This is a genomic window from Streptomyces sp. CA-146814 (genome assembly GCF_050942385.1).
Lineage (GTDB): Bacteria > Actinomycetota > Actinomycetes > Streptomycetales > Streptomycetaceae > Streptomyces.
Genome location: NZ_CP192068.1, coordinates 6403187 through 6460857, shown reverse-complemented (window position 1 = coordinate 6460857; position 57671 = coordinate 6403187). Strand labels below are relative to the sequence as shown.

46 protein-coding genes (2 of these 46 running past the window's edge) are annotated in these 57671 nt (G+C 71.5%); 11 read left to right on the top strand and 35 right to left on the bottom strand.

Annotated features, from left to right (window positions below):
* Nucleotides 1-894, bottom strand: the 5' portion of a protein-coding gene (locus ACQP09_RS28835; protein ID WP_433404839.1) for a lipopolysaccharide biosynthesis protein. The gene continues 792 nt to the left of window position 1, outside the view; the window shows 894 of its 1686 coding nt (coding positions 1-894); its start codon is at nt 892-894; its stop codon lies beyond the left edge, outside the window.
* Nucleotides 891-2153, bottom strand: a complete 1263-nt coding sequence (locus ACQP09_RS28830; protein WP_433404836.1) for a glycosyltransferase — start codon at nt 2151-2153, stop codon at nt 891-893. The genes ACQP09_RS28835 and ACQP09_RS28830 overlap by 4 nt, the downstream gene beginning before the upstream one ends.
* 150 nt (nt 2154-2303) lie before the next feature.
* On the opposite strand from ACQP09_RS28830, the gene ACQP09_RS28825 reads away from it, so the two are divergent.
* Nucleotides 2304-2753 (top strand): adenylyltransferase/cytidyltransferase family protein, encoded by a 450-nt coding sequence (locus ACQP09_RS28825; RefSeq protein WP_015612087.1) that lies wholly within the window; start codon nt 2304-2306, stop codon nt 2751-2753.
* Here the strand turns inward: ACQP09_RS28825 and ACQP09_RS28820 are convergent.
* The 9 genes from ACQP09_RS28820 to ACQP09_RS28780 all read right to left on the bottom strand — a co-directional run bounded on the left by ACQP09_RS28820 (nt 2722) and on the right by ACQP09_RS28780 (nt 11906).
* Nucleotides 2722-3450 carry a CDP-alcohol phosphatidyltransferase family protein gene (locus ACQP09_RS28820; RefSeq protein ID WP_433404833.1) on the bottom strand — a complete coding sequence of 243 codons (729 nt, stop codon included), beginning with the start codon at nt 3448-3450 and terminating at the stop codon, nt 2722-2724. The two genes, ACQP09_RS28825 and ACQP09_RS28820, sit on opposite strands and share 32 nt — an antisense overlap.
* A gap of 116 nt (nt 3451-3566) precedes the next feature.
* Nucleotides 3567-3938: a monovalent cation/H(+) antiporter subunit G gene (mnhG, locus tag ACQP09_RS28815; RefSeq protein ID WP_433404830.1), complete on the bottom strand. Its 372-nt coding sequence runs from the start codon at nt 3936-3938 to the stop codon at nt 3567-3569.
* A complete protein-coding gene (locus tag ACQP09_RS28810) occupies nt 3935-4282 on the bottom strand; it encodes a monovalent cation/H+ antiporter complex subunit F (protein WP_433404828.1) in 348 nt (115 codons plus the stop codon). Before ACQP09_RS28810 ends, mnhG begins: the two co-directional genes overlap by 4 nt.
* The gene (locus tag ACQP09_RS28805) at nt 4279-4905 is read right to left on the bottom strand and encodes a Na+/H+ antiporter subunit E (RefSeq protein WP_433404825.1); all 627 of its coding nucleotides are present in this window, start codon (nt 4903-4905) and stop codon (nt 4279-4281) included. Before ACQP09_RS28805 ends, ACQP09_RS28810 begins: the two co-directional genes overlap by 4 nt.
* The gene (locus tag ACQP09_RS28800; protein WP_433404824.1) at nt 4902-6554 is read right to left on the bottom strand and encodes a Na+/H+ antiporter subunit D; all 1653 of its coding nucleotides are present in this window, start codon (nt 6552-6554) and stop codon (nt 4902-4904) included. The genes ACQP09_RS28805 and ACQP09_RS28800 overlap by 4 nt, the downstream gene beginning before the upstream one ends.
* Complete coding sequence (locus ACQP09_RS28795) at nt 6551-7174, bottom strand: Na(+)/H(+) antiporter subunit C (RefSeq protein WP_433404822.1); 624 nt, start codon at nt 7172-7174, stop codon at nt 6551-6553. The genes ACQP09_RS28800 and ACQP09_RS28795 overlap by 4 nt, the downstream gene beginning before the upstream one ends.
* Nucleotides 7171-10074 carry a Na+/H+ antiporter subunit A gene (locus tag ACQP09_RS28790; protein WP_433404819.1) on the bottom strand — a complete coding sequence of 968 codons (2904 nt, stop codon included), beginning with the start codon at nt 10072-10074 and terminating at the stop codon, nt 7171-7173. The genes ACQP09_RS28795 and ACQP09_RS28790 overlap by 4 nt, the downstream gene beginning before the upstream one ends.
* A 288-nt stretch (nt 10075-10362) precedes the next feature.
* Nucleotides 10363-10764 carry a RidA family protein gene (locus ACQP09_RS28785; RefSeq protein ID WP_109163124.1) on the bottom strand — a complete coding sequence of 134 codons (402 nt, stop codon included), beginning with the start codon at nt 10762-10764 and terminating at the stop codon, nt 10363-10365.
* Nucleotides 10761-11906, bottom strand: a complete 1146-nt coding sequence (locus ACQP09_RS28780; protein ID WP_433404816.1) for an acyl-CoA dehydrogenase family protein — start codon at nt 11904-11906, stop codon at nt 10761-10763. The genes ACQP09_RS28785 and ACQP09_RS28780 overlap by 4 nt, the downstream gene beginning before the upstream one ends.
* A gap of 115 nt (nt 11907-12021) precedes the next feature.
* On the opposite strand from ACQP09_RS28780, the gene ACQP09_RS28775 reads away from it, so the two are divergent.
* Nucleotides 12022-13683 carry an AMP-binding protein gene (locus ACQP09_RS28775; protein WP_433404814.1) on the top strand — a complete coding sequence of 554 codons (1662 nt, stop codon included), beginning with the start codon at nt 12022-12024 and terminating at the stop codon, nt 13681-13683.
* A 9-nt stretch (nt 13684-13692) separates the two neighbouring features.
* On the top strand, nt 13693-14520 hold the full coding sequence (locus ACQP09_RS28770; protein ID WP_433404812.1) for a PaaX family transcriptional regulator: 828 nt from the start codon (nt 13693-13695) through the stop codon (nt 14518-14520).
* A gap of 102 nt (nt 14521-14622) precedes the next feature.
* On the opposite strand, the gene ACQP09_RS28765 is transcribed toward ACQP09_RS28770, so the two are convergent.
* The 5 genes from ACQP09_RS28765 to ACQP09_RS28745 all read right to left on the bottom strand — a co-directional run bounded on the left by ACQP09_RS28765 (nt 14623) and on the right by ACQP09_RS28745 (nt 19912).
* Entirely contained in the window at nt 14623-15522 is a 900-nt protein-coding gene (locus ACQP09_RS28765) for a transporter substrate-binding domain-containing protein (RefSeq protein ID WP_433404809.1), read from the bottom strand.
* Nucleotides 15523-15531: 9 nt separating this feature from the next.
* Complete coding sequence (locus tag ACQP09_RS28760; RefSeq protein ID WP_433404806.1) at nt 15532-16266, bottom strand: hypothetical protein; 735 nt, start codon at nt 16264-16266, stop codon at nt 15532-15534.
* Nucleotides 16263-16709, bottom strand: coding sequence for a hypothetical protein (locus tag ACQP09_RS28755; protein WP_433404803.1), 447 nt, complete (start codon nt 16707-16709; stop codon nt 16263-16265). Before ACQP09_RS28755 ends, ACQP09_RS28760 begins: the two co-directional genes overlap by 4 nt.
* Nucleotides 16710-16790: 81 nt before the next feature.
* The gene (locus ACQP09_RS28750; RefSeq protein ID WP_433404800.1) at nt 16791-19100 is read right to left on the bottom strand and encodes a bifunctional salicylyl-CoA 5-hydroxylase/oxidoreductase; all 2310 of its coding nucleotides are present in this window, start codon (nt 19098-19100) and stop codon (nt 16791-16793) included.
* Nucleotides 19085-19912, bottom strand: coding sequence for an enoyl-CoA hydratase family protein (locus ACQP09_RS28745; protein WP_433404798.1), 828 nt, complete (start codon nt 19910-19912; stop codon nt 19085-19087). The genes ACQP09_RS28750 and ACQP09_RS28745 overlap by 16 nt, the downstream gene beginning before the upstream one ends.
* Nucleotides 19913-20276: 364 nt before the next feature.
* Here ACQP09_RS28745 and ACQP09_RS28740 point away from each other — a divergent pair, with 364 nt between their 5' ends.
* Complete coding sequence (locus tag ACQP09_RS28740) at nt 20277-20726, top strand: ATP-binding protein (protein WP_018514406.1); 450 nt, start codon at nt 20277-20279, stop codon at nt 20724-20726.
* Here ACQP09_RS28740 and ACQP09_RS28735 read toward each other — a convergent pair.
* The 11 genes from ACQP09_RS28735 to ACQP09_RS28685 form a co-directional block, all read right to left on the bottom strand.
* Nucleotides 20677-22164 (bottom strand): amino acid permease, encoded by a 1488-nt coding sequence (locus tag ACQP09_RS28735; RefSeq protein ID WP_433404795.1) that lies wholly within the window; start codon nt 22162-22164, stop codon nt 20677-20679. The two genes, ACQP09_RS28740 and ACQP09_RS28735, sit on opposite strands and share 50 nt — an antisense overlap.
* Before the next feature lie 180 nt (nt 22165-22344).
* On the bottom strand, nt 22345-23349 hold the full coding sequence (gene argF / locus ACQP09_RS28730) for an ornithine carbamoyltransferase (protein WP_433404792.1): 1005 nt from the start codon (nt 23347-23349) through the stop codon (nt 22345-22347).
* Between the two features lie 179 nt (nt 23350-23528).
* Complete coding sequence (locus tag ACQP09_RS28725) at nt 23529-24761, bottom strand: arginine deiminase (RefSeq protein WP_028418034.1); 1233 nt, start codon at nt 24759-24761, stop codon at nt 23529-23531.
* A 63-nt stretch (nt 24762-24824) separates the two neighbouring features.
* Nucleotides 24825-27425 (bottom strand): polynucleotide kinase-phosphatase, encoded by a 2601-nt coding sequence (locus ACQP09_RS28720; protein WP_433404789.1) that lies wholly within the window; start codon nt 27423-27425, stop codon nt 24825-24827.
* The gene (locus tag ACQP09_RS28715) at nt 27422-28924 is read right to left on the bottom strand and encodes a 3' terminal RNA ribose 2'-O-methyltransferase Hen1 (protein WP_433406793.1); all 1503 of its coding nucleotides are present in this window, start codon (nt 28922-28924) and stop codon (nt 27422-27424) included. Before ACQP09_RS28715 ends, ACQP09_RS28720 begins: the two co-directional genes overlap by 4 nt.
* A gap of 72 nt (nt 28925-28996) precedes the next feature.
* Entirely contained in the window at nt 28997-29920 is a 924-nt protein-coding gene (mmuM, locus tag ACQP09_RS28710) for a homocysteine S-methyltransferase (protein WP_433404786.1), read from the bottom strand.
* 39 nt (nt 29921-29959) lie between these two features.
* On the bottom strand, nt 29960-30883 hold the full coding sequence (locus ACQP09_RS28705) for an LLM class F420-dependent oxidoreductase (protein WP_433404783.1): 924 nt from the start codon (nt 30881-30883) through the stop codon (nt 29960-29962).
* A gap of 34 nt (nt 30884-30917) precedes the next feature.
* Nucleotides 30918-31418 carry a DUF6099 family protein gene (locus ACQP09_RS28700; protein WP_433404781.1) on the bottom strand — a complete coding sequence of 167 codons (501 nt, stop codon included), beginning with the start codon at nt 31416-31418 and terminating at the stop codon, nt 30918-30920.
* A gap of 124 nt (nt 31419-31542) precedes the next feature.
* Entirely contained in the window at nt 31543-31902 is a 360-nt protein-coding gene (locus tag ACQP09_RS28695; RefSeq protein ID WP_432150633.1) for a nucleotide pyrophosphohydrolase, read from the bottom strand.
* 121 nt (nt 31903-32023) lie between these two features.
* Nucleotides 32024-32428, bottom strand: coding sequence for a cell division protein SepF (locus tag ACQP09_RS28690; protein WP_015612061.1), 405 nt, complete (start codon nt 32426-32428; stop codon nt 32024-32026).
* Between the two features lie 155 nt (nt 32429-32583).
* On the bottom strand, nt 32584-33381 hold the full coding sequence (locus ACQP09_RS28685) for a DeoR/GlpR family DNA-binding transcription regulator (protein WP_433404777.1): 798 nt from the start codon (nt 33379-33381) through the stop codon (nt 32584-32586).
* Between the two features lie 254 nt (nt 33382-33635).
* Here ACQP09_RS28685 and ACQP09_RS28680 point away from each other — a divergent pair, with 254 nt between their 5' ends.
* Nucleotides 33636-34292 carry a DedA family protein gene (locus ACQP09_RS28680; RefSeq protein WP_433404774.1) on the top strand — a complete coding sequence of 219 codons (657 nt, stop codon included), beginning with the start codon at nt 33636-33638 and terminating at the stop codon, nt 34290-34292.
* Nucleotides 34293-34471: 179 nt separating this feature from the next.
* Here ACQP09_RS28680 and ACQP09_RS28675 read toward each other — a convergent pair whose 3' ends face one another.
* The 6 genes from ACQP09_RS28675 to ACQP09_RS28650 form a co-directional block, all read right to left on the bottom strand.
* A complete protein-coding gene (locus ACQP09_RS28675) occupies nt 34472-35011 on the bottom strand; it encodes a hypothetical protein (RefSeq protein ID WP_433404772.1) in 540 nt (179 codons plus the stop codon).
* A 95-nt stretch (nt 35012-35106) separates the two neighbouring features.
* Nucleotides 35107-36174, bottom strand: coding sequence for a FecCD family ABC transporter permease (locus tag ACQP09_RS28670; protein ID WP_433404769.1), 1068 nt, complete (start codon nt 36172-36174; stop codon nt 35107-35109).
* Complete coding sequence (locus ACQP09_RS28665) at nt 36171-37208, bottom strand: FecCD family ABC transporter permease (protein ID WP_433404766.1); 1038 nt, start codon at nt 37206-37208, stop codon at nt 36171-36173. The genes ACQP09_RS28670 and ACQP09_RS28665 overlap by 4 nt, the downstream gene beginning before the upstream one ends.
* Nucleotides 37209-37258: 50 nt before the next feature.
* Nucleotides 37259-38308 (bottom strand): iron-siderophore ABC transporter substrate-binding protein, encoded by a 1050-nt coding sequence (locus ACQP09_RS28660; protein WP_433404763.1) that lies wholly within the window; start codon nt 38306-38308, stop codon nt 37259-37261.
* Between the two features lie 345 nt (nt 38309-38653).
* Nucleotides 38654-41398: a molybdopterin-dependent oxidoreductase gene (locus ACQP09_RS28655; protein WP_433404761.1), complete on the bottom strand. Its 2745-nt coding sequence runs from the start codon at nt 41396-41398 to the stop codon at nt 38654-38656.
* On the bottom strand, nt 41395-42219 hold the full coding sequence (locus tag ACQP09_RS28650; protein ID WP_433404759.1) for an FAD binding domain-containing protein: 825 nt from the start codon (nt 42217-42219) through the stop codon (nt 41395-41397). Before ACQP09_RS28650 ends, ACQP09_RS28655 begins: the two co-directional genes overlap by 4 nt.
* 204 nt (nt 42220-42423) lie before the next feature.
* Between ACQP09_RS28650 and ACQP09_RS28645 the strand changes: the two genes are divergently transcribed.
* Nucleotides 42424-44070, top strand: a complete 1647-nt coding sequence (locus ACQP09_RS28645; protein WP_433404756.1) for a helix-turn-helix domain-containing protein — start codon at nt 42424-42426, stop codon at nt 44068-44070.
* Nucleotides 44071-44111: 41 nt separating this feature from the next.
* Here ACQP09_RS28645 and ACQP09_RS28640 read toward each other — a convergent pair whose 3' ends face one another.
* Nucleotides 44112-45455, bottom strand: coding sequence for a PLP-dependent aminotransferase family protein (locus ACQP09_RS28640; protein ID WP_433404754.1), 1344 nt, complete (start codon nt 45453-45455; stop codon nt 44112-44114).
* Nucleotides 45456-45638: 183 nt separating this feature from the next.
* Here ACQP09_RS28640 and ACQP09_RS28635 point away from each other — a divergent pair, with 183 nt between their 5' ends.
* The 5 genes from ACQP09_RS28635 (at nt 45639) to ACQP09_RS28615 (ending at nt 54417) form a co-directional block, all read left to right on the top strand.
* Entirely contained in the window at nt 45639-46289 is a 651-nt protein-coding gene (locus tag ACQP09_RS28635) for a LysE family translocator (protein ID WP_433404751.1), read from the top strand.
* A gap of 107 nt (nt 46290-46396) precedes the next feature.
* The gene (locus tag ACQP09_RS28630; RefSeq protein ID WP_433404749.1) at nt 46397-47374 is read left to right on the top strand and encodes a hypothetical protein; all 978 of its coding nucleotides are present in this window, start codon (nt 46397-46399) and stop codon (nt 47372-47374) included.
* Nucleotides 47371-49464 carry a hypothetical protein gene (locus ACQP09_RS28625; RefSeq protein WP_433404746.1) on the top strand — a complete coding sequence of 698 codons (2094 nt, stop codon included), beginning with the start codon at nt 47371-47373 and terminating at the stop codon, nt 49462-49464. The genes ACQP09_RS28630 and ACQP09_RS28625 overlap by 4 nt, the downstream gene beginning before the upstream one ends.
* Nucleotides 49461-50501: an AAA family ATPase gene (locus ACQP09_RS28620; RefSeq protein WP_433404743.1), complete on the top strand. Its 1041-nt coding sequence runs from the start codon at nt 49461-49463 to the stop codon at nt 50499-50501. Before ACQP09_RS28625 ends, ACQP09_RS28620 begins: the two co-directional genes overlap by 4 nt.
* Before the next feature lie 79 nt (nt 50502-50580).
* On the top strand, nt 50581-54417 hold the full coding sequence (locus tag ACQP09_RS28615; protein ID WP_433404741.1) for a DUF3427 domain-containing protein: 3837 nt from the start codon (nt 50581-50583) through the stop codon (nt 54415-54417).
* Nucleotides 54418-54489: 72 nt separating this feature from the next.
* On the opposite strand, the gene ACQP09_RS28610 is transcribed toward ACQP09_RS28615, so the two are convergent.
* On the bottom strand, nt 54490-57671 hold the 3' portion of the coding sequence (locus ACQP09_RS28610; protein WP_433406791.1) for a hypothetical protein. Its footprint extends 11080 nt past the window's final position; the window shows 3182 of its 14262 coding nt (coding positions 11081-14262); its start codon lies beyond the right edge, outside the window; the stop codon is at nt 54490-54492.

Sequence of the window (57671 nt, the reverse complement as noted above, 5' to 3'; positions counted from 1 at the left end):
CACCGCACCGGCGGCTCCGCGTTCGCGGGGCAGGGTGCCGAGCAGCGGGCCGCCGAGCGAGCGCACCAGCTCGCGGGTGGAGCGTACGGCGGGGTCGAAGACGAGCCGCACCCAGGAGAGCAGCAGCCCCAGCGCCAGGCCGACGACACCGCCGAGGCCGAGGAGCAGCGGCAGGCCGGCGCCGGTGGGTTCGGTGGGGGCGACGGGCTTCTTGTTGAGGTAGCCGGGGGTGGTGTCCAGGGCCTTGAGCTCGGAGATCTTCCGGCTGAGCTCGGAGATGGAGACGATGATGTTGGCCCGGGCGCTGGTGACGTCGTCGGCCGCGCCGGTGCTGGTCTCCTCCAGCTGGTCGCGCTTCTCCTCCAGCGGTTTGAGCTGCGCCCGGTAGCCGCTCGCCATGTTCTCGATGGACTCCTCGGTGCGCGCCTTGCGGTGGGCCAGATAGGCGTTGGCGAGGGCTTCGGCGCGGGCCCGGGACTGCTCGGGGGTGGCGCCGGTGTAGGCGAAGCGGAGGGTGAGGGTGTTGGGCGGGTTGGTGACCTGGAGTCCGGCGAGCAGATCGCGGGCGGCGACGTCGTCGCCCTTCTTGAGCAGGGTGCCGGCGGCCAGGGTGCCGACGGTGTCGCTGACGGCGGTCTGGCGCTCGGAGCCGATGTTGATGCCCTTGTCGGCGGTGGCGCCGCTGGCGAAGGGGTCGGAGATGGCGGAGCGGACCAGCACCTCGCCGGTGGCGGTGTAGGTGTCCTCGCCGCTGAGGGCGAGGTAGCCGCCGCCGAGCAGGCCGATGGCGACGCCGACCGCCAGCAGGGCGCGGTAGCGCAGGAGTTGGCGGAACTGGTCGCGCAACAGCGCCGGTTCGTCCTGGTCGTCCAGGACACGGTTCACGGGGGTCATCGGCTCTCGCTCCCTGGTCCGTCCTGCAAGGCCTCGGTGAGCAGGTCGTCGAAGCGGGCGAGCCCCGCCTCCCGGCTCAGATGGCGTGCCACGTACGCCGGGCCCTCGGCGCCGAGGGCGTCGGCGGCGGCCGGGTCGGCGGCCAGCTTCCGCAACGCCTCCAGAAGCGCGGCCGGGTCCTCCGGGGCGACGAGCACGCCGGCGCCGGAGCGGCGCACCTCGTCGGCGGTGCCGCCCTCGTCGGCGACGGAGGCGACGACCGGGCGGCCGGAGGTGAAGTACGAGGTGAGCTTGGACGGCACGCTCATGTCGAGGACGGAGGCCCGCTGGGTGACCGCGAGGACATCGGCGGCCGCCAGGACGTCGGTGAACTCCCCGGCCCCGGCGGGCTCCAGGAAGTCCACGTTGGGCAGGCCCTCGGCGCGGGCGCGCAGGGCGTCGCGCTGGTTGCCGTCGCCCATCAGGACGACGCGGACGTCGGGCGCGAGGCGGGCGGTGTCCACGAGGACTTCCAGGCCCTGCTTGAGGCCCATGTTGCCGGAGTGGAGGAGGACCGGGGTGGCCGGGTCCCAGCCGAGCCGGGCGCGGGTGGCGGCGCGGTCGGCGGTGGGGCCGTCCACATGGGTCCAGTTGGGGACGATCCGGATGCGGCCGGGGTCGACACCGAGAGCGGTGACGCCGGGGACGAAGCTCTCGTGGATGACGCCGACGAGGACCGCGCCGCTCAGCGCGTACCGCTCGGCCGCCGCGGCCACCTTGGCCGCCCTGCCGCCGCCCCGTATGCCGCTCTGCGCGGCGGCCGCGCCCATCAGGTCCTGGACGACGGGGACGTACGGGACGCGGTGGCGGTGGGCGAGACGGGCGCCGATGACGCCGCCGGCGAGGCTGGGCATCTGCGCGATCACGGCGTCCGGCCGGCCCGGCGGCGGCGCGAACAGTCCGGTGGCGAGGACGGAGGCCTCGAACGCCGCTCTGCGCACAGCGGTCTGACGGGACGGCACGTAGTGTCTGCGCCGGTGCACGCCGACGCCGCCGCGTATCTCGACCGTCCGCCACACGCTCCGGTACGCCTCGTCCAGCTGCCAGGACGGATAGTGCGGCATCCCGGTGAGCGCCCGCACCCGGGCGCCGGACCCCGCCCAGTGCTGGGCGAGTTGCGTGGCGTACGGGCCGATGCCCGTGACCTCTGGTGCGTAGTTCGTCGAGACCACCAGAAGGCGGCGGTTCAGAAACGGCCTGTGCCGTTCGACATCGGACATCGGACGATCGCCTTCCCCCCACAACAGCCGCCGCTCCCTGCGGGAACGGCCCCCGTCGAGCTTATCCGTTCACGGCCTGCACAAGTGTTCTTCACAGTAAGGTCGTTGGCACATCACCGGATCAGATCGACCGTGGGGGGAGAGATACGGATGGTGCAGCACAGGGTGGGGTACGCCCCCGGGGTGTACGACCTGTTCCATGTGGGACACCTCAACATCCTGCGGCATGCCCGCAGTCAGTGCGACTACCTGGTCGCGGGGGTCGTCTCGGACGAGATGGCCGCCCTCGCCAAGGGTCACACGCCCGTCATTCCGCTGCGTGAACGGCTGGAGATCGTCCGCAGTGTGCGGTTCGTCGACGCCGCGTTCGTGGAGACCGTGCCGGACAAGGTCGAGACCTGGCAGCAGGTCCGGTTCGACGTGATCTTCAAGGGCGACGACTGGCGCGGCACGGAGAAGGGGAAGAAGCTGGAGCGCGACTTCGCCGAGGTCGGCGTGGAGGTCGTCTACTTCCCGTACACCGTGCACACGTCCAGCACCCAGCTGCGCCGGGCGCTGGACGTGCTCGTCAGCCGGGACGGAGCGCTCTCAGCTCCCTGAACCATTTGGCGAGGAAGGCCGCCAGGAAGAGCGTGTGGACCACCGCGAGCACGGCGTACCCGGCCCGGAAGGCGCCGGGTGCGCCGAGCAGCAGGAAGACCAGGCAGAAGACTCCGTAGTCGGCGGGCAACAGCGCGACCGCCCGCACCTGTGAAACGGGAGCGGCCGCCTGGGCCACCGGCGCTTCGGCCACCGCCGCCTTGCCGAGCTTTTCGCGCAGCAGTCCGGCGCAGAAGGTGACCACGGCGGCCAGTTGGAAGCCGAGCGGCAGCAACAGCCACGCGTCGGAAGATAGTTCGCCGAAGCGGTAGAAGGAGATCAGCACGGCGGTGTGGACGAGGACCAGCTTGCCGCAGTCCACGACGTGGTCCAGCCACTCACCGTCGGGCCCGCCCCGGCCGGTGAGCCGGGCGAGCTGGCCGTCGGCGGAGTCGAAGGCGAATCCGATCGCGAGCGCCGCGTAGACCAGCAGCGCCAGTGTCCAGGACGGCTCCACGAGCGCGACCGCCGCGAGCGCGACGTAGGTGAACAGTGCACTGACCAGTGTCACTTGATTGGGCGTCAGTCCGGCCCGGTACGCGCCCGCCGCGAGCACCCGCCCGGCCGGGCGGTTCACGTACCGCGAGTAGAGCGAGACGCCCTTGGCGCTCTTCTGTGCGCCGCGCAGTTCGCGCAGCACCGTGCCCGTGCTTCCCATACGCCCCCCCAGCGTCCGGCATTGCCCGCATCATGGCATGCGGACACCGGGGCCGGGGTGCGATTGGCCGGGCCGGAACAGTTCCGTGATCATGCCGGGCCGGGGGGGCCGCTCGGTCAGGCCGGGCCGGGAGGCTGCTTGCTGTCGGTGAGCTGCTCGTCCAGTTCGTCGAAGAGCAGTTCCTCGTGCTGGACCTGTCCGGTGCGGTACGCGGAGCGGGCGACCAGGTGCGAGGCGACCGGGCCGGTGAGCATCTGGAAGAAGCCGATGAGGGCGAGGGTGGCGAAGTCCATGCCCGTGCGCAGCCGGAGGGCGACCCCTGCCAGGACAAGAATGATACCGAGGGTCTGGGGCTTGGTAGCGGCGTGACTTCGGGAGAGCACGTCGGGCAGCCGGAGCATCCCGATCACCCCGAGCAGGCAGATCGCGGCGCCGAGGAGGACGAGCAGGGCCCCGGCCGTGTCGAGGATCTGGAGCCAGGTGTTCACTTCGGGCCCTCCTTGGTCTCGCCGGCGTCCGGTCCCGGGGCCTCCCGGGTCGGGACCGTGACGGCGGGCCGGTCGCGTACGGCGATGAAGCGGGCGATGCCCACCGAGCCGGTGAAGCCCAGGAAGGCGAGCACCAGCATGATCGGGAAGTAGAACGAGTCCAGGGCGACGGCGGACTTGGCGCCGAGGCCGGCGATGATCAGGGCGGCGATCACGTCCAGTGAGATCGCCCGGTCCAGCATGGAGGGGCCGCGCCAGATCCGGACCAGCAGCAGGCCGGCCACCAGGACCAGGACGACGGCGGCGGTCAGCAGAAGACGGTCGATCTGTTCGAAGACGCTCATGGTGCGGGCCTTCCAGCGGCGAGCTGCGGCGGTGGGGGCGGTTCGGCGACCCGGGCGATCTCGTCTCGGGTGCCGAAGGCCCGTACGGTCAGTTCCTCCAGCCGCCAGACCTGACGGCGGGCGGCTTCGAGTTCCTCGGGCCGGTCCGCGTCCAGGACGTGCAGGAAGACGGTGGCAGTGGCCCGGCGCACCTCGATGACGGAGCCGCCCGGCACGTTGGAGACGGCCACGGCGACGGCGGCGAGCATCAGGTCGCCGCGGCAGCGCAGGGGCACGCCGATGACGGCGGCATGGTGCGGTGTGGAGCTGAAGATCTGCCGGGTGACCCGCACGCCGGAGGTGTACATGTCGTAGAGCAGATATCCGGCGAGGCGGATGATGCCCCACGGGTGGAGCCGGAGCCCCAGGTCGACCGGCGGCAGCGGGAAGGCCAGGCAGACGGCGCTCGCGACGATGACGCCCGTGATGACGTTGGCCAGGTTGAGGGTGGACCAGAGCAGTACCCAGATGAGGGTGAGCCAGGCGATCAGCGACAGGTCCAGCACCCGTCCTCGCCGGCCGACCTTGCAGCTCATCGGCGGCAGGTCGGCGTCGCGGAACGAGAACCGCAGGAAACGGCTCACTTGCCCAGCACCTCCTCGATGTAGGGCGTGCGCTTCAGCAGTTCGACGGCCGAGCGGTCGGTGAAGGCGGTGAGCGGTCCGGCGAACACCGTGAAGGACAGGGCCAGTGCGATGGTCGCGGCGGTCGCCGCCATCATGGGCCGGGGCAGCCGGCTGGTGGTGGTGACGGCCCGCCCGTGCAGGGTCGCCGCGACGGCCTGACCCGCCGGACGGTGTACTGGCTCGATGCCCTCGTCCCCGGTGCCGGGGACTCCGTCGGGTCCCTCGTCGGTGTCGTCGTCGCTGTCGTCCCCGGACTCCAGGACCGTGCCCGCCTCGGCCTGTCCGGGCGGGGCCGCCCGCCAGAACGCCAGGTTCCACACCTTGGCGGTGACGTACAGCGTGAGCAGGCTGGTGACCACCGAGCCCGCGACCAGGATCCAGGCCCAGACGGAGCCGTCGGCGACACCCGCGCGCATCAGTCCGAGCTTGCCGATGAAGCCGGAGAGCGGCGGGATGCCGGCCAGGTTCATCGCGGGGACGAAGAAGAGGAGGGCGAGTATCGGCGCGGCCTTGGCGAGTCCGCCGAGCCGGGTCAGCTCGGTGGTGCCGCCCCGGCGTTCGATCAGCCCGGCGACCAGGAACAGCGTGGTCTGGACGGTGATGTGGTGGACGACGTAGACGATGGCGCCGCCGTACGCCTCACGGGTGGCGAGGCCGATCCCGAAGACCATGAAGCCGATATGGCTGATCAGGGTGAAGGAGAGCAGCCGTTTGAGGTCGGTCTGGGCGACCGCGCCGAGGATGCCGATGAGCATCGAGGCCAGGGCCACGGCCATCAGCAGGTCGCCGATCCGGTTGCCCGGGAAGAGCAGCGTCTCGGTCCGCATCATGCAGTAGACGCCGACCTTGGTGAGCAGTCCGGCGAAGACGGCGGTGACGGGCGCGGGCGCCGTCGGGTAGGAGTCGGGGAGCCAGGCGGCGACCGGGAAGACGGCGGCCTTGATGGCGAAGACGGTGATCAGCATCGCCTGGATCAGCGTCTGCACGCCGAGCGGGAGTCCGGGCAGCCGCTCGGCGAGCTGCGCGAAGTTGACGGTGCCGAGGGCCGCGTACGTCATGGCGATGGCGATGAGGAAGATCATCGACGAGAACAGCGAGATGATCACGTAGGTGGAGCCGGCCCGCATCCGGGGCCCGGTGCCGCCGAGGGTGAGCAGCACGAAGCTGGCCACCAGCATGATCTCGAAGCTGACGAAGAGGTTGACGAGGTCGCCCGCGAGGAAGGTGCAGGAGACGCCGGCGACGAGGATCAGATAGGCCGGGTGGAAGACCGCCAGCGGGGTCTCCTTGTCCCGGTCGGTCATGCCCTGGCCGAGCGAGTAGATCAGCACGCAGAGCGTGACCGCCGAGGAGACGGTGAGCATCAGCCCGGAGAGCCGGTCGGCGACCAGGGTGATGCCGAGCGGCGGGGCGAAGTCGCCGAGGTGGACGGAGAGCGGGCCCTGCCGGTCGGCGGCGATCATCAGGATGATCGAGAGTGCCAGTACGGCGGTGAGTACGGCGACGCTGATGAAACGCTGGAAGCGCTGCATCCGGGTGCCGAAGGTGAGGCTGAGTCCGGTGGCGGCGAGCGGCAGGAGTACCGGCAGCGGGACGAGCGCGTTCATCCGGCGGCTCCTCTTTCGTCTCGGGGGTAGCGTTCGTCGGCCTTGGCGTCGCCGTCGCGTTCGTAGTCCTCGGGGTCGGCGCCGATGACGTCGTGCCAGAGGTCGCCGGAGGCGTCACGGCCGCGGGCCTGGCGGGCCCGGTCGGCGCGCAGCCGGTCGCGGAGCTTGCGGCGCTCCTCGCGGTAGCGGTCGCGCTCGTCCGGCGTCGGCGGTTCGGCGCCCGAGCGGAACTCCTCGCGCAGCTGGGCGCGCTCGGAGAGGACTTCGGAGCGGAGCACGATGCGCCGGTCCTCCAGGTCGTCGTGCACCTCGTCGGTGCCGGTGATCTGGTGGCTGCGGTAGGCCATGGCGAGCAGGAACGCGGTGGTGCCGAGGGTGATGACGATGGCGGTCAGCGCGATGGCCTGCGGCAGCGGGTCGGTGACCCGGCGCAGGTCGACCCCGTAGAGGAGGGGTGCGGCGCCGGCGGTGCCGGTCGAGGCGAGGATCAGCAGGTTGACGCCGTTGCTCATGATGACGGCGCCGAGCAGGATGCGGGTCAGCGGCCGGGTCAGCATGAGGAGGGCGCCCACGGCGCAGAGCACCACGGCCGTGATGAGGAGGGAGGCGCTGACGGTCATCGGGAGTTCCCTTCCGCCGTCGTGCTGTTGGAGGCGGTGAGGGCGCCGGCGGCCCGTTCGATCTGGCGGTCGATCTTGGCGCCGAGGGCCCGGACGATGTCCAGGACGACGCCGAGGACCAGCAGGTACACGCCGAAGTCGAAGAGGATCGGCGTACTCATGTGGAAGTCGCCGAAGACCGGCAGGTGCCCGTGGTAGGTGAAGGCGTGCAGCACGGTGCCGTCGATCAGACCGAGCAGGCCGACGCCGGTGGAGATGAAGAGGCCGAGTCCGGTGAAGAGCCCCGGTTGCAGGGGGGCGGCCTGGGCCAGTTCGAACCGGCCGCCGGCCAGGTAGCGGGTGATGAGGGCGACTCCGGCGACGAGCCCCGCGACGAAGCCGCCGCCGGGCATGTTCTCGGCGCAGAACAGCAGGTAGACCGAGAGGATCAGGATCGGGTGGAAGAGCAGCCGGGCCACCACTTCGAAGACGATCGAGCGGTGCTCGGGGGCGAGCGTGGAGCCGGCGGCGAGCCAGCCGCGCTCGGGCGCCACCTCGTCGCCCTGCGGCAGCCGCGCGGTGTGCTGGGCCGCGATGGACCAGGCGGTACGGCCCTTCAGCTCCTCCGGGAGCATCGGCCCGTCGCTGCGGCGGTGCAGGTAGATGAGGCTGGTGACACCGATGGCGGCGGCGGCCAGCACGGCGGACTCGCCCATGGTGTCCCAAGCGCGCAGGTCGACGAGGATCGTGGCGACGACGTCCTTGTAGCCGTGGTCGTTGACCTCCTCGACCATGGCGGCGCCTGCCGGTTCGACGGTCCGCGCGGCGGCGGCCACCCAGACGGCGACGCCGATGGTGCCGGCCGCGACGAGGGCCACCGGGATGCGGATCGCGCGCCGCCAGGGCGAGACGGTCTCCTCGAAGTGGACCGGCATCCGGCGCAGCACCAGGACGAAGACGATCATCGCCACGGTCTCGACGCAGAACTGGGTGAGCGCCAGGTCCGGCGCGCCCTGGACGACGAAGAGCAGGGCGGTGCCGTAACCGATCAGGCCGCTGAGGACGACCGCCTTCATCCGGCGGCGGACGGTCAGGCAGAGCAGTGCCGCGATGCAGGTGAGTACGGCGACGCCGCCCTGGAGCGCGTTGTCCCAGATCCGTGGGGCCGGAGCGGCCTCCCAGGGCTGGTCGATGACGAGTACGGCGAGCTGTCCGCCGGCCATGACGAGCAGCGTGGTCGCCAGGTAGACCGAGAGCGAACCACGCTGGATGAAGCCGGTGACCTGGAGGGCGAACCGTTCCTGTCCCAGCAGCAGATGGCCGAAGACGCTGTCGGCCGTGGGCCAGGCGATGCGGCGGGAGACCTTGCTGACGGTGTTCCGCGCGAGGAAGAGACCGGTGCCGGCCGCCCAGGCGACGGCGGACAGGAGCAGCGCGATGCCGAACCCGTGCCAGAGCGCCAGGTGGTAGGGGTCCTCGGGGACCGGATAGGTGTCGGCGTAGGCGCTGAACAGCCGGTCGGTCAGGCCGACGCCGGGGCCGAGCACCAGTCCGAGGACGGCGAGCAGGGCGGGCGGCGCGAGGAAGGCCCAGCCGACGCGGTGTACGGGGGTGTCGGCGACGCCGGGCTTGCGGGCGAAGGCGCCCCAGACGAAGCGCAGGGTGTACGCGGTCGTCAGCGCCGAGCCCAGCACGACGACGGCCAGCGCCCAGCGGTCGGCGGCCGAGCCGTGCAGCAGCGCCTCGAACGCGGCCTCCTTGGCGGCGAAGCCGAGCAGGGGCGGCAGCGCGGCCATGGAGGCGGCGGCGAGGACGGCGACAACGGCGACGTACGGCAGGGAGCGGCCGACTCCGGAGAGTCTCCGTAGGTCGCGGGTGCCGGTGGAGTGGTCGACGATGCCGGTCACGAGGAAGAGCGGCGCCTTGAACAGGGCGTGCCCGAGGATCATCGCGACGGCGGCGAGGGCCGCGTCCCGGTTGCCGGTCCCTGCGAGCAGGGTGAGGAAGCCGAGCTGGCTGACGGTCCCGTAGGCGAGGACGAGCTTGAGGTCGTTGAGGCGCAGCGCGCGCCAGCCGCCGAGCAACATGGTCGCGCCGCCGAGCACCAGGATGACGGGCTTCCAGACGGGGACGTCGGCGAAGGCCGGGGAGAGCCGGGCGACCAGGTAGACACCGGCCTTGACCATCGCGGCGGCGTGCAGATAGGCGCTGACCGGGGTGGGCGCGGCCATGGCGTTCGGCAGCCACATGGAGAACGGCCAGATCGCGGACTTCGACAGCGCGCCGGACAGGATCAGCACGAGGGCGACGGAGATGGCGAGCGTCGTCTCGGGCGGGTCGGCGACGATCGCGGAGATCTGGTACGTACCGGCGGCGTGACCGATGATCAGGAAGCCGACCAGCATGGCGAGGCCGCCGAGCGTGGTGACCGTGAGCGCCTGGAGCGCGGAGCGCCTGCTGTGGCGGTGTTCGCTGCTGTGGCCGATCAGCAGGAAGGAGAAGACCGTTGTCAGCTCCCAGAAGACGTAGAGCGTGATCAGGTCGTCGGCGAGGACCAGGGCGAGCATCGCTCCCGCGAAGGCGAGCAGGTTGCCGGCGAACCGGGCCAGCTGCGGGGTGTTGTCGCGGAAGTAGGAGGCGCAGTAGACCAGGACGAGGGCGCCGACCCCGGCAGCCATCAGGACCATCAGCTCGGAGAGCGCGTCCAGGCGAAGGTCGAGCGAGACGTCGTAGTCCGGGATCCACTGCCAGGACCAGGTGACGGCCTCGCCGGAGGCGGCGGTGCTCCACTGGGTGAGCGCCCAGACAGTGGCGGCGGCGGGAGGCAGTGCCAGCACGAGGAAGGCGCGCCTGCCGAGCCGGTGGACCAGGGGGCCCGCGAAGGCGGCCAGCACGAAGTGGCCGATGATGAGCCCGATCACAGCGTGGCGTCCGGGTCGAGCGGCGAGACAACCGAGATAGAGGGCACCAAATACAGATATATCGCCCCACTGGATTCACCGGACCGGCACGCCGCGCGCGACCCGGCACGCTGAGGCCCGCGACGGACCCGGGGAAGCGTCAGCAGGGGGCGGTGTGAACGCAGGTGAAGGTGTTCCATGTGGTGCCGCACCCGGAGAGCCTAACGCGACTCTCTTGACGAATTCTTTACGGGGGGTGCGTTTTGGTTCTCCGTGCGCTTGTGGTGCGCGGAGGGGCTTCCGTCCTGCTCAAGGCAGCACGGCGATCCCGTCGATCTCCACCATCGCCTGCTCGTCCCAGAGCCGGGCCACGCCGATGACCGCCATCGCCGGGTAGTCACGACCGGCCAGCCGGCGCCAGATCCGGCCGAGTTCGGCGGCGTGCGACCGGTAGTCGGCCACATCGGTGGCGTACACGGTGACGCGCGCCAGGTCGGCCGGGGCGCCGCCGGCCGCGTGCAGGGCGGTGAGCAGGTTGGTGAGGGCGGTGGCGAACTGTTCGGGCAGGGTGGCGCCGACGACCTTGCCGTCCGGGTCGAGCGCGGTCTGCCCGGCCAGGAAGACCAGATGGCCGCCGGTCGCGACGACGGCGTGCGAGAAGCCGGTCGGCGGCGAGAGTTCGGCCGGGTTGATCCGGTGGGACGGGCTCATACGGACGGCTCCTGGGGCTCTTGGGCGGCGGCGGTGGCGTACAGCTCCTTGGCGATGATGGCGCGCTGGACCTCGCTGGCGCCCTCGTAGATGCGCGGCGCGCGGACCTCGCGGTAGAGGTGTTCGAGCAGATGGCCGCGGCGCAGAGCACGCGCGCCGTGGAGTTGGACGGCGGTGTCGACGACGTACTGCGCGGTCTCGGTGGCGTACAGCTTGGCCATCGCGGCGCGGCGCGGCACACCGCTCTCCCCAGCGTCGTACGCGGCGGCCGCCGCGTACACCAGGAGGCGGGCGGCCTCGGTGCGGGTGGCCATCTCGGCGACCTGGTGGGAGACGGCCTGGAGTTCGCTGAGCGGGCCGCCGAACGCGGTGCGGCGGGCGGTGTGCGCCACGGTGGCGTCGAGCGCGGCGCGGGCCATCCCGACGGCGAAGGCGCCGACGCTGGGCCGGAAGAGGTTGAGGGTGTCCATCGCGACCCGGAAGCCCCGGTCGGGTTCGCCGAGGACGTCGTCGGCGGTGACCGGTACGCCGTCGAACTCCAGGGTGCCGATGGGGTGCGGGGAGAGCATGTCGAGGGGGTGGCCGGTGAGTCCGGGGCGGTCGGCGGGGACGAGGAAGGCGGTGATGCCGCGTGAGCCGGCGCCGGGGGTGGTGCGGGCGAAGACGGTGGCGAAGTCGGCCTCGGGGGCGTTGGAGATCCAGCACTTCTCGCCGGTGAGCCGCCAGCCGCCGGGGGTGGGTTCGGCGGCCAGGGAGAGGGCTCCGGCGTCGGAGCCCGCGCCCGGCTCGCTCAGCGCGAAGGCGGCGACGGTGCGGCCCGCCCGGACTCCGGGGAGCCAGCGCTCGCGCTGGGCGGGTGTGCCGGAGCGGATGACGGGGGTGGTGCCGAGGCCCTGGAGCGCGAGCGCGGTCTCGGCCTCGGTGCAGCCCCGGGCCAGGGACTCCCGCAGCAGGCACAGGTCCAGCGCGCCGGAGGCGAACATCCGCTCCAGCAGGCCCAGCTCGCCGAGGGCGGCCAGCAGCGGGCGGTTGACACGTCCGGGCTCCCCCTTCTCGGCCAGTGGGCGGAGCCGCCGGCCGGCGAGGGTGCGCAGCTCCTCGCACCAGGCGGTCTGTTCCGGTTCGAGGGAGAATGCCGTCATGGCGGCGCCTCTCTTGTCGCGTCTCTGCTTCGTGTCGCGTCTCCGCTTTATCGCGGACTGTTGACTACCGTCACCCGAACGATACGCTCCGAAGGCGACAAGGGGGCGATCCTTGATGGAGCCGAATTCCTCGCCGAACACGCCCGCAGCCGCCGCCGACGCGTCCGTACGCGTCCCCGGCGCGCACACCGACACGTTCACGCGCGACCATCTGCCACCGCCGGACCAGTGGCCGAAGCTCCTCCTGGACGACCCGGAACTGCGCTACCCCGACCGGCTGAACTGCGGGTACGAGCTGCTGGACCGCACGGTCGAGGAGCGCGGCCCGGACCGTCCCGCGCTGCGCTCCGGCGACGGAACCGTCTGGAGCTACGGCGAGCTGCGCGCCACCGTCGACCGCATCGCGCATGTGCTCACCGAGGACCTGGCCGTCGTGCCGGGCAACCGGGTGCTGCTGCGCGGGCCCACCACGCCGTGGCTGGCCGCCTGCTGGCTCGCCGTCATGAAGGCGGGCGCGGTCGCCGTGACCGTACTGGCGCAGGCACGGTCGGCCGAGCTGGCCACCATCTGCTCACTCGCCCGGGTGAGCCACGCGCTCTGCGACGCGCGGTCGGCCGAGGATCTGGCCGAGGCGGACGTGAAAGGGCTGCGGACCACGCTGTACGGCGGCGACGGACCCGAGGACCTGACCCGGCTGGCCGCCGCGCACGCCGGCTCCGGCCCGTACCGCGCGGTCGACACGGCCGCCGACGAGGTCGCGCTGATCGCGTTCACCTCAGGGACCACCGGGCGGCCCAAGGGCTGCATGCACCTCCACCGGGACCTGCTCGCCATCGCCGACACCTTCTCCCGCCAGGTGCTGCGGCCGCTGGCCGACGACGTGTTCGCGGGCAGCCCGCCGCTCGGCTTCACCTTCGGCCTCGGCGGTCTGCTGGTCTTCCCACTGCGCGCGGGTGCCTCGGCGCTGCTGCTGGAGCAGGCCGGGCCGCACCATCTGCTGCCCGCGCTGGCCCGCCACCGGGTCTCGGTCCTCTTCACCGCGCCGACCGCGTACCGCACGATGCTCGGCCAGCTGGACGGCCACGACCTCTCGGCGCTGCGCCGCTGCGTGTCGGCCGGCGAGAACCTGCCGGCCGCGACCTGGCAGGCCTGGTTCGAGGCGACGGGCCTGCGCATCATCAACGGCATCGGCGCCACCGAGCTGCTGCACATCTTCATCTCCGCCGCCGACGACGCCATCCGCCCCGGTACCGTCGGCGTCCCGGTGCCGGGCTGGCAGGCCAGGGTGGTCGACGAGCACGGCGACGAGCTGCCCGACGGCGAGCCGGGGCTGCTCGCCGTACGCGGCCCGGTCGGCTGCCGCTACCTCGCCGACCCGCGCCAGACGGAGTACGTCCGGCACGGTTGGAACCTGACCGGCGACACGTTCGTCCGCGAACCGGACGGCTACTTCCGTTACGTGGCCCGCGCCGACGACATGATCATCTCCTCCGGCTACAACATCGCCGGCCCCGAGGTGGAGGACGCCCTGCTACGCCATCCGGAGGTCGCGGAGGCGGCGGTGGTGGGCCGGGCGGACGAACTGCGCGGCGAGATCGTGGTGGCGCACGTGGTGCTGACGGAGGGCTCGGAGCAGACGGCCGACGCGCTGCGCGCCCATATGAAAGCCAACCTGGCCCCGCACAAATGCCCGCGCGCCTTCGTCTTCGAGCAGTCGCTGCCGCGCACCGCGACCGGCAAACTCCAGCGGTTCCTCCTCCGCGAGGACTCCCCCTAGAGTGATCACGTGGCCGAGCTGCGCACCCCCCGTTCCCTGATCATCACGCTCTACGGCGCCTACGGCCGTCCGGCGGACGGCTCACCCTTCGCCGTGGCCGAGCTGATCCGCCTGCTGCACGCCGTGGGCGTCGACGCCCCTTCCGTACGCTCCTGCGTCTCACGGCTGAAGCGGCGCGGGCTGCTGGTCGCGGCGCGGGCGGCGGACGGCTCGGCCGGGTACGCGCTGTCGCCCGACGCCCGCCAGCTGCTCGACGACGGCGACGCGCGCATCTACGGCCGGCCCGCGCACCGGCTGGAGGACGGCTGGGTCCTCGCGGTCTTCTCCGTCCCCGAGGCCGAACGCGCCAAGCGCCACCTGCTGCGCTCCCGGCTGGCCCGCCTCGGCTTCGGCACCGCGGCGCCCGGCGTCTGGATCGCCCCGGCCGGCCTCTACGAGGAGACCCGGCACACCTTGGAACGGCTCGAACTCGCCCCGTACGTCGACCTGTTCCGCGGCGACCACCTGGGCTTCGCCGCCACCCGCGCGTCGGTGGCCCGCTGGTGGGACCTGGACGCGGTGGCACGCCTCCACCGGGACTTCCTGGACCTGCACGAACCGGTGCTCCGCGAGTGGGAGGCGGCTCCGATGGCCGAGGAGGGCCCGCGCCCGCAGGAGGCCTACCGCGACTATCTGCTGGCTCTGGACTCCTGGCGCCAACTCCCTTACGCGGACCCGGGTCTGCCACAGGAGCTGCTGCCGGAGGGGTGGCCGGGCGGGCGCTCGGCGGAGGTGTTCGGCAAGCTGCACGAGCGGCTGCGGGACGCGGGAGAGCGGTTCGTGCGGGTCAGGGACTGATGCTGTCCCGGCACGGTGTCAGGGCTGATGCTGTCCCAGCACGGTGTCAGGGCTGATGCTGTCCCAGCACGGTGTCAGGGCTGATGCTGTCCCGGCGCGGTATCAGGGACTGATGCTGTCCCGGCACGACCGGGCCTCGATCTCGGCGGCGCTCGGCTTGTAGCTGCTGATCCAGCCCGGGTCCTCCTCCATGAGGGTCGGGAGGGACGTCTCGACGTCCCTGATCCAACTGCTGGTTCCCACATGCTTCTTGAGCCAGGACGCGAGCCTGCGGCAGTCCCCGGTGTGTCCCTTCGGCAGCCCGATGCCGTAGTGCTGCGGGGCTCCTATCGTCACGTCCGGCACCACGCGCAGGCCCTCCTTGCCGTACTGCCGCGCGAATCCGTAGAGGATGGCCTGGTCGGTGGAGACGGCCTTCACCTGGCCGTCGATGAGCTGCTCGATGCAGTCCGACGCATCGGTCAGGGTGACCGGATCGGCGCCGACGGTCTCCTTGATGCCTTCCAGGGATTCGACCGAGGTGGTGCCCTGCCAGGTGCAGATCTGGCTGCCGCGCAGATCGGCCAGCCGCTTCACACCGGCGCTCTCCGGGCCGACGAGGAAGCCCTGCCGGGTCTTGAGATAGGGGCCGACGAAGTCGATCTCGTCCATCCGTTCGGCGGTGATGGAGAAGGACGCGATCGTCATGTCGGCCTTGCGCTCGATGAGTTGGGTGACCCGGTCGCCCGAGGAGACGTCGACGGGCTCGCTGAAGTCGACGTCGATCTCCTCCTGGATGTGCTGGAGCATGATGAAGTCCAGTCCGGAACGGTCGTAGTTCGCGGAGTACGACAGGCCGGGCAGGTCGTTGTGCATCGCGACCGTGATGCGCTTCACGCCGAGGAACTCCCGCTCCTGCTCCTCCGGGGAGGAGCAGGCGGCGAGGCCCGCCAGCAGGACCAGCGCGGCGACGATGCCGAGCAGCCGGGCGGGCAGGGGCCCGGTATCCGAGGTGGGAGCCACAGTGTCCTCTCAGTCGTGAAGTACGGCGGCCGCGACGGACAGGTTCATCCGGCATCCTTCTTCGGTCAGCAGAGTGATCTCCACATCGATCGCCCCTTGCAGCCCGCCCAGCGGGAACGCGACCGTCTGGCCGCTGCGCACATCGTCGACACGCGTACCGGTGTTCCCCAGCAGCTGGGCGGAGTAGCGGGTCTCCGGTGCGCAGAACTGTGCGGCCTTGGCGGCGTCCCGGATGGTGAGCGTCAGCCGCAGCCGGGCGCGGTCGGCCGGGCTGTCGACCACGAGCCGCAGCTGGGAGCCGTTGGTGACGGTTTCGCCGCTCATCCGGCTCCGGCCGGTGACGTCGATCTCGCCGTGGTCGGCGAGGTGGTCCATGCCGACCGCGCCGACGCAGGAGCAGATCACGGCCGCCGCCGACATCAGGACGCGCCAGGGTGCGCGGGTGCCGCGCGCCGGCAGGACCAGCCGGATCAGCGCCAGAGCGACCGCGGCGCCGAGCGCGAGGTGGACCCAGAGGAACTGCCGTGCCGGTCCGTCCGGGGCCGCGATCAGGGCGTAGGCGCCGAGCGACACGACCAGCAGGAACGGCGGCCAGTTCCAGACGCTCCAGCCTTTGGCCCGGTCCGTGAAGTCGGCGGAGTCCCCGAAGAACACGCTCAGGAACAGCTTGCCGACGAAGCCGATCGCCGGCGAGTTGGGTCCATGGGTGATGGTGTTGCCCGGCGCCGGCGGCTCGCCGGTCAACCTGCTTCGCCGCCCGGGTCGCGGTGGAAGGTGAAGTTCGCCGTTTCGATCCTGCCGATCGCCGGGGAGCTGGGCCCGTAGGACGTCACATGGGTCACGTCGCCGGCCCGGTGTGCGCGGTCGGCGTCCTCGATGGAGCGGGACAGGGACCGGGCATCCAGTTCTCCGCCGGCGGCCAGCCATGTTCCGATGGCGTTCTCGAGGATGTGCCGCTGCTGATCCGACAGTTGCTCGATGGCGCTGACCGCGTCGACGTCCTCCTCGGCGCGGTCCAGGTCGTCGTCATGCCGGCGGAGCGCCGCGCCCAGCAGCCTCCGTCCGCCTTCCACCGCGCTGTCCGCCAGGCGGTCCCGCGCGGAGTCGACGACGGCTCCTGCCATGGATGCCGCCGCGGCGCTCACGAACGGTGCGATGACAGCGGCGGCTGCCAGTAATTCAGACATGCGTTCTCCCCCGAGTAGGAGACCAATTTTACTCGGATTCCCGTGCGACAGAAGTGACTTGGCAGTACCGGCCGGACTTCGTCACTCCCCTGTGAGCCGCGGCTTCGGCCCGTCCGTGCGGCCCGTGGGCGGAGGCCGGCTGCCGGCGCCGTACGGGAGGGGCCAGGGGGCGGCCGGTCCGGTGTAGCCCTGTTCGGCCGCCGCGTGGAGGGTCCAGTTCGGGTCGTAGAGGTGCGGGCGGGCCAGGGCGCAGAGGTCGGCACGGCCTGCCAGGAGCAGGGAGTTGACGTCGTCCCAGGAGGAGATGGCGCCGACCGCGATGACCGGGACGTCCACGGTGTTGCGGATCCGGTCCGCGTACGGGGTCTGGTACGAGCGGCCGAACTCGGGGCGCTCCTCGGGCACCACCTGGCCGGTGGAGACGTCGATGGCGTCGGCCCCGTGGGCGGCGAAGGCGCGGGCGATCTCGACGGCGTCCTCCGCCTCGGTGCCGCCGTCGGCCCAGTCGGTGGCGGAGATCCGGACGGTCATCGGGCGGTCGGCGGGCCAGGCTTCGCGGACGGCGTCGAAGACGTCGAGCGGGAAGCGGAGCCGGTTCGCCGGCGTTCCGCCGTAGGCGTCGGTGCGGTGGTTGGTGAGCGGCGAGAGGAAGCCGGAGAGCAAGTAGCCGTGGGCGCAGTGGAGTTCCAGGAGGTCGAAGCCCGCGGTGGCCGCGCGGCGGGCCGCCTGGACGAACTGCTCCCGTACGGTGGCGAGTCCGGCCGCGTCCAGCTCCTGCGGGACCTGGTTGACGCCCGGCCGGTACGGGAGCGGGGAGGCTGCGACCAGGGGCCAGTTGCCGGTCTCCAAGGGCTGGTCGATGCCTTCCCACATCAGCTTCGTGGAGCCCTTGCGACCGGAGTGGCCGAGCTGGACGCCGATGGCGGCGCCGGGGGCCGAGGTGTGGACGAAGTCGGTGATCCGCCGCCAGCCCACGGCCTGTTCGTCGTTCCACAGGCCCGTACAGCCGGGAGTGATGCGGCCTTCGGGGCTGACGCAGACCATCTCGGTCATGGTGAGTCCGGCGCCGCCGAGCGCGCGGGCGCCGAGGTGGACGAGGTGGAAGTCGCCGGGGAGCCCGTCGGTGGCCGCGTACATGTCCATCGGCGAGACGACGACCCGGTTGCGCAGTTCCAGGCCGCGCAGCCGGAGCGGGGTGAACATCGGCGGGGTGGCGGGCGGGCAGCCGAACTCCTCCTCCACGGCGGCGGTGAACGAGGCGTCGCGCAGCCGCAGGTTGTCGTGGGTGACGCGGCGGCTGCGGGTGAGGAGGTTGAACGCGAAGCGGCGCGGCGGCTGGTCGACGTAGGCGGCCAGCTCCTCGAACCAGCGCAGGCTGGCCGCCGCCGCCCGCTGGGTGGAGGCGACGACCGGGCGGCGCTCGGCCTCGTACGCCGTCAACGCGGAGGCCAGGTCCGGCTGTTCCGCGATGGAGGCGGCGAGCGCGAGGGCGTCCTCGACGGCGAGCTTGGTGCCGGAGCCGATGGAGAAGTGCGCGGTGTGGGCGGCGTCGCCGATGAGGACCGTGTTCCCGTGCGACCAGCGGGAGTTGGTGACCGTACGGAAGGTGAGCCAGCTGGACCGGTTGGCGCGCAGGGGCCTGCCGTCCAGGGCCTCGGTGAAGAACTTGGCGCAGCGGGCGGTGGATTCGGCTCCGTCGCAGGTGTCGAGTCCGGCGGCGCGCCACACCTCCTCGCGCATCTCGACGATCACGGTGGAGGCGTCGGCGGCGTACGGGTAGCCGTGCAACTGCATCACGCCGTACGGGGTTTCGGCGATCTCGAAGCGGAAGGCGTCGAGCGCGAAGTCGGCGGCGAGCCAGATGTAGCGGTTGCGGTGCTCGGTGAGGGAGGGGCGATAGGCGTCCGCGTGCGCCTGGCGGGTGGCGCTGTGGATTCCGTCGGCGGCGATGACCAGGTCGTGGCCGGCGGCCAGCTCGGCGGCGGGTGGGGCCTGGGTGCGGAAGCGGAGGTCGACGCCGAGGGCGGTGCAGCGCTCGTGGAGGATCTCCAGGAGCCGGCGGCGTCCGAGGGCGGCGAAGCCGTGGCCGCCGGAGGTGTGGACGCGGCCGCGGTGGACGATGTCGATGGTGTCCCAGCGGACGAACGCGCGGCTCAGTGCGCGGTAGACCTCCGGGTCGGCGTGTTCGATGCCACCGAGGGTCTCGTCGGAGAGGACGACGCCGAAGCCGAAGGTGTCGTCGGGCGCGTTGCGCTCGTACACGGTGATCGTGCGGGAGGGGTCGAGCCGCTTGAGGAGAACTGCGGCGTAGAGGCCGCCGGGGCCGCCGCCGATGACCGCGATGCGCCGTACGGACGAGCCGCCGGGCGCCACGGCTACCGGCCCCGCCACTTCGGCGGCCGCTTCTCGGTGAAGGCGGCGTGGAACTCCGCGTAGTCCTCGCCGTGCATCAGCAGCGCCTGGGTGTTGGCGTCCAGCTCGACGGAGGCGGCGAGCGGCATGTCCAGTTCGGCGGTGAGCAGCGCCTTGGTCTGGGCGAGGGCGAGCGCCGGGCCGTCCGCGAGGCGGCGGGCCAGCTCGGCGGCGCGGGCGTCGGCCTGCCCTTCGTCGGCCAGCTCGCTGATCAGGCCGATCCGCTCGGCCTCAGGCGCCCGGACGGTGTCGCCGAGCATGAGCAGCCGGGTGGCGTGGCCGAGGCCGACGACGCGGGGCAGCAGATAGGCCGCGCCCATGTCGCCGCCGGAGAGGCCGACCCGGGTGAAGAGGAAGGCGAAGCGGGCGGAGGGGTCGGCGACCCGGAAGTCGGCGGCGAGCGCGAGGACGGCTCCGGCTCCGGCGGCGACCCCGTGGACGGCGGCGACGACGGGGAAGGGGCACTCGCGCAGGGCCCGTACGACCTGGCCGGTCATCCGGTTGAACTCCAGGATCGCGGCGGTGTCCATGGCGAGGGTGGCGCCGATGATCTCGTCCACGTCGCCGCCGGAGCAGAAGCCGCGCCCCTCACCGGCGAGCACGAGGCAGCGCGCGGAGCGTTCCCGGGTCAGCTCGGCGAGGAGGTCGCGCAGATCGGCGTACGCGCCGAAGGTGAGGGCGTTGAGTTTCTCGGGCCGGTCCAGTGTGACGGTCACCACACCGTCGTCCCGGGTGATCCGGAGGTGGCGCCACTCCTCCACGCGCGGGGCGGAGCTGGGAAACGAGCTCATGAAGGGGTTCCCTTCAGCATTCGGGCGGGTTGCCGACCGGGCGCGGGTCGCGTTCCACCACCGAAGTTATCACCTGTACGTGACTGTCGTCACGAGGTCGCGATACGCCGACCGTGAGACTGTTGTGGCGAAAGTCCTGTTTGCACCGGTCGACCGCCTCTATGGCCAGGGCCGTGCGGTTCGTAAGGTTGACCCCAGGAAGTCTCGATACGCGATGCCGATGAGTCGAGTGAGTCGAGATGCCCCGACGCCGAGTCGGGAAAGCCCGATCACGGGTCGAGAGACCCCGCTGACGAGTCGAGAGACCCCGATGAGTCGAGAAGTCCCGCTACAAGGAAGTCCCGCTCCCGAACGGACCCCCGCCGTGCCGCCCGATGTCCCTGTTCCCGCCTCCTGGCGGATCGCCCTGCCGCACTCCACGGCGGCCGTGCCGATCGCCCGCGCTCTCGTCCGTACCGCCCTGTCGGACATCCACGCCCCGGCGGACAGTGACACCGCCGAGCTGCTCACGGCCGAGCTGGTGGCCAACGCGGTCGAGCACACGGTGAGCAGCGAGCCGATCGAGCTGGTCGTGGAGTTGCTGCCGACCGGCTGCCAGGTCGAGGTGCACGACCACGACCCGGCTCCGCCCGGCGACCTGTCCCGGCCGCAGCCCGGCTTCGAGGTCGACCCCTGGCAGGAGCACGGCCGCGGCCTGCTGCTGATCCGGACCCTCAGCTCCGCCTGCGGTCACCGCACGACGGAGCACGGCAAGGCCGTCTGGTTCACGCTTCCGGCGATACCGTCCCAGCCGGGTCCTTCGCCGGAGAGCTGACCAGCCGGGAGCGCTTACGCCCGTAGCAGGTGTAGAGCAGCGAACCGGCGGCGAGGAAGACCGCGAACTGGAGCCAGGTCGTCCAGCCGGTCCCGTACATCAGGTAGAGGCAGAACACGACGCCGAGCACCGGGCTCACCGGGTACAGCGGCACCCGGAAGGTGCGCTCCAGGTCCGGGTTGCGGCGGCGGAGCACCACGACGGCCACATTGACCGCGACCATGGTGGCGAGCGTGCCGATGGTCGTCAGGTTGACGACGACGTCCAGCGAGACGAAGGCGGCCGGTACGGCGAAGACGCAGGCCACGATCCAGGTGTTGGCGACCGGCGTGTGGGTCCTGGGCGATACGCGTTCGAAGACGCGCGGGATCAGCCCGTCGCGGGACATCGACATCAGGATGCGGGTCTGGCCGTACATCACGGCGAGCACCACGGAGGCGATCGCGACGACCGCGCCGAAGGCGATGACGCCGCCGCCGACCGCGGAGTCGGTGACCTGGTTGACGACCAGCGAGAGGGCCGCGGGCTTGTCGGAAACGGCGTCCGCGCCGAGCGCGCCGATGGCCGAGAGCGCCACCGCGCAGTAGAGCAGCGTGACGACGCCGATGCAGATCAGGATGGCGACGGGGATGTTGCGGCGGGGGTTCTTGACCTCTTCGCCGGCGGTGGTGATCGCGTCGAAGCCGATGTACGAGAAGAACGCCAGCGAGGCGCCGGCCGTGATCCCGCCGAGCCCGTGACCGGCGAACGGCACGAGGTTGTCGTCCTGGAACGCGGTGAACGCGATCGCGCAGAACGCCAGCAGGATGCCGATCTTCAGGACCGCCATGGCGGCGGTCGCGCCCGCGCTCTCCCGGACGCCGCGCACCAGCAGGGTGGCGGCCATGGCGATCACGACGACCGCCGGAAGGTTGATCACACCGCCGTCGCCGGGTCCGGCCGAGACGGCGGCGGGCAGCTCCCAGCCGATCAGGCTGTTCAGCAGCTCGTTGACGTACTGGCTCCAGCCCACCGCGACCGCGGAGACCGAGACGCCGTACTCCAGCATCAGGCACCAGCCGACGAGGAACGCCGTGCGCTCGCCGAGGGCGGCGTACGCGAAGGAGTACGAGCTCCCGGAGACCGGGATCGCGCTGCCCAGCTCCGCGAAGGAGAAGGCGGTGAAGATGCAGGTGATCGCGGCCAGGACGAACGAGACGACGACGGCGGGTCCGGCCTCGGCGACGGTGTCGGAGAGGCCGACGAAGATGCCGGTGCCGACGATGGCCCCGACGCCGAAGCAGACGAGCTGGAAGAGGCCCATCGTCCGCTTGAGGCCGTGGCCCTCCAGGTCGCCGCCGGATTCGGCGATGAGCTGTTCGGGGCTCTTGCGGCGCAGGCCCGACAGGTGGGGGCCGGCGGGCTTCGGGGTGCCGGATCGCGGCAGACCGGTGCTCATGCGGGACGTTCTCTTCTCTGGCGGTGCAGTGGGGGGACGGTCCCGTGCGCGTGGGCGGCACACAGGTAAGGGGTTCGAGCGTGCGAGCTCGAACCCCACCAGAGGCGACATCGTAGCCACCACCGCGCATGTTCACCCAATCGGGCGAGGAACCATGCAAACCGCTGACCCCCGAGGCGGCTACGCGCCCGCCAGCGTCGCCACCAGGACCGCCTTGATCGTGTGCATCCGGTTCTCGGCCTGGTCGAAGACGAGTGAGTGGGCCGACTCGAAGACCTCGTCGGTCACCTCCAGCTCGGTGAGGCCGTGGGCGGCGTGGACGTCCCGGCCGACCTGGGTGCCGAGGTCGTGGAAGGCGGGCAGGCAGTGCAGGAACTTCACGTCCGGGTTGCCGGCGGCCCGCAGGACGTCCATCGTCACGGCGTACGGAGCGAGGGCGGCGATCCGCTCGTCCCAGACCTCCTTGGGCTCGCCCATCGAGACCCACACGTCCGTGGCGACGAAGTCGGCGCCGCGGACGCCCTCGGTGACATCGGCGGTGAGCGTGATCTTCGCACCGCTGATCACGGCGAGCTTCTCGGCCTGGTCCACGACGGACGGGGCCGGCCAGTACATCTCGGGCGCGACGATCCGGATGTCCAGGCCGAGCAGGGCGCCGGTGATCAGGTAGGAGTTGCCCATGTTGAAGCGGGCGTCACCGAGGTAGGCGAGGGCCAGCTCGGTGACGGGCTTGTCGCTGTGCTCGGTCATGGTCAGCGCGTCGGCGAGCATCTGGGTGGGGTGCCAGTCGTCGGTGAGACCGTTGAAGACGGGGACACCGCCGTACGCGGCCAGCTCCTCGACCACCTGCTGGCTGTCGCCCCGGTACTCGATCCCGTCGAACATCCGGCCGAGCACCCGCGCGGTGTCCTTCACCGACTCCTTGTGGCCCATCTGCGAGCCCGAGGGGTCCAGATAGGTGGTGAAGGCGCCCTGGTCGGCTGCGGCGACCTCGAACGCGCAGCGCGTACGGGTCGAGGTCTTCTCGAAGATCAGCGCGATGTTCTTGCCGCGCAGCCGCTGGACCTCGGCCCCGGTCTTCTTGGCCGCCTTCAGCTCACCGGCCAGCGCGACCAGGCCGAGGATCTCCTCGGAGGTGAAGTCCAGCTCCTTGAGGAAGGGGCGGCCGATGAGGTCGATGGCCATGATGACTGCTCCAGGGTGGGACGGGGATCTTGCCGGGGCCGGCAGGCAGCCCTGGAAGTCTATACGAGTACACGCATTCCTATACAGCCCCCTGGTCCAGAAATCGCCGGTCCGGAAATCGCCGGTCCCGTGAGGTGAAAAAGAGTGGTACTCCCCAGGATGAGGTGAGAACGCCGGTTCTACACAGGATCCCGCACCACCGGACAGCTCATGCAGCGCGGCCCGCCCCTCCCCCGGCCCAGCTCGCTGCCCCGGATCTCGATGACCTCGATGCCCTGCTTGCGCAGATAGGTGTTGGTGGTCGCGTTCCGCTCGTACGCGACCACGACGCCCGGCTCGACCGCCAGCACGTTGCAGCCGTCGTCCCACTGCTCGCGCTCCGCCGCGTGCACGTCCTGCGTGGCGGTGAGCACCCGGATCGAGTCGAGGCCGAGTGCGGCGGCGATGGCCCGGTGCATGTGCTCGGGCGGATGGTCGGTCACCTTCAGCTCGCGCGGGCCGCTGCCCGGCTCGATCGTGTACGAGCGGAGCATGCCGAGCCCGGCGTACTGCGTGAACGTGTCGCCGTCGACCATCGTCATCACCGTGTCCAGGTGCATGAACGCGCGGGCCTTCGGCATGTCCAGCGCCACGATCGTCCGCGCGGAACCGGCGTCGAAAAGGCCGCGGGCCAGCATCTCCACCGCCTGCGGGGTGGTGCGCTCGCTCATCCCGATCAGGACCGCGCCCTGCCCGATCACCAGGACGTCACCGCCCTCGATCGTGGACGGATAGTCGTCCTGCCCCTCCGACCAGTGGTGGAAGACGCCCGCCTCAGGACCGGTGAAGAGCGGGTGGTGGCGGTAGATCGCCTCGAAGTGGACGGTCTCGCGCTGCCGGGCGGGCCAGCGCATGGCGTTGATGGAGACGCCGTCGTAGATCCAGGCGGAGGTGTCCCGGGTGAAGAGGTGGTTGGGCAGCGGGCCGAGCAGGAAGTCGTCCAGGTCCATCACGTGGAAGCGGACGGAGGTCGGCTCGCTGTGCCGCTCCAGGAACTCGCGCTTGGTCATCCCGCCGACCAGCGCCTCCGCCAGCTCGGCCGACGGCAGCTCCTCGAAGGCGGCGCGCAGGTGCTCGGTGGCGAGCGGCCCGTACTCCTTCTCGTCGAAGACCCGGTCGAGCACCAGCCGCCGCGCGACCGGGATGTCCAGCGACTCCTGGAGGAGGTCGCCGAAGAGGTGCACCTCCACACCCCGGTCGCGCAGGACGTCGGCGAACCCGTCGTGCTCCTGCCGGGCCCGGCGGACCCAGAGCACGTCGTCGAAGAGGAGCGCGTCCTTGTTGCGGGGGGTCAGGCGCTTCAGTTCCAGATCGGGGCGGTGCAGTATGACGCGGCGCAGCCGCCCGGCTTCGGAGTCGACGTGGAATCCCATGTCTTCATCCTCACCGGGCGGAGCGCCGTTCACCCCGCGAATCGCCCACGGCTTGGCCCGCGCTCAGAGCCGGGGGTCGACCGGCTCCGACTCCAGGGCCAGGACGGCGAAGACCGCCTCGTGGACCCGCCAAAGCGGCTCGCCGTCCGCCAGCCGGTCCAGCGCCTCCAGACCGAGCGCGTACTCCCGCAGCGCGAGCGAGCGCTTGTGGCCGAGAAAACGGGAGCGCAGGCGCTCCAGATTCTCCGGGCGGGTGTACTCGGGGCCGTAGATGATCCGCAGATACTCCCGGCCTCGCACCTTGATGCCCGGCTGGACCAGACGGCCCTTGGCGTCCCGGACGAGCGCGCCGAGCGGCTTGACGACCATGCCCTCGCCGCCGCGCCCGGTCATCTCCAGCCACCAGTCGGTGCCCGCGCGGACGGACGCCTCGTCGGCGGGGTCCACGACGAGCCGGCGGGTGACCTGGAGCAGCCCGGTCGGGTCGTGCTCGACGAGGCGGTCCAGCCAGGCCAGCTGCTCGTCGTGCGGGACGGCGGCGAGCGAGCGGCCCTGGACGGCGAGGATCTGGAACGGGGCCAGCCGCACCCCGTCGAGCCCTTCCGTGGTCCAGCAGTACCGCCGGTACGCCTCGGTGAACGCGGCCGCGTCCACCGCCCGGCCCTGCTGCCGTACGGAGAGGTCGCCGAGGTCGACACCGCGGGCGGCGGCCGTCTCCAGCGCGGCGAGCGCGGACGGGAAGACCGCGCCGGAGGCCGCGCCGACCGCGGCGTACTGCGAGCGCAGCAGTCCGCCGGCCTTGAGCGACCACGGCATCAGCTCGGCGTCGAGCAGCACCCAGTCGGTGTCCCACTCCTCCCAGAGCCCGGCCGCCGTGACGGCCGTGCGGAGCCGGTCCAGGACCCCTTCGGTCATCGCGCGGTCGTCGAGGAAGGGGCGGCCGGTGCGGGTGTACAGCGCGCCGGTGGGGCCGTCCGTGCCGAAGCGGGCGGTGGCGGCGGCCGCGTCCTTGCAGACGAGGGCGACGGCCCGGGAGCCCATGTGCTTCTCCTCGCACACGACCCGGTCCACGCCGTCCTCGCGGTACTGCGCGAACGCCTCGGCCGGGTGCTCCAGGAAGCCGTCCTCGCGGGAGGTGGCGGTGGGGGCCATGGTGGGCGGGAGGTAGGCGAGGAGCTGCGGGTCGACGGCGAACCGGCTCATCACTTCGAGCGCGGCGGCCGCGTTCTCCTCGCGCACGGCGATCCGGCCTATGTGCCGGGTCTCCACGACGCGACGGCCCTGCACATCGGCCAGGTCCAGCGGCCTGCCCTCCCGGCCTCCGGGCGCCTCGGTGGCCAGCGGCCGGGTGGGCTCGTACCAGACCTTCTCGGCCGGTACGTCGACGAGTTCGCGCTCGGGCCAGCGCAGCGCGGTCATCTTCCCGCCGAAGACCACACCGGTGTCCAGGCAGATGGTGTTGTTGATCCAGGAGGTGGTGGGCACCGGGGTGTGGCCGTAGACCACGGCGGCGCGGCCCCGGTAGTCCTCGGCCCACGGGTAGCGCACGGGCAGGCCGAACTCGTCGGTCTCGCCGGTGGTGTCCCCGTACAGCGCGTGCGAACGCACCCGGCCGGAGTTGCGGCCGTGGTACTTCTCCGGCAGTCCGGCGTGGCAGACCACCAGGTTGCCGCCGTCCAGCACGTAGTGGCTGACCAGGCCGTCGATGAACTCCCGCACCTGCTGCCGGAACTCGGGGTGCTCGGCGTCCTCGCGCTCCAGCTGCTCGATCGTCTCGGCGAGGCCGTGGGTCTGCTGGACCTTGCGGCCGGCGAGATAGCGGCCGAGCTTGTTCTCGTGGTTGCCCGGCACGCAGAGGGCGTTGCCCGACGCGACCATGGACATGACGCGGCGCAGCACACCGGGACTGTCCGGGCCCCGGTCGACGAGGTCGCCGACGAAGACGGCCGTACGTCCTTCGGGGTGGGTTCCGTCCACGTAACCGAGCTTGCCGAGCAGGGTGTCCAGCTCGGAGCGGCAGCCGTGGATGTCGCCGATGATGTCGAACGGGCCGGTGAGGTGGCGCAGGTCGTTGTAGCGGCGCTCCAGGACCACTTCGGCGGTCTCGGCCTCCTCCTCGGTGCGCAGGATGTGCACCTTGCGGAAGCCTTCGCGCTCCAGGCCGCGCAGCGAGCGGCGCAGCTCGCGGCGGTGGCGCTGGACGACGTGGCGGGGCATGTCCGCGCGGTCGGGGCGGGCCGCGTTGCGCCGGAGGCAGACCTCCTCGGGGAGGTCGAGGACGATGGCGATGGGCAGGACGTCGTACTTCCTGGCCAGCTGGACAAGCTGCTTGCGGCTCTCGGACTGGACGCTGGTGGCGTCGACGACGGTGAGCCGCCCGGCCTCCAGCCGTTTGCCGGCGATGTAGTGCAGCACGTCGAAGGCGTCGCGGCTGGCGCTCTGGTCGTTCTCGTCGTCGGCGACCAGGCCCCGGCAGAAGTCCGAGGAGACGATCTCGGTGGGCTTGAAGTGCCTGCGGGCGAAGGTGGACTTGCCCGATCCGCTGGCGCCGATGAGGACGACGAGGGAGAGGTCGGTCACGGGCAGGGTGCGGGAGGCGGTGCCGGGGGTGCTGATGGTGTCGGTGCGGGCGGTGTCGGTGCTCGTGGTGTCGTCGTTCGTCATGCGGCCTTCGCCTCCTTCTTCGTGTCGGTGTTCTTGTCGGTCGCGGTGTCGGTCGTGGCTTCGGTCAGCGTGAAGACGGCCAGCTGGGTGGGCGGGCCGACCTCGGGGTCGTCCGGGCCGACGGGCAGGTGCGCGACGGTGTACCCGTGGCGCTCGGCCACCTTCTCCGCCCACTGGCGGAACTCGGCCCTGGTCCACTCGAAGCGGTGGTCCCCGTGGCGCACGTGGCCGGCCGGGAGGGACTCCCAGCGGACGTTGTACTCCACGTTCGGCGTGGTCACGAGCACCGTGCCGGGCCGCGCCGAACCGAAGACCGCGTACTCCAGCGCGGGCAGCCGGTCCAGGTCCAGGTGCTCGATGACCTCGCTGAGCACGGCGGCGTCATACCCCTTGAGCCGCTTGTCCGTATAGGTGAGCGAGCCCTGCCGGAGCGTGACCCGGTCCGCCTGCCGCTCCCCCATCCGGTCCAGCTTCAGCCTCCGCGAGGCGATGGTGAGGGCGCGCATCGACACGTCGACGCCGACGATCTCGGTGAACCGCACGTCCTTGAGGAGCGCCTGCACCAACTGGCCCTGCCCGCAGCCCAGGTCGAGCACCCGGTGCGCACCGGCTCCGTGCAGCGCTTCGAGGATCGCGGTGCGCCGGTGCTCGGCGAGCGGGACCGGCTTCTCCTCGGTGTCGGTGCTCTCGTCCACCGCGTTGTCGACGCTCTCCACGTCCAGGTCGTCCGACTCCGCGAGCCGGACCAGCTCCAGGGCCTGGTCGGCCTGGCGTGTCAGCCCCCAGCGGTGGGAGAGGTAGCGCCGGGTGATCAGGGAGCGCTCGGGGTGGTCGGCCAGCCAGCCCTCACCGGCCCTCAGCAGCTTGTCCACCTCGTCGGGCGCGACCCAGTAGTGCTTGGCGTCGTCCAGCACCGGCAGCAGGACGTAGAGCTGGCGCAGCGCGTCGGCCAGCCTCAACTCCCCTTCCACCACCAGGCGTACGTAGCGGGAGGCGCCCCACGCCGGGAACTGCTCGTCCAGCGCCACCTCCGCCACCTCGACCCGCTCCCAGCCGAGCGGCCCGAACAGCTTGCGCACCAGCTCCGCACCGCCCCGGGCCGGCAGCGCGGGCACCTCGATCCGCAGCGGCAGCGGAGCCTCGGCCCTCTCGGGCAGGGCGCGGCAGACCCCGGCCAGCGCGGACTTGAAGACGGCGGCGACGGCGACGGAGAGGAGCGAGGAGGCCGCGTAGGGGCGGTCGTTGACGTACTGCGCGAGCGCCGCGTCGGGCGCACCGCCCCGGCCCTTGCCCTTGCCGCGCCGCACCAGCGCCACCGGATCCACCTCCAGCAGGAGTGCGGCCGTGCAGCGCTCGGCGGACGCCTCGGGGTAGAAGACGTGCGCGGTGCCGTGCGAGGTGGAGAACGCCTGCGCCCGGTCGGGATGCTTGTGCAGCAGGAAGCCGAGGTCCGTGGCGGGGCGTTCGAGGGTGCCGGTCGTACTGATCGTCAGGAACACCTGTCCGAGTATGGTCTCCATCCCCCGCCTCCCACCAGGCATTTTCGGTGCTCCCGCCGCCGTCCCTCCGGCTCAGCGCTCCAGCAGCGCCGCCAGCTCCCTGATCCGCTCGGGGCCGACCCGGCAGCAGCCGCCGACGAGCCGCGCCCCGGCCCCCGTCCAGGCCCGCACCCGCTCCGGGTCGAACGTGGACCGCCCGGTCCACCCCCTGCCTTCCGCGTCCCAGCCCTCCCCGCTGTTCGGGTAGACCACGGCGGGCTTGCCCGTGACCTCCACCGCCAGCCGCACCGCCTCCTCCGCCTCGGCCGGGTCGCAGCAGTTGACCCCGACCGCCACCACGGCCTCCCGCCCGGCGGCCACCGCGAACGCCTCCTCCAACGGCTGACCGGCCCGCGTCCGGCCACCCGCCACGCTGTACGAGAGCCAGAGGGGCAGCCCGGTCTCCTCCGCCACCCGCACCACCGCCTCGGCCTCGTCCAGATCGGGCACGGTCTCCACCGCCAGGACGTCGGGCCCCGCCTCGGCGAGCGCCGCCACCCGGGGACGGTGGAAGCGCTCCAGCTCCGCGGCGGTCAGCCCGTACCGCCCGCGGTACTCGCTGCCGTCCGCGAGCATCGCCCCGTACGGGCCGACCGATGCGGCGACCCAGACCTCCCGCCCGGGGTCGGCCCGGCGGGCCGCACCGGCCGCCCGCCGGGCCAGCTCCACACTGCGGGCGAGCAGCGCCCCGGTCCGCTCCGGACCGGTCCCGTGGCGCGCGAACCCCTCGAACGTGGCCTGGTAGCTGGCCGTGATGAGCACCTGCGCTCCGGCGCGCAGATACGCCAGGTGGGCGGCCTCGACCTGTTCCGGCGCGTCGGCCAGCAGCCGGGCCGACCAGAGTGCGTCGGAGAGGTCGCACCCCTGCGCCTCCAGCTGGTTGGAGAGGCCGCCGTCCAGCAGGACGGGCCCTTCCGCCAGCGCTTCGGCGAGCGTACGGCCGGAGCTCACGGCCATCTCCTCCTCCGTCGTGCGGTGTCCGTCCGAAAAGATGAGTCAGGTCAGCTGGGACTGGATCTGCGAGGAGATCAGCTCCAGGTGGTCCAGGTCGTCCAGGTCGAGGACCTGGAGGTAGAGCCGGGACGAGCCGATCGCCGCGTACCGGCCGATCTTGTCGACCACCTCGGCGGGCGAACCGGCCAGCCCGTTGGCCTTCAGCTCCTCCACGTCCCGGCCGATGGCCGCCGCCCGCCGGGCCACCTCCGCGTCGTCCTTGCCGGTGCAGACGACCAGGGCGTTGGAGTACACCAGGTCCTCCGGATCGCGCCCGATCGCCTTCGCCGCCGCCCTGACCCGGCCGAACTGCTTCTCGCTGTCCTCCAGCGAGGCGAAGGGGATGTTGAACTCGTCCGCGTACTGCGCGGCGAGGCGCGGGGTGCGGGTCGCGCCGTGGCCGCCGATCAGGACGGGCACCTTGGCCTGGGCCGGCTTCGGCAGCGCGGGTGAGTCGGTGAGCTGGTAATAGGTGCCGTCGTAGCTGAAGGTCTTGCCGACCTCCGTCGCCCACAGGCCGGTGACGATCGCCAGCTGCTCCTCCAGCCGGCCGAACTTCTCCTTCGGGAACGGGATGCCGTAGGCCTTGTGCTCCTCCTCGAACCAGCCCGCCCCCAGGCCCAGTTCGACCCGGCCGCCGGACATCTGGTCGACCTGCGCCACCTGGATGGCGAGCACACCGGGGAGCCGGAACGTGCCCGCCGTCATCAGCGTGCCGAGCCGGATCCGCTTGGTCTCACGGGCGAGGCCGGCCAGGGTGATCCAGGCGTCGGTCGGGCCCGGGAGGCCGTCGCCCGAGCCCATGCGGAGGTAGTGGTCGGAGCGGTAGAAGGCGTCGAAGCCGAGGTCCTCGGTGGCCTTGGCGACGGTGAGCAGGGTGTCGTAGTCGGCCCCTTGCTGGGGCTCGGTGAAGATTCGAAGATCCATGCACCCATCCTGCCCCTTCGACGGCTCCTCTTCCTCAGGGCCCCGCCGCCGAGGGGGCGGGGCCGCGTATCCCGCCGTAGGGGCCGTCGCGCTCCCTCTCCCGCTCGGCCAGCCGTCTCAGCAGCCCGTGCACCCGGTCCAGCGACTCGTCGGCCGCGTCCATGGCCTCGATGCACTGCCAGTACAGCCCGTCCTCGCCCGTGTCGCAGGCCACCGAGACCAGCGCGATCCCGGCCTCGCCGAGAAGCAGCGCCAGCCCGGTCAGCGCCGTCCGCACATCCGCGATCCCGGTAAGCTGCGCCGCCCGTGCGCCCCGTCCGAGGGCCGCCGGGTGGTCCGGCGCCGCGCAGCCGCCGTCGATCTCACCGAGGGCCCGCGCCTCTCCCCGTAACTCCATCGGGCCGAACAGGGCCAGCCTGCTGCCGACCGTCCGCGCGAGGGCCTGCGCCTGCCAGGCCTCCGCCATCACCTCCAGCGCACCCCGGCTCTCCGCCAGGGACCGCCGCCCGGTCTCGATGAGTCGCTCCGCTTCCATGCGTTTCCCCCGTCATCACGAAAACCCGCTCACCTCTTTCATTACCCACAGTGAGGTAGATGGCACCGTAAGGCCAGAGGAAATCGGAAATCTGTGGACACAAAATCGATTGTGAATAACTCGATCACTCCGAAGAGTGACGATCCTGGTGTTCCGGAGGGCTCGGAACGGGGAAACGCCGCTCGTTCCGGTCCATCTTGGCCGCCAGCGCCTCCAGCGGATCGATGCCGAGCACCTCGCAGAACTGGAGGAGATAGGCGAGGACGTCGGCCACCTCGTCGGCCACGCGGTGCGCCGCTTCGGGCTCGTCCATGATCCGGGCGGACTGTTCGGGCGTCAGCCACTGGAAGATCTCGACCAGTTCGGAGGCCTCGACGCTGAGCGCGGCCACCAGATTCTTCGGGGTGTGGTACTGCCCCCAGTCCCGGGCCGCCGCGAACGCGGCCAGCCGCCGCTGGAGTTCTGCCACATCGAGTTCTGTCACGGCCCCAGGTCTACCACCGCCGCCCCGGACGCCCACGAGCGGAGCGGGCGTCCGGCGGCGAGGCCCGACGAAGCCGACAAGGCCGGCGAGGCCGACGAAGAGAGGCGGGAAGGGAAGGGGACTACGACTGGGCGAGCCCCGCCGGGGTGACCCCCTCGACCTCCATGCCCTCCGGAGCCAGCAGGAAGACGTTCCGGTCGACGCGATGCATCCCGCTGCCGAGCCCGAACACCACGCCGCTGCTGAAGTCGAGAATCCGCTTGGCCACATCCGTCTCGGCGGCCGTCAGGTCGAGCAGCACCGGGACCTGGGCGACCAGGTACTCCGCGACCTCGCGCGCGTCCGCGAAGACCTGCACCCGTAGCACGACCAGGCGTCGCTGCTCGGCCGCCCGCTCGTCCGGAACCGTGCGGTGGTCGATACGGGACGGCCACTCGTCGCGGCCGCGCAGGGGTACGACCTGGGCGAGCCCCTCCCACTGTTCGTCGGTGGCGTCATATCTGTCGTACCGGTCGTACCTGCTCACACGGCCACCCCGTCATCGAGCCGGTCGCATGTGCGCCGGCTGCGCTCACTGTTCATCGGCCAATCCTCTCGTCCCTCACCCGTTCGGCGTACCAACGACACGGCGAACGGCCGGATCGAGTCACTCACACCGAGCTCCGAGACCACTCCGAGCCCTCACACCGTGATGACCTGGACGCCCGCCTCACCGAACCGGTCCCTCGCCTCCGCCGCGATGTGCGCGTCGGTGACCAGCACGTCGACCACGCCGAGGTCGCAGACCCGGGCGAAGGCCCGTCTGCCGATCTTCGAGGAGTCGGCGGCGACCACCACCCGCTGCGCCCGCTCCGCGAGGAGCCGGTTGACGCTGGCCTCGCCCTCGTGGTGGACGTAGGCGCCGCGCTCCAGGTCGATGGCGTTGACCCCGAGGACGGCGACGTCGAGCGTGATCTCGTTCATCACGCCGACGGCGAGCGGGCCGGTCAGTTCGTACGACTGCGGCCGGGCCACACCGCCGGTGACGACCATCTTGATCTGCGGCCGGATCGCCAGCTCGCTCGCGATGTTGAGCGCGTTGGTCACGACGGTGAGCGTCGGCTGACCGCCCGCCACCGCGGTCTCGCCGACGATGTCGGGCCGGACCGCCAGCGCGCGGGCCACCTCCGTCACCGTCGTACCGCCGGTCAGGCCGACCACCTCGCCGACGGCGACCAGACCGGAGACCGCGCGGCCGATGGCCTGCTTCTCAGGGGCGTGGCGGCCGGTCTTGTAGCGGAGCGCCAACTCGTACGAGACACCGTGCGCGACCGCTCCGCCCCGGGTGCGGGTGAGCAAGTGCTGTTCGGCGAGCTGGTCCAGGTCGCGGCGGATGGTCGCGGCCGACACGGCGAGCGCGGCCGCCGCCTCCTCGACCTCCACCCTGCCGTGCTTGCCGACCAGTTCCAGCAGCGCGTCCCACCGGGCGTCCCTGGCCACGTGTGTCTCCTTCACCGTCCGGTGCCGGGCTCCGCGCTTCCCGGGAACGCGGTCGCCGGTGGCCGGACCGCCGCAAGCGTCGCACAGGCGCCGGGCGACCGGGCCCGCACCCCACGCACCCCACGCCCTCGGCCCGGACGCGCTCCACCACCTGACCCGGTTGGCGGTGCCCGACCAGGCCTGAGGGAGGATGGGCGGCAGGAGGCGGTCATCTCCCCTCCACTCACCCGACACCCCCACGCCGGAGAGCCTTCATGCACCTCGCACTGTCAGTCGCTGCCGAGGAGCCGCAGGGCGGGATCGCCGGGTGGGCCACCGGGCTGGTCGAGACGTTCGGCGGGCCGGGCGCCGGTCTCGCCATCGCGCTGGAGAACCTGTTCCCGCCGCTGCCGAGCGAGGTCATCCTGCCGCTGACCGGGTTCGCGGCGGCGCAGGGCGTGCTCAGCCTGGCCTCCGCGCTGTTCTGGACGACGCTCGGCTCGGTGGTCGGGGCGGTGGCGCTGTACGGGCTCGGAGCCGTGTTCGGGCGGGAGCGGATGCACGCCCTGTGGGCCAAGCTGCCGCTGGTCAAGGCGTCGGACCTGGTGCGTACGGAGGAGTGGTTCGCGCGGCACGGCACGAAGGCGGTCCTGCTGGGCCGGATGGTGCCGGTCTTCCGGAGCCTGATCTCGGTGCCCGCGGGTGTGGAGCGCATGCCGCTGCCGAGGTTCGTCGCTCTGACGACCGCGGGCAGCCTGGTGTGGAACACCGTGCTGGTGCTGGCGGGTTACTGGCTCGGCGACAGCTGGGACGTGGTCGGGACGTACGTGGGACTCATGTCCAAGGTCGTGCTCGGGCTGGCCGTGCTGGCGGCGACCTGGTGGGTCGTGAAGCGTGTCCGGGGCCGCAAGGACTCCGCGCGCGGCGAGTGACGCCCGGCGCCGGCCCGTACGGAATCAGGCTCCGGCGCCGGCCCTTACGGGGTCACGCTCCGGCGCCGCCCGTCCCTGGCCCCCCTCCGGCGCCGCCCGCCCCGGTACGCCGTCCGGCGCCAGCGGGTCCCGGACACCACCCGGCGCACCGGGATGGTGTCCGGGGCGCGGAGGCCCGGTCAGGAATCCTCGAAGTGGGCGTCCAGGGCGGCGTCCAGCTCGGCCGGCCACTCCTTGAGCTGCGTCCGGCTCGCCGCCTCGACCTCGGCGTTGAACCAGCGCCGGGTCGACAGGTGCACGGTCACGGTGAACCGGCGGCCGAAGCGGGCCGGGTGCATCTCCACCGCGCCGATCTCGGCCCAGTCGAAGTCGGCCTCCTGGTCGTCCAGCGTGAACCGGACGCCTTCCCGGGCCACCCGGATCGAGCCTCGCCGGTCGCTGATCTCGAAGACCGGACCGTCCTCGGCGGCTTCCGGTTCCGCTTCCGCATCTTCGGTCGCCGCGTCCGTCTCGTTCTCGGTCGCGGCCTCGGGAGCTTCTTCGGCCGCCGCTGCGGGCGCGTCGGCGTCGAGCTCCGCGTCCGGCTCCGGTTCGGCCTCCGCTTCCGGTTCGGTCTTCCGGGCCGCGACGGGCGCCGTCAGGCCGGGGAGGGGGATGAACGCCGGGTCGGTGCCTGCGGCGAACTCGGGCTTCTTGTTCGAATCTATGCTCTGCTCCACGGCGGGCAGTATGGTCGACGAACCTGTACGTGACCAGTCGTCATCGTCTCCGGCCTGGTCTCCGGCGCCTTCTCGGCGCGGAGAGGGCCGCGCCGTCACAGCACTCCCCGACGCCACTCGCGTGTCAGCAGATAGCCGAGGTACGCGCCGCCGATGGCCATGGTGTAGATCCCGACCGGCAGGTCCTCGAAGAGCGGCAGCTGCTGGGCGCAGAGGTCGGCGGCCACCAGCAGCAGGCCGCCCGTGAGGCCGGAGAGCAGCAGGTGGGGGCCGGATCCGCGGGTGAGGCGCCGGGCGATCTGCGGGGCCGTCAGAGCGATGAAGGCGATGGGTCCGGAGACGCTGACGGCGGCCGCCGAGAGGGCGATGGCGAGGACCACGGCGAGCGTCTTGGCCTTCTTCGGCTCGGAGCCGAGCCCTTCGGCGATGTCGTCGCCCATTTCGCCGATGTCGAGCCGCCGGGAGATCAGCGCGGTCAGCGGTGCGACGGCGAGGAGGACCAGCCAGATGGTGGTGGCGTCGGTCCAGGACCGGGCGGTGAGGCTGCCGTTGACGTACGCGGTGAGAACGGAGGCTTTGTCGCGTTCCAGGGCGTAGACGACGTACTGGGTGACGGCGGCGCCCATCGCGGCGACCCCGATACCGGCGATGACGAGCCGGGCCGGGTTGCGGAAGCCGGTGCCGGTGGACACGTACACGAGGCCCATCGCGGCGACCGCGCCGATGAGCGCGCCGACGGCGACGGGCACGGTGTCGGGGAACATCAGCGCGCAGATCGCGGCGCCCGCTCCGGCCCCGGCGGAGAGCCCGATGACGTCCGGGCTGCCGAGCGGGTTGCGGGTGACGGACTGGAAGAGCGCGCCGGAGAGGCCGAGCGCGGCCCCGACCCCGATGGCGACGGTGAGGCGGGGGCCGCGCAGCCGGTTGAAGACGAAGCGGTCCTTGCCCTCGGCGTCCCCGAGGAGGGCGGCGGGCAGGTCGGCGAGGTCGAGGCCGAGGCGGCCCCAGGTGAGCGTGGCCACGGCGGCGGCGAGGAGGAGGACGAGGAGCCCTGCGCCGGCGAGGACGGAGGCGCAGCGCATCGGTAGCGCCACGGTGCGGCCGACGACCAGATAGCCGCGCGGGGCCTTGACGGGCGTGCGAAGGGGTTCGGTGACGGTCATGTCGTGCCCCGCATCCTGCGTACGGCGATGAGCAGCGCGGGTGCCCCGATGAACGCGGTGACGACGCCGACCATGAGTTCGGTGGGCCGCATGACGGTCCGGCCGACCACGTCCGCGAGGAGCAGCAGGCTCGGGCCCAGCAGCGCGGAGAAGAGGATCTGGACCCGGAAGTCGACGCCGACCAAGGCCCGTACGACATGCGGTACGGCGAGGCCGACGAAGGCGATCGGGCCGACGGCGGCGGTCGCGGCGGCGCTGAGCAGGGTGGCGGCGAGGAGCCCGCCGCCCCTGGTGCGTGCCGGGTGCGAGCCGAGGGCGACGGCGGTCGCGTCGCCGAGGGCCAGGGCGTTGAGGCCGGGGCCGAGGGCCAGCGCGAGGAGGAAGCCGACGGCGGCGAACGGCAGGACGGACCAGAACACGTCGAAGTCCCGCCCGCCGAGGGCCCCGACGACCCAGTAGCGGTAGCTGTCGAAGACCTGCGGCTTGCTGAGGGTCACCGCCTGGATGAACGCCATCAGTACGGCGGTGAGCACCGCCCCGGCCAGCACCAGGCGCACCACGCTCGTGCCCGTACCGGCGGAGCCGATGACGTGGACGAGCACCCCGGCGACCAGTGCTCCGGGCAGCGCCCACCACATGGTGTCGGTGGCCCCGGAGGCGCCGAACCAGGCGGTCGCGGCGACGATGCTCGCGGAGGCGCCCGCGTTGATGCCGAGGAGCCCCGGTTCGGCCAGCGGGTTGCGCGAGACGCCCTGCATGAGGGTGCCCGCGACCGCGAGGCAGAGTCCGGCGAGGACGCCGAGGGCGGTGCGGGGGTAACGGCTCTCGATGATCGCGGTGACGTTGTCGTCGGCGGTTCCGCCGAGGACGCCGAGGACATCGCCGAACGAGGTCGAGCGGCTGCCGAACATGACGCTCGCGCAGAGCGCGACCGCCAGCGCCGCGACCGCCGCGAGCAGGAGGAACGCCGTCCGGGCGGCGCCGGTACGCGAGGTACCGGCGCCGCTCGGCGGTGCGACCGTGGTGGTTGCCATGGGAGTGAAGTGTGCCTGGTGGCTTCGGCGGTTCGGATACCCGGCCGGGGTTACTTGCCGGCCTTCTTGACGGCCTCGTCGATGATCGGCAGGTAGCGCTCGATCGTCCACGGCACGGTCAGCGGGTTGATGATCGAGGAGCCGGTGACGAAGGAGTTGTCGTTGCTCGCGACGACGGCACCCTTCTTGATCGCGGGGATCGCGCCGTACAGCTTCTGGCCCTCGATCTCCTTGCGGTTCTTCGCGTCCGTGTAGAACGTGAAGACCACGTCGCTGTCCTTCAGCTTCTCGGCGTTCTCCAGGCCGATGAGGGCCGAGTCGGTGCCGGGCGTCTCCTTGAAGCCGTTGACGACCGGGTCGACCTTCAGGCCGAGCGAGGAGACCATCTTGACGCGCTGCTCCTCGGGCTTGAAGACGCCGAGGGTGCCGGGGCCGGAGTTGTAGATGTAGGAGAAGGTGACGTCCTTGTAGTTCGGCCGGGTGGCCGCGGCGTCGGCGAGCTGCTTCTCGATCTTCGTCTTGAGGGCGTCGGTGTCCTTCGTCCGGCCGAGCGCCTTGCCGATGATGTCGATCTGCTGGTCCCAGTCGGTGCTCCACGCCTGGTCCGGGTAGGCGACCGTGGGGGCGATGTCCTTGAGGACGTCGTACTGCTTCTGCGTGATGCCCGACCAGGGGGCGAGGATGACGTCCGGCTCCAGCTCGGTGATGGCCTCGAAGTCGATCTCCTCGCCGCCCGCGAACTGCTTGGGCAGCTTGTCGCCGGACTTCTTCACGGCCTCGTTGATCCACGGCAGGTAGCCGGACTTGTCGCTGCCCCACGGGTAGCTCTCGATGCCGACCGGGGTCTGGCCGAGGGCTATCGCGGTCTCGGCGGAACCCTGGCCGAGCGTGACGATGCGCTGGGGCTTCTCGTCGATCTCCGCGGTGCCGAGCGAGCTCTTGATCGAGACGGGGAAGGCACCGGCGCTCTTCCCCGCGTCCTTCGCCGAGTCTTTGCCGCTGTCGGAGTCCGAGGAGCAGCCGGCCAGGACGACGGCGAGGGCGACGGCGGTGGCCGAAGCGGCGAGGGTGTGACGACGCACGCGGGTGAAGCCGAGCATGGGTGTTCCTCATGGTTGGACGAGCGAGTGAGAGTTAGGCAAGCCTAAGCTAAACGTACCTGGACGGGGAAAGCCCCCCCACCCCTGCCCCTCCGCGTAGGGTCCGGCAGGCCCGCAGGGCCAGGCCCCGGGAGGGCCGGAGCGGAGGTGGCCAATCCGCTTTCCGTACGGCTCCGAATCACTGGTAGGAGCCCGTCCGGACTCCGCCGGCTAGGCAGGTGGGACCCATGGCCCAGGCACGATCACTGCTCACCCCCGACCTTCCGCCCCGCTTCGCGACGCCGGATCTCCCGGGTGCACGCGTTCCGGCCGACCCGTCGGCGTACCGTCCTCCGGAAGCGGTCGTCAGCTCCTTCCGGCCGCGTCCAGCGCCTGCCACACCCGGTCGCGGGTCAGCGGCAGTTCGGTGAACCTGATGCCCGTGGCGTCGCGCAGCGCGTTGGCGAAGGCCGGGGCGACCGGGTTGAACGGGCTCTCGCTCATCGACTTCGCGCCGAGCGGGCCGATCGCGTCCGAGGTCTCCATGAAGTGCACCTCGGTGCGCGGCACATCGGCGTACTGCGGCAGCCGGTAACGGCGGAACGCGGCCGTGGTCACCTCGCCGCGTTCGTCCAGCCTCACGTTCTCGAAGAGTGTCGCGCCGAGCGCCTGCGCCACCCCGCCCTCCACCTGGCCCCGGCACTGCATCGGGTTCATCACCTTGCCCGCGTCGGCGGCGTGGACGGAGCGCAGGATACGGATCTCGCCGGTGCCCGGGTCCACCGCGAGCCGGAACCACTGCGCGTTGAACGCCACCGAGCGCGGCGATCCGCCCCAGTGCCCGTCCGCGAGAAGCTCCCGCCCGGCCGAACGGGCGGCCTGGTACAGCTCCTTGAGACTGATCACGCGCCCGGCGCACTCCACCGCGTCCGCCGTCAGCCGGCAGTCCCCCACCGCCACCCCCAGGTGCTGAGCAGCGAAGTCCAGCAGCTGTACGGCGAGTTCGTCGGCGGCCTTCATCACCGCCCTGCCCGCCACCACCGTCCCGGCCGAGCCGAAGGCGCCCGTGTCGTGCCGGACCACGTCGGTGTCGGACTGGCGGATCGCGATCCGGTCGACGGTCGTGGAGAGAGCACCCGCGGTGATCTGCTTGTGGACGGTCGTGGTGCCGTTGCCGAACTCGGCGGTGCCGACGGCGATGTCGTACGTTCCGTCCTGGAGCAGCTTCACCGTGGCGTCGGCGAAGTGGCCGCCGGGCGGTCCGGTGGCGATCATCGACATCCCGGTACCCTGGCCGACGAGCCAGCCGTCCGGCACGTCGTCGCCGGGCCCGTCCCCGTACTCCTCGATCGCGTTCCGTACGACCTGGAGGCACTGGTCGAGTCCGTAGCTGGCGATCTCCAGGTCCTCCTCCTCGCCGCCGGGGCTGATCATGTGCTCGCCGGGGCCGATGATGTTCAACTCCCGGAAGACCAGCGGGTCGATGCCGGTGCGCCGCGCCAGCTCGTCCATCACCGACTCGACGGCGAAGACGACCTGGCCGAGTCCGTAGCCGCGAAAGGCGCCCGCTGGAACGGAGTTGGTGTAGACGGAGTAGGCGTTGACCTTCTTGTGCGGGGCGCGGTAGACGGCCATCGACTCGCCGACGCTGTGGAACATCACGGCCGGCCCGTGGTTGCCGTACGCCCCGGTGTTCGACACCACCCGCACCTGGAGAGCGGTGAGCGTGCCGTCGGCCCGGGCGCCCGCGCGGACGCCGATGGTGAACGGGTGGCGGGTGGTGGCCCCGTAGAACTGCTCGGCGCGGGTGTACTCCAGCTTGACCGGGCGGCGCAGGCGCATCACGGCGAGCGCCACGATGTCCTCGACGATCATCTCCTGCTTTCCGCCGAAGCCGCCGCCGACCCGGCCCGCCAGCACCCGTACCTGCTTCAACTCCAGGTCGAACAAGGCACAGAGAGCGCGGCGGGTGAGGAAAGGTGTCTGGGTGCTGGAGCGGACGGTGAGCCGTTCTTCGCCGTCCTCGCCGCTCTCGTACCAGGCGACCGCGCCGTGCGTCTCCAGGCTGGCGTGCTGGACGCGCTGGGTGCGGAAGGTCTCCTCGTACACGACATCGGCCGCGGCGAACCCCTCCTCCACCGAGCCGATCTCGCCGTGGACTTCGCCGACGACGTTGTTCTCGGGACGGGCGATGCGCGACTCGGGGCCCTTGTCGTGGACGACCGGTGCGCCGGGGGCCATCGCCTCCTCCGGGTCGGTGACGTACGGGAGTTGCTCGTACGTCACCTCGACGCGGCGGCACCCTTCCTCGGCCGCCGCCTCGCTGTCGGCGACCACGGCGGCGACGCGCTGGCCGACATAGCGGACCGTGTCATCCAGCAGCCGGGTGTCGTCGGGGTCCTCGGTGGGGTGCTCGTGGCGGGCGGTGGAGTAGAGGCGTTCCGGGGCGTCGTGGTGGGTGAGGACCAGGTGGACGCCGGGGACGCGGAGGGCGGCGGCCGTGTCGATGGCGAGGATGCGGGCGTGCGGGTGCGGGGAACGCAGGAGCTTCATGTGGAGGAGGCCGGGGACGTCGAGGTCGAAGGTGTACCGCGCGGTGCCGGTCACCACCTGCGGCCCGGCCGGAGCACCGAGGTTGCGGCCGACGGCCCGTCCGGCGTCCGGCTCCTCGGTGTGCCGTACACCGCGCACCGCGTCCTCGATGGCCCGGCATCCGGTGCAACGGCAGATGTTGCCTTTGAACGCCCGTGGCAGATCGGACAGTTGCTCCTCGTCGAGAGCTGCGGCCGTCATCAGGTATCCGGCGGTGCAGAACCCGCACTGGAAGCCCTGCGCGTCCAGGTACTTCCGCTGTACGGGGTGGAGTTCGCCGCCCTCGTCCGCCAGCCCCTCCACCGTGGTGACGGCCCGTCCCTCGGCCCGGACGGCCGGATAGAGGCAGCTGTGCACCGGCTCACCGTCCACGTGGACCGTACAGGCACCGCAATCCCCCGCTTCACACCCCTTCTTGACGCCGAACCAGCCGCGCTCGCGGAGGTAGGTACGCAGGCACTGGCCGGCGCGCGGCTCGTCCGCGAAGGGGCGGCCGTTGATGTGGATCCCGTAACTCATGCCACTCCTTCGGCAGTCAGTTCGCGGCGGATCTCCTCCGCGAAGCGCAGCGCCATGTGCCGCCGCCACGCGGGCAGTCCATGGATGTCGTCGAACCAGTCGTCGGCGCCGACCGTGGAGTCGATCGCGTCCCGCAGCCCCGCGCGGTCCGGCGGCAGCGGGAACCAGAGGCGGAACGGCCGGACCGTCGCCGCGCTCACCGTCACGGCCAGCGACCCGTCGACCGGGTCCAGCACCCCGATGACCAGCACCCCCGACCGCCCGAGGCCGTACAGGGACGCCTGGCGGAACGCCGTACGGGAGGCGAGGGCGCGGGCGGGCAGGGTGACCGAGCGCAGGAGCTCGCCGTCGGCCAGATCCTTGCGGCCCGCACCGGTGACGAAGTCGGCCACCTTCACGCGGCGCAGCGAGCCGTCCTGGGCGCGGAGCAGGCACGCGCCGTCCAGTGCGGCGGTGAGCGAGATCATCGGTCCGGCGGGCAGGGCGTTGCAGAGGTTGCCGCCGACGGTCGCCATGTTCCAGATCTTGAAGGAGGCGAGGAAGGCCCGGCAGCACTGCTCGACGAGAGGCGCCGCCGGTGCCTGCCAGGTCCGCCCGAACCGGGACAGCTGCGCGATCGTGCAGGTCGCCTCGGTCTCCAGCGAACCGTCCGGCAGCTCGCGCACCGGCTCCCAGCCCATGCGGCTCAGGTCCACCAGCCGGCGCAGGTGCGGCTGCGGCTCGGAGAAGAGGTAGGTGCCGCCGCCGAGCCAGGCATCGCCCGGCCGCCAGGGAGCGGGGCTGCGGGCGTCCCGTACGTCGAGCACCGTGTTGAGGTCCATGCCGCTCAGTGAAGCCCCGCGGCAGGGGGCCGCACGACTGGTTCACCGTACGGAAATACACCAGGCCCCAGACGTAACACTGGATGATCAACCAAGAGGTGTTTGCCTCCTTGAGCCTTGCATTTACGATGCAGTGACTCGCATTGGCCTCGTGAATGTGAGATGCCGGGCGTGGTGCCCGGCAGTCCCGCAAGGAGACCGCGCATGCACGTCGAAGACCTCTTCCGGCTGGAGTCCCTGGACCTGACCCTGCTCTGGGGCGGGCCGCCGCAGCTGGTGCGGGAGATCAGCGGGGTGACCGCCACCGATCTGGAGGACCCGGGGCGGTTCCTCCAGCGGGGCGAGATCGTGCTCAGCGGCCTGGTGTGGTGGAGCGTGGCGGACGAGGAGGCGACGGCGGACCGGTTCGTCGTGGCGCTGCGGGATGCCGGTGCGGCCGCGCTGCTGGCGGGCGAGGAGACGCACGGGACGGTGCCGGAGGTGCTGGTCGACGCGTGCCGCCGCCACGGGATCGCGCTGTTCTCCGTGCCGGTGCACACCTCGTTCCGGGCGATCACCGACACCGTGTACCTGCGGCAGTGGGGCGACCTCAGCCGGCGGCCCGCCGACCACTTCGCGCTGCCGGAGAACGTACGGGCCGAGCTGAGCCGGCTCCTCGCGGACGGCGCGGACCCGGACACGCTGCTCACCCGCGCGGTGGCCCATCTCGGGACACCGGCCTGCTCCGTGCTCAGCGCCACCGGCCGCACGATCGCCTGTACACCGGCCGCACGGGAGCTGCCGGCGGCGCAGACGGCCGGGCGGCTGAAGGCGGCCTTGCGCGTGGACCCGGACGCGTCGCCGTACGGGCAGTGGTTCCTGGACCTGGCCGGGGCGGTGGAGGTGCCGCCGCGGATGCTCCATGAGATAGCCGAGGTGCTCGCCCAGTACCGGCAGGCGGTGCTGCGCCGCGAGGCGGCGGTGCGCGGTCCGGTGGCGGAGCTGGTGGCCTTGTTGGAGGCGCCGGGTGCCGGGGCGGGCTTCGGCTTCGGTCTTGGTTCCGGTCTCGGTGCTGGCTCCGGTCTCGGTGCTGGCTCCGGTCTCGGTGCCGGCTCCGGCTCCGGTCTTGGTGCCGACTCCGGCTCCGCCTCCCGTTCCGTTTCCGGTTCCGCGCCGCTCGCGGCGGCCCTGCGTGCCTGCGGGCTCCCGGACCAGGGCCCGTACATGGTGATCACGCTCTCTCTGGGGGCGGCCGCCCCGGCGGGGCACGGCGTGGAGGCGCTGGAGGAGGTGGTGCGCCATCTCGCGGACAGCCACCGGTCCGTGACGGGCAGCCTGGCCGGAGGGGTGGCGGTGGCGGTGATCGCGACGGATTCCGGTTCGCCGGAGGACCTGGTCCCGGCCCTCAAGGACCTCTGGCCCACGCTGCACGCCTGCGACGGAGCCGTGCTTCCGTACGGAGGCGCCAGCGCTCCGGCCGCGACTCCGGCCGAGCTCAACGGAGCCCTGGTGCAGGCCCGTTACGCCCTGACGGCGGCGGAGCGCGCGGGCGGCGCGAACCTCACCGCGATGGCGGACCTCACCACCCTGGACGCACTCCTCGCGGGCATCCCCGACGACGTACGGGCGGCCTTCGGCGTCCACGCGCTGGGCCCGCTCGCCGACGACACGAACCCCTCCCACCGCATGCTCCTGGAGACCCTCCACACCTTCCTGGCGCACAACGGGTCCTGGGCGCGGACGGCCGAGGCGCTGCATCTGCACGTCAACACCGTGCACTACCGGATCCGGCGCGTGGAGCTGCTCACCGGCCGCGACCTGGCCCGGCTCGACCACAAGCTGGATCTCAGGGCCGCCCTGCTCTGCCGCTGAGAAGGCGCCCGGCACGACGACGGTCCCCCGCCGTCCTCGTCTCAGTCCTGGGCGAGGTCGTCCGGGGCGGACCTCGCGAGGTCGGCGAGGGTCGCGAGGGCCCGGGAGAGGGTCTCCTCGGTGGGCGAGGCGAGGCCGAGCCGGACCGCGTGCGAGCCACTGTGGCGGCCGACGGAGAACGCGGCGGCCGGGGTGACCGCGATGCCGTGGCGCGCGGCGGCGCCGACGAAGGTGTCGGCACGCCACGGGCGCGGCAGCTCCCACCAGCGGTAGTACGACTCCGGCGCGGAGCGCGTGACGAAGCCGCCGAGGTGGTGCTGCGCGATCTCCTGCCGCCGGCCGGCCTGGCGCTGCTTGGCGCGTACGAGCGCTTCCACGGTCCCGTCCGCCTGCCACCGGCCCATCGCCGCCAGCGGGAAGCCCATGGGCGTCCAGCCGCCCGAACGCAACGCGGCCGCGAGGCCGGACGACACGGCGGTCGGGGCCACCGCGAACCCGAGGGACAGCCCCGGGGCCACCCGCTTGGACAGACTGTCGACGAGGACCGTCCGCTCCGGCGCCCGTGAGGCGAGGGGCGGCAGATCGTCCCGGAGGAAGGCCCAGACGGCGTCCTCGATCGCATGGATCCCGCACGTCAGGAGCACATCGGCCAACCGGTCCAGCCGCTCGGCGGGCATGGTCAGCGACAGCGGATTGTGCAGGACGGGCTGTACGTAGACGGCGTGCAGCGGCCCGGCCCGGTGCGCCTCCTCCACCGCCTCGGGGATCAGCCCGGCCTCGTCCATCGCGAGCGGCACGAGGGTGACCCCGAGCCGGGTGGCGATCGACTTGAGCACCGGGTACGTCAACTCCTCGACGCCCAGCCGCGCGCCCGGCCGGGTCACCGCGGCGACGGCCGCCGAGATCGCCTGCCGGCCGCTCCCGGCAAACAGGATCCGCGCCGGATCGGGACGCCAGCCGCCTCGTACGAGCAGATCCGCCGCGGCCTCCCGCGCGGCGGGCGTACCGGCCGCGCCGACCGGCCGCAGGACCGGCTCCAGCAGGCCGGGCCGCAGCAGCTTCTCCAGCCCGGCGGCGAGCAGCTCGGCCTGCTCGGGCACCACCGGGTGGTTCAGCTCCAGGTCGACCCGGCTGTCGGCGGGTTCGGACAGCGCGGGCGCGGCGGCCGCCGGTCCTGAGGCGTCGCGCACGAAGGTCCCCCGGCCCACGTGGCCTTCGGTGAGACCCCGGCGCGCGAGCTCCTGATAGACGCGGGTGGCGGTGGAGTTGGCGATGCCGTACTGCCGGGCGAACTCCCTCTGAGTGGGGAGCCGTTCACCTGCCTTGAGCCGACCCGCTCCGATCTCTTCGCCCACCGCGTCGGCGACGCTCCGGTAGTCCGTCACGGACCGCACCTCCCGCACTCATGATCCTTCCGACTCTTCGATGCACTCGTCGGCATCCAAGCACAAAATTGCACCGACTTCAATGCCTCATATTGCACCGAGAAATGGACTGACTTTACACTCGCGTGGTCACGGTGCAGGGCTGCGCAGGAGGCCCTGCGGAACAGAAGGCGGCGCGGAGCGATGGTCGAGCTGACCGGCGTACTGGGGGTCGCGATGGTGGCCCTGGGCATGGTGCTCACGCCCGGCCCGAACATGATCTACCTCGTCTCCCGGAGCATCACCCAGGGCCGGCGCGCCGGAGTGGTCTCGCTCGGCGGTGTCGCGGTCGGGTTCCTGGTCTACCTGCTGGCGACGAACCTCGGCCTGTCGGTGGTCTTCCTCGCGGTGCCGGAGCTGTACATCGCGGTGAAGCTGGCGGGCGCGGCGTACCTGGCCTACCTCGCCTGGACCGCCCTGAGGCCCGGAGGTGTCTCCGTCTTCGCTCCGCGGGCCATGCCGCACGACTCGCCGCGCAGGCTGTTCACGATGGGGCTGATGACGAACCTGCTCAACCCGAAGATCGCCATCATGTACCTGTCGCTCATCCCGCAGTTCATCGACCTGGACGCGGGCCATGTGCTGTTCCAGGGGTTCGTGCTCGGCTCGGTCCAGATCGCGGTGGCCCTCACGGTCAACCTGAGCATCGTCCTGGCCGCCGGCTCCATCGCCGTCTTCCTCGCCCGCCGCCCGTCCTGGCTCAAGGTCCAGCGCTACATGATGGGAACGGCCCTGGGCCTGCTGGCCGTCTCGGTCGCGCTGGACACGTCGACGCCGAGCGCCGGTGCGAGCTGATCCCGCGTGGTCGTCGCCGTGGCCCATCGGCCCTCAACCGCGGGATCGAGTACCACACCCCGCCGGTCACAAGGCAGGATGGCTTCCCCGGGACGGGGAGGGGGAGAGTGGTTCCAGTGGTGGCGAAGAAGCCTCAACTCGTTTTCGTGCACGGCATCGGCGGTCTCCGAAGCGCAGGGGAGGACCAGCAGCGGTGGCTGAGGGCACTGGCCACCGGTGCCCGGGCCTCCGGACACGCGGAGTCGATCTCGGCACTCACGCAAGGCTGGCTGGCGGACGTCCGATTCGCCGACTACAGCGATCTGTTCACTCCCAAGGGCGCCCAGGGGACGGCACCCGGCCAGGAGCTCGATCCCATCGACGAACAACTGCTCGTCGGCCTGCTCGACGCGATGCTGGCCGAGCTCGCCGAGCAGTCCCCGCCAGGAGCCGGCCCCCGCGAGGCGCGCGTCATCGGGCAGGCCCGGCACCATCTCGACGCCCTGGCATCCGGCAGCCAGGCGCAAGGGGCCGGGGAGTTCGGCCGGCGGTTGGTATGGGTGACCACGACGCTGCTGCAACTTCCCGGTCTCCGGCAGACGACTCAGTGGGTGAGCGGCCAGGCGTTCGCACTGCAGCTGTCGCAAGTCGCGCGGTACTTGAACCGACGCGACGACAAGGCGGACCTCGGTGCGGCCATCAGGGCCCGGGTGCTGAAGGGACTGGACCCCTCACGCCCGCTCATCATCGTCGCCCACTCCCTCGGCACGGTCGTCGCCTACGAAGCGCTGCACGAGTACGAGGGACACGTCCCCCTCCTGGTGACGCTCGGCTCCCCTCTCGCGCTCGGCGGCGTCGTCCTCCAGCGACTGGTACCACGTCCCCCGCTGTGCCCGGAGAACGTCGGAGCATGGCTCAACTACTGGGATCGGGACGACATCGTCGTCGGCCGCCCCCGCCTGGCGAACTGGATCGCGCCGAGCAGCAGAGGCGTCAAGGCGGAATCCGCTTCCGTGAAGTCCGCCGGAATCTGGACCCATACAGCCACCAAGTATCTGGAGCACGCGCAGGTGGCCGACCCGATCCTGAGGGCGCTGCTGCCGTGACATCCCTCTTCGTACCGGCGCCACCCCGCCATGTGCTGGTCATCGGCGCCCAGTGCGACGGCGCGGAGGAGCTGCACGGACTGGAGACGGCCGCACGACGGCTCCACACGGCTCTGGTCGACCCGGAGCTCGGGGCCTGCCTGGACCGTGGCGAGGGCGAGACGGGTTCGCTGCTCGTGGGTACGTCCTTGGGGAAGGCACGCGTCGAAACGGCCCTCGCCGTCGCGGCCGACCGGGCAAAGGCCGACGGCGGCCCACTCGTCCTGGCCCTGCTGGGCCATGGGACGGGTGGCCTGGGCGGCCCGATGTACTTCGTCGCCTCGGGAAGCAGACGGGACGGATCCATCCGGCAACTGGACGTGGCGTCCGCGATCGGCACTCTGGCGAACGAGCCCGGGCTGAACGGCCTGATCGCCATCGTGGACACCTGTCACGCCGCCGCCGCGTTGCCTAGTGCGCAGGCGGTGACAGCCGGCCTCCAGCAGGGCGGTCTGCGTCTCTCCCTCCTCTTCGCCGCCTCCGCCCACCTGCCGGCTTGGGACATGAACCTGAGCGTTCAGCTCACCGCGTTGCTGGAGAGCGGGCTGCCGGACGCCGGGAAGCTCCTGGAGATGGACGAGCGGCTGATCAAGGAACTGCGCACCCGGATCACCACTCAGGAGCCCGGCGGTTGCGTCTTCAACGGAGCCCCTCTGCCCGGCGAATCGCTCTGGCTGGCCCACAACGCCGCAGCCCCCGCCCGACGCCCGGTCGACGCTCTCGGTTCCGTGGCCTACGAGCGGCTGCGGAAGGTACTGGCTCCCCTGGCCGGTACGGATGGCATCAACAGCAGGGACCGGCTCACGGACTGGCTCGGCCTGCTGGCGGAGGACCGCCGTGGCCACCCCGCGGTCCAGCGCGTCCTGGAATTCCAGAACGATCTCGATGTCTGCGATTCCACCCTCTCGGTCCTGGAACAGGCCTTCGGCCGCGACGTGACCGACGACCTGCTCCGCAGAGCGGCGGCGCGCACGCTGCTCCCCCTGGAGGTCGTCACCCGAGTACCCTGCCCCACCCTCCGGGACCTGGTGGAGTACGCCGTCCTGCGCCGGTCGGCCGCCGATCCCGGCCGCCGGTTCCGGACCCTGGCCCACCTCGCCGCCGCCCTCGCCCACCTGATGCACCCGGAAGACCCCCTCCCCGAGCGACTGAGTACCTGGGCCGGCAAGCTGGGCGTCACCACCGCGCTGAACAGCCGGCACGCCGAACTCGCCCACGACACACCCCGCCTGGTCCTGGTGGTGGCCGACGACGGCGGTGAGGAAATCGTCCGGGTGGACGCGTCGCTGCTCTTCGGCTCGGCCGTGGTGCACACCGAGCGGTTCCCCTGCGCCACCGGTCCGGGCGCCCTGGAACCCGCACTGGACGAAGCAGTGGGGTGGGCACTGCTCTGGCTGAGCGCGGCGGGCGAACGGCTCGTCCCGGTCGACCTGTCGGTCCCGACTCTCCTGCTGACGGGTTCCGCACCGGAGGAGTGGCGGGTGGCAGGCGGACGACGCATGCTGGGCGTCGACTACGACGTCACCACCCGCTGGTCCGGCCTGCTGACGCCCCCGTCCGGTATCCGCCTCGACGACATGCTGCACGTGGGCAGGCAACTCCTGTCGTCCATGCGAGCCGATGCCCCGGGTGGCCCGTCGTGGCTCGACGACGACGCTCTCAGCAGCCTTGAGACCTTGCAGGAACTGCTCGGCCGCCGACGGACCGGCGGATGCGTCTGGGGAGTGAGCACGCTGCCGGAGAGCAATTTCGAGCTCATGATGGAGGAACTGCTCATCCACACACCGGCCCTGATCTGGCCCCGGCACAAGGAGGCCACGGACACCAGGGCGCTGCGGGAGGCGGTCTCGGCGCACTGGGACTCCCTGCCGGAGAAGCTCGTACGGGCCTTTCAGGGGCGGCTGGGGAACTTCCTTGACGAGGGTGTCCCCGGCCCGCTGGCCGACATCCGCGCGACATGGCATGACGAACACTGGCAGGCCTTCTGCCAGAGACGAGCCGGCCGGGCCGTGGTCGCCCCGCACGACATGACTCCGAAGGAGCAGGCATGAACTGGACGCCCTACTACGCGGGTACGGGAGCCGTCCCCGAGAAGGCTCCGGTGCTTCCTCCGCCGCCGCCGTGGCGAGCACCCGGGAGGGGCGGGGACGGCTCCCCGACAGGCGGGCCGGAAAACGAGGTGCTGCCGTCACCGTCCCCGGCGAACACCTACCAGCCGGATCCCGGCCTGATCGATGCGGTCAACGCCGCTCTCCATCTGCGCCGTCCTCTGCTCCTGACGGGTCCGGCAGGCTCGGGGAAGTCCACCGTGATCGAACAGATCGCCGCTGAGCTCGGCCTCGGACAGGTACTGCGCTGGCACATCACCTCCCGCAGCACTCTCACCGACGCCCTCTACAGGTACGACGCGCTGGGCCGTATTCATGCCCACAACGTCCGTGCCATGGAACGCTCCACCGCTTCCGGAGCCGGACGGGCTTCCCGCCGCACCGCCCGTGCCCCCCGGGCGGTGCGGGACGACTTGGGAGACTTCATCCAGCTCGGTCCGCTCGGCACCGCTCTGCTGCCCGGCGGCCGCCCCCGCGCTCTGCTCATCGACGAAATCGACAAGAGCGATCTCGACCTGCCGAGTGACCTTCTCGACGTGCTGGAACGCGGCCGCTTCGAGATCCCCGAACTCGCCCGTCACCCCAGGAGCCGAGTCGCCGTACGCACCGTCGAGCCCGGCGTGCGATGCGAACTCCGCGACGGCCTGGTGGCGTGCGAGGAATTCCCGGTCATCGTGCTCACCAGCAACGGCGAACGCGACTTCCCCGCGCCCTTTCTCCGCCGTTGCGTCCGTTTCGACATGCCCGTGCTCACCGCCCCCACCCTCACCCGGATCATCGAGGCCCACCTGCGGAAAGCCGACGACGACACCGCGACGGCCCTGGTCGACACCTTCGTCGACAGACTGAACCGCGGCGAGAACCTCGCCGTCGACCAGTTGCTCAGCGCCGTCCATCTGCTGCGCGGCCACGGTCTCCAGGACGAGGACCAGCGGACGAGGCTTCAGGAGCTGCTCCTGCGAGGGCTCGGCCGTGCCTGAGAGCCGGTCCGCACAGGCGTTGGCCGCCCTGACCCTCACGCTGCTGAGCGACATGGGCGACGGCGGAGAGGGGGAGGCGGTGGAGATCCTCGACGCCCTTCTTCTCGCCGCAGCCAGATCCACCGTGGCCGAGCCGGGCACCGGCGCCGAGCCTCCGGCTCCGGCCACCGGCGGAAGTCCGGCCGGCCAGTCGCCTCTCCCCGGAGCGGAAACCGACGGCCCCGCTCCCCTGCCGGCTCCCGAAGCCGCCCCGGACGGAGAGGAGGACCAAGGCGCGTCGGTCTGGCTCCAGGACGCCCGCGGCTCCCACGCGGTCCCGGGCAAGGCCCTGACCATGGGCCGCGCCTCCGCCCTGCCCAACGCCCTGGAGATCGGCCGTGCCCTGCGCCCGCTGCGCCGCCCTCGGCCCTCCCGAGTCCACCGACGGCTGGACATCGACGCCACCATCGACCACTACGCCCGTACCGGAGTACTCCTTCCCTGCCTTGCTCCGGCGCCGGAGCCGTGGCTGGAGGTCATCGTGGTCCTGGACCGCGGTACCGCCATGGCGGTATGGGACGAGACCGTGCACGTCCTCACCGAGGTGCTGCGGAGCCTGTCCGCCTTCCAGGCCATTCACGTCTGGCACCTGGAACATCCGCAGGACTCCTCACCGACGATCCGCGACCACCAAGGGCGGTCCTCCCCCATGGACCCGGCCGGCTCCCACCACAGCCAGCCGGCCACCCGCCTCTTCCTCGTCGTCTCCGACTGCGCGGCCCCGGCGTGGCGCGGGAACGCTCTCTGGCAGACCCTGTGCGCCTGGGGCCGCACGGCGCCTCTCGCCTTGATCAACCCGCTTCCCAAGCGCCTGTGGCAACGCTCCGGTCTCGACCTGCCGCGAACCACCGCCACCGCCACCCTCCCCGCGGGCCCGGGCGGGCAGCTGTCCTACCGGCGCCCCCGCCTCTTTCGCAACGACATCCCCGGGACCCAGCCGTGGCAGGCGCTTCCCGTCATGCAATTCGATCCTCACCAGATACACGCCTGGGCACGCACGCTGATGCGCACCGACCCGGCGGGCTGCGAAGCCGTCCTCGTTCCGGCCTCGGGACGCGTGCCTTCCCGCTATCAGACGCCGCGCTCCACCACGGAGCTGTCGGACACGGCAGCAACGGATGCTCAAGTAGCGTCCGCCGCGGCGGCCTTCACCGACGATGTGCGCTCCCCCGCCACGCGTCTGGCCATTGCCGCCTCATCACTGGACGCGTTCACTCTTCCCGTCCTCGATGTACTCCGTGAGCGCATCGTTCCGGAGGCCACTCCGGCCGATACCGCGGAGTTCCTCACCGCGAACCTGCTCACGGCGGCCCGGCAGGACGACTCGGACATGGTGTACCGCTTCCACCCAGCCGCCGCCGAGCATCTGCGAGGGCTCCTCGACCGCGACCAGGCCTGGGACGCCCACTTCGCCCTCACGGACCATCTCGCGGCCCATCCGCAGGCTCCCCACGGGATCGCCGCCGCACTCGAGTCGGCCGGAAGCGAGGAGGCCTGGCCTGTCGGGCTGCGGCCCATCGCCCGGGCCGCGGCGGCCACCGCCCGTCTCCTGGGAGTGGGGCCCGCCGACTCGCCCGCCGTCCCCGCCGCACCGGAGACTCCGACGGCTGCCGTGCCCGAAGGTGACCAGGAGCCGGACGTCGCCGACGCCCTCGACACCACGGGCCCCCCACCGGTGATCGAGGCCAAGTCCGTGCAGCGCGACATGCTCGACCGCCTGAACGCCGAGCGGGAAATTCACGGGAGGCACCGCAATCTCGTCGTCGCGGCACCCGGGTCCGGCAAGACGGTCCTGTCCGCGCTCGACTACCGGCGCCTGCGGCAGAAGCACGGGCGGGATCTGCGCCTGCTCTTCGTCGCGGATGGGACGTCCCTCCTTCAACAGGCCCAGGATGTCTACCGACAGGTGCTCCAGGATGAGAACTTCGGCGAGCCGCTGCACTCCGGAGCAACGCCTCGATACTGGAACCATGTCTTCGCCAGCGCACAGTCCCTCACACGCTCCATGGGACAGCTTGCACCCGATGACTTCGACGTGATCGTCATCGATGAATTCCACCATGCGTTCTCCCCCACATACCGAAGGATCTTGGACTATTTCAGGCCGATGGAGCTACTCGGTCTCACCGCGACACCGGAACGTCCGGACGGCAGAAGCGTCCAGGACGAATTCTTTGATGGCCGCATCGCCGTGGAGATGCATCTGAGGGAAGCGCTGGAGAACGACTTGCTCTGCCCTCTCCATTACTTCGGCATCGCCGATGGGACCGACTTGCGGTCGGTGGCATGGAGTCGTGGAGCTTATGGCCCGGTATCACTGGGCGAGGCCCTGATCGGCGACGAAACACGGGCGCGGGTCATCGTCAAGGCCGTCTTCGACAAGATCCCTGACCCGAGTGCCCTGCGGGGTCTGGGTTTCTGCGCATCCGTACGCCAGGCCAAGTTCATGGCGGAGTACTTCGGTCGCGCCGGCTTCAACGCTGTGGCTCTGACCTCGGAGACACCATCCGATCAGCGTCACCAGGCACTTTCCTCACTCCGCGAAGGCGAATTGAACATCATCTTCTGCGTGGGCGTGTTCGGTGAAGGATTCAGAATCCCCGAGGTGGATACTCTTCTCCTCCTCCACCCGCCTTCCAGCGCGACGGTGTTCCTCCAGCAGCTCGGCGTCGGCCTCGGCCTCGCCCCCGGAAAGGCTGTGCTGACCGTGCTCGATTTCATCGGTCAGCACCGCAAGGAGTTCCGCTTCGACAGACAGTTCGGAGCACTCACGAACGTGGCTCCTCAGCGGCTGGTCGAGCACATCGAGCGCGACTTCCCTCAGCTCGCGGCCGGCTGCCTCATCTCCCTCGACGAGAAGGCGAAGCGGATCATCGTCGACAACATCAGGGGGCATGCTGAGAGGTATGTCACCGAGCTGGTACGCGAGGTCACCCAGTACGGGGAGGCGGATCTGCGGCGCTACCTGCAGAAGAGCGGGCGCGATCTGCACAAGCTGTACCGCCACCAGGGCAGTTCCTGGACCGCTCTGCTCCGTCGCGCCGGCCTCTACAAGGGGGAGGCGCCCGACGGGGAGGCCGGACTGCTCCTGCGCGTGCCCGCCTTCCTCCACGTGGACGACCCGATCCGCATCCAGGCCTACAACCGCATGCTGAAGAAGAACGCCCCCCTCTACCGCGAGCTGGACGAGGAGGGCCGAGCTTATGCCCGCATGCTCTACTTCCAGCTCTGGCCTACGGGCACGATGCCTGACAAGAGCTTCAACAGCTACGAGGAGGGTTTCGCGGAACTGAGGAAACAGCCTGCGGTACGTGGAGAGCTGCGCCAGGTCCTGCAATGCAAGGACGCAGCCTACGCCCCGTCCTACACGCACGAATTCGACGCGGCACATCATCTGCCACTGACCATCCACGCCTCCTATCACCGTGAAGAGATCCTGACCGCGCTGGGTCAATCTCAAATCGGGGGTTTCATGCCAGGTCACTTCCGTGAGGGTGTGAAGTGGTGTGCAGCCAAGAAGACCGATGCCCTGTTCATCACCTTGGAGAAAGACGAGAGGGGCTACTCCGCCCCGGATCGTTCGGGCGATCGGGTGCTGAGCGATACGCTCCTCCGCTGGACGTCCCAGAACCAGACCGCCGAGAACTCAAGCACAGGACTGCGGTACCGGAACCATGTCGAAATGGGCACCAACGTGCTGCTCTTCGTCCGCCGGCGTAAAAGCAACCGCATCGGTCGAACCGAGCCATGGACGTTCTTCGGCCCGGCCGAGTACGTCGACCACAGAGGCAGCAGTCCGATGACGATCACATGGGAGCTGAGATACGAAATTCCGGCACCTGTCTGGCCGCCCTGGCCGGAACCCGCGTACTCATGATGTGCGGCGCCCTGACGTCCGGCGAACCCGGCGTTCCGGCGTCCCGGCGGAACATCCCTGAGCGTCAGACCTTCATCGGGGATCGCCGTATGCCGGCTCGGAGTCGGTGTCCATCTCCTCCTCGCCGGACGCGTACTCCGACTCGGACTCGGCGGGGTTCTGCCGATGGCCGTTCGTCGTCCGGTCGCCCTGGAGCACCCCGTTCGCGTCCAGGTAGGCGCCGATGGTCTCCGCGTTGTCGCGGATGTACGCCCACAGTTCCGGGCGCTGCCGCATCCACTCCGGCATGCGCCAGCCGGGGAAGAACATGCCGTGGGTGCCAGCCGCCTGTACCCGGTGGCCCAGGGCGGGGCCGAGGTGTTCGTTGACCGCCTGGTAGGCGAGGTCGCAGGAGGCGCAGGCCAGTTTGAAGCCGCCGAGGTGGAGCGTTCGGGGCGTGGCCGGGTCGCCGGGGTGGTGCTGCCAGTGGTCGACCCAGTGGCCCAGGAGGGTCAGCTCGCCGTGTTCGGAGCCGTACGAACCGTACGGTGCGGCCGGAGTGTCCGGGTCGTTGACGTTCAGGATGCGTGGGGACTCCAACGCCTTCTGTACGAGGGTGAGTTCGGGTGAGTCCGGGTGGTAGAGGCGGTACCAGCCGGTGGCCAGGGCTCTGAGCTTCGTGCGGTCCTTCAGCTCGCGGGCCATGGCGGGGCGGCGGCGGGCCAGCCATCGTTCGTCGCCCTGCCACTTCCGGCGGTCCGCCGCCAGGGACCGGCGCTCCTGGTCCGTCGCGCCGTTGTCGTCGAGGTCCCGCTGCCACTGGTCCAGCTGGGCCGACCACTGGCGGTGGCTCTCCTCGTCCCGGGCCCACTGTTCCAGCTTCCGCTGCCGGGGGGTGCCTTCCGGTTCCTGGCCGGTGACGAACCAGCGCAGCTCCTCCTCCACCAGCGCCGCCTCGTCCCTGGTCAGCGCCTTCGTGCCGGTGTTGCCCGCGATACCGAGTGAGCCGTCCGGCAGCAGGCCGACGGCGATGTGCGGGGTGACCTGCGCGTCGGCCAGGCGGTCGTCCTTGCGGAGGGTCTCCTTCACCAGGCGGGCCACCCGGTCCAGCATCCGCAGGGTGACCTGGCGGTCCCGTTCCGAGGTGCCGCCGGGGCGGGTCTGGCGGAAGGGGCCGTCCATGCCGAGGCCGAGCGCCTCCCGCAGGGTCTCGTACTCCTCCTGGTCCAGCCTGCCTTCCTGTTCCGCCTGGTCCAGGGCCTCCGGCAGGCCGATGCCCGCGTGCTCGGTGAACGCGCTGTCGAACGCCAGGTCGGGGAAGCCTCCCAGGTGCGCGTTGCGTCGGCCGATCGCGTCCAGGAGGGCCGGGACGCTCGGTCGCGGCTCGGCCAGCAAGGCCGCCAGCTCGGCCGCGTACGCGCTCTCCGGGTTGGCGCGTGCGGTCGGCTCCTCCGGCTCGGAGTCGAGGTCCATGTCCGACCCGGACAGGGTGCTCAGGCCGTACGCCTCCTCCTCGGCCGGGTGCGTGGGTGGGGGCGGAGCCGGAGCCGGGGTGCGTGGGAGCAGGGGGACGAAGTCCCCGCCCCGGCGGCGGAGGTGGAGTACGGGGGCGTCGGCGGAAGGGGCCGGGTAGGTGTGGGCCGTGCCGTTCTCCTCGATCAGGATGACGGTGGCGCCCGTCGCCGTTGCCGCCCACGCGGCCACCGCCCGGTCGGCGTCCGGGCCCCACGGGGCCTCGGCCAGGTGGCGGCGCAGGTGGCCGTCGCGGGCGTCGCGGCTCGGCGCGGGCACGCCCGGGCGGGGCTTCAGCGGCGGGGGTGAGAAGAGCGTGTCGTGGTCCGCGCGGTCGCCGGGGAGGCCGTTGAGGCGCATCAGCTGGGCCGGCGACGCCTCGGACCGGATACGCAGGCGGGCCGCCTCGTGCCGGTCGCGGCCCGGCTGCTCGGCCGCCTGGCGCAGGGCCGTGGAGAGCGCGGCGAAGAAGCCGTTGCCCCGGCCGGCGGGGGTGCCCTGGGTGTAGGTCGCGCCGTCGGGGGCGGTGAGGACGCCGTCGCGGTCCAGGCGGTAGCGCGGGGCGTCCGTGTCGGTGGGTGGGGACCAGGGCGGGGCGGGGTGGGCCCGGTGCGGTTTCGGATCCGCCCCTGAGGTGGTCGGCGACGTGCTCGTCGGCCGCGGCAGTGCCGTGGCCACCGGCGGCGGAGTGCCCGGCGGCAGCGTGGCCGAGAAGAAGCCGTCCGCCGCGAAGAGCACCGGGTGGGTGGCCGCGTCGACCGCCGCCGGGTCGGCGCCGTGCGGCAGGAAGAGCTGCGGCCGCCCCTCCCCCGTCACCACCGTCAGCGGCGTGCCCAGGACCCGGGCCGCCAGCGCGGGCAGCAGGTCCGCGCCGCCGTGGTCGCCCGCTCGGCGCTCGGGGTCCGTAGGCTCCGACGGCTCCACCGCGAACGGGCGTGCCAGAGCCGCCGTCGCCAGCGCCACCCGCTGGTCGGGCGTCGGCCAGAACGTCTGCGGAAGGCGGCCGAAGGCGTCGAACTCCGCCTGCTGCGCCGCCGTCAACACCACTCCCGCACCATCGAGTTCGGCCTGCGTGAACGTGTCTGCGGCATCCAGCGCCAGCGCGTCGAGCAGGTCCTCGTTGCCGTCGTCGGCCAGCGCCCATGCGAGGCGGTCGCGCGCGGCGGCGATGGCTTCGGCCATGACCGCCGGGTCTCCAGGGTCCGCTGTGAAACGCGCGGCCAGGTCAGCGGTGAGGAGGTACGGAAGCCGGTCCTGGGCCGTCGCCAGCAGCGCGTGGAAGAAGGAGGCGCCGTCGTGCGGCATGGCGTACACCTCGCGCACCGTCGTGCCGTCCGGCGAGGTGAGCGTGCGCGGGGCGGAGTCGGTGGCGGGGTCGGTGGCAGCGCCGGGATCGGTGGCGGTGATCTTGTACGGTTCCGGCGCCTCGGAGCGCCAGTCGGGGGCGGCGTACTCCTGCGGCAGGTCCTTCACCGGGACCGAGCCCGTGCCCTGGTGGTGGGCGGTGAGGCGGGCGGCGGCGAGGTGGAGGCGGTGGTGGGCCGTGGCCGCCGCTTCGGTGTGCCGTTCCCAGCGGCGTACCTCTTCGCGCGCGGCTTGCCAGGCGGTGACGGCCGGGGACTCGGCGACGGCCCGGGGCAGGACCGTGGTCCGGTCGTCGTCGCCGAGCGCGGCCTGCTCCTCCGCGCTCAGGTCGAGCCAGGTCTCGCGGGCCTTCGCGCGGGCGTCGTAGTAGTTCTTCTCGGCGGCGGCGAGGTCGGCCG

What these genes read in the sequence shown, in the direction of transcription:
- ACQP09_RS28620 (WP_433404743.1), top strand. Translation starts at nt 49,461, where the DNA reads ATGAACTGGACGCCCTACTACGCGGGTACGGGAGCCGTCCCCGAGAAG.
- ACQP09_RS28795 (WP_433404822.1), bottom strand. Translation starts at nt 7,174, where the DNA reads ATGACCGTCAGCGCCTCCCTCCTCATCACGGCCGTGGTGCTCTGCGCC.
- ACQP09_RS28670 (WP_433404769.1), bottom strand. Translation starts at nt 36,174, where the DNA reads ATGACCGTCACCGAACCCCTTCGCACGCCCGTCAAGGCCCCGCGCGGC.
- ACQP09_RS28655 (WP_433404761.1), bottom strand. Translation starts at nt 41,398, where the DNA reads ATGAGTTACGGGATCCACATCAACGGCCGCCCCTTCGCGGACGAGCCG.
- ACQP09_RS28735 (WP_433404795.1), bottom strand. Translation starts at nt 22,164, where the DNA reads ATGAGCACCGGTCTGCCGCGATCCGGCACCCCGAAGCCCGCCGGCCCC.
- ACQP09_RS28755 (WP_433404803.1), bottom strand. Translation starts at nt 16,709, where the DNA reads ATGTCTGAATTACTGGCAGCCGCCGCTGTCATCGCACCGTTCGTGAGC.
- argF (WP_433404792.1), bottom strand. Translation starts at nt 23,349, where the DNA reads ATGGCCATCGACCTCATCGGCCGCCCCTTCCTCAAGGAGCTGGACTTC.
- ACQP09_RS28660 (WP_433404763.1), bottom strand. Translation starts at nt 38,308, where the DNA reads ATGCTCGGCTTCACCCGCGTGCGTCGTCACACCCTCGCCGCTTCGGCC.
- ACQP09_RS28705 (WP_433404783.1), bottom strand. Translation starts at nt 30,883, where the DNA reads ATGGATCTTCGAATCTTCACCGAGCCCCAGCAAGGGGCCGACTACGAC.
- ACQP09_RS28810 (WP_433404828.1), bottom strand. Translation starts at nt 4,282, where the DNA reads ATGAGCGTCTTCGAACAGATCGACCGTCTTCTGCTGACCGCCGCCGTC.
- ACQP09_RS28775 (WP_433404814.1), top strand. Translation starts at nt 12,022, where the DNA reads ATGGAGCCGAATTCCTCGCCGAACACGCCCGCAGCCGCCGCCGACGCG.
- ACQP09_RS28785 (WP_109163124.1), bottom strand. Translation starts at nt 10,764, where the DNA reads ATGAGCCCGTCCCACCGGATCAACCCGGCCGAACTCTCGCCGCCGACC.
- ACQP09_RS28650 (WP_433404759.1), bottom strand. Translation starts at nt 42,219, where the DNA reads ATGGACCTCAACACGGTGCTCGACGTACGGGACGCCCGCAGCCCCGCT.
- ACQP09_RS28830 (WP_433404836.1), bottom strand. Translation starts at nt 2,153, where the DNA reads ATGTCCGATGTCGAACGGCACAGGCCGTTTCTGAACCGCCGCCTTCTG.
- mmuM (WP_433404786.1), bottom strand. Translation starts at nt 29,920, where the DNA reads ATGGCCGTGAGCTCCGGCCGTACGCTCGCCGAAGCGCTGGCGGAAGGG.
- ACQP09_RS28720 (WP_433404789.1), bottom strand. Translation starts at nt 27,425, where the DNA reads ATGACGAACGACGACACCACGAGCACCGACACCGCCCGCACCGACACC.
- ACQP09_RS28780 (WP_433404816.1), bottom strand. Translation starts at nt 11,906, where the DNA reads ATGACGGCATTCTCCCTCGAACCGGAACAGACCGCCTGGTGCGAGGAG.
- ACQP09_RS28635 (WP_433404751.1), top strand. Translation starts at nt 45,639, where the DNA reads ATGGTCGAGCTGACCGGCGTACTGGGGGTCGCGATGGTGGCCCTGGGC.
- ACQP09_RS28800 (WP_433404824.1), bottom strand. Translation starts at nt 6,554, where the DNA reads ATGAACGCGCTCGTCCCGCTGCCGGTACTCCTGCCGCTCGCCGCCACC.
- ACQP09_RS28745 (WP_433404798.1), bottom strand. Translation starts at nt 19,912, where the DNA reads ATGAGCTCGTTTCCCAGCTCCGCCCCGCGCGTGGAGGAGTGGCGCCAC.
- ACQP09_RS28680 (WP_433404774.1), top strand. Translation starts at nt 33,636, where the DNA reads ATGCACCTCGCACTGTCAGTCGCTGCCGAGGAGCCGCAGGGCGGGATC.
- ACQP09_RS28645 (WP_433404756.1), top strand. Translation starts at nt 42,424, where the DNA reads ATGCACGTCGAAGACCTCTTCCGGCTGGAGTCCCTGGACCTGACCCTG.
- ACQP09_RS28825 (WP_015612087.1), top strand. Translation starts at nt 2,304, where the DNA reads ATGGTGCAGCACAGGGTGGGGTACGCCCCCGGGGTGTACGACCTGTTC.
- ACQP09_RS28665 (WP_433404766.1), bottom strand. Translation starts at nt 37,208, where the DNA reads ATGGCAACCACCACGGTCGCACCGCCGAGCGGCGCCGGTACCTCGCGT.
- ACQP09_RS28700 (WP_433404781.1), bottom strand. Translation starts at nt 31,418, where the DNA reads ATGGAAGCGGAGCGACTCATCGAGACCGGGCGGCGGTCCCTGGCGGAG.
- ACQP09_RS28820 (WP_433404833.1), bottom strand. Translation starts at nt 3,450, where the DNA reads ATGGGAAGCACGGGCACGGTGCTGCGCGAACTGCGCGGCGCACAGAAG.
- ACQP09_RS28725 (WP_028418034.1), bottom strand. Translation starts at nt 24,761, where the DNA reads ATGGGATTCCACGTCGACTCCGAAGCCGGGCGGCTGCGCCGCGTCATA.